This is a genomic window from Cognatishimia coralii (assembly GCF_037478305.1).
Lineage (GTDB): Bacteria > Pseudomonadota > Alphaproteobacteria > Rhodobacterales > Rhodobacteraceae > Cognatishimia > Cognatishimia coralii.
On record NZ_JBBGAZ010000012.1, the window covers coordinates 1 to 57,671 of the forward strand.

General features: G+C 60.1%; 51 protein-coding genes and 1 pseudogene (1 of these 52 running past the window's edge). 32 read left to right on the forward strand and 20 right to left on the reverse strand.

What is annotated here, in order from left to right; all coding sequences use genetic code 11:
- Positions 1-306 precede the first annotated feature (306 nt).
- The 10 genes from WG622_RS15975 to WG622_RS16020 form a co-directional block, all read right to left on the reverse strand.
- Entirely contained in the window at positions 307-2,253 is a 1,947-nt protein-coding gene (locus WG622_RS15975; protein ID WP_274576832.1) for an SLC5/6 family protein, read from the reverse strand.
- A gap of 10 nt (positions 2,254-2,263) precedes the next feature.
- Positions 2,264-2,671, reverse strand: a complete 408-nt coding sequence (locus WG622_RS15980) for a hypothetical protein (protein ID WP_274576831.1) — start codon at positions 2,669-2,671, stop codon at positions 2,264-2,266.
- A 75-nt stretch (positions 2,672-2,746) separates the two neighbouring features.
- Entirely contained in the window at positions 2,747-4,390 is a 1,644-nt protein-coding gene (locus WG622_RS15985) for a flotillin family protein (RefSeq protein ID WP_274576829.1), read from the reverse strand.
- 70 nt (positions 4,391-4,460) lie between these two features.
- The gene (locus WG622_RS15990) at positions 4,461-5,174 is read right to left on the reverse strand and encodes a bacteriorhodopsin (RefSeq protein WP_274576826.1); all 714 of its coding nucleotides are present in this window, start codon (positions 5,172-5,174) and stop codon (positions 4,461-4,463) included.
- A gap of 24 nt (positions 5,175-5,198) precedes the next feature.
- Positions 5,199-6,587 (reverse strand): ABC transporter permease, encoded by a 1,389-nt coding sequence (locus tag WG622_RS15995; protein WP_274576824.1) that lies wholly within the window; start codon positions 6,585-6,587, stop codon positions 5,199-5,201.
- On the reverse strand, positions 6,584-7,948 hold the full coding sequence (locus WG622_RS16000) for an ABC transporter permease (protein ID WP_274576823.1): 1,365 nt from the start codon (positions 7,946-7,948) through the stop codon (positions 6,584-6,586). The genes WG622_RS15995 and WG622_RS16000 overlap by 4 nt, the downstream gene beginning before the upstream one ends.
- Complete coding sequence (locus WG622_RS16005) at positions 7,945-9,660, reverse strand: sugar ABC transporter ATP-binding protein (protein ID WP_274576822.1); 1,716 nt, start codon at positions 9,658-9,660, stop codon at positions 7,945-7,947. The genes WG622_RS16000 and WG622_RS16005 overlap by 4 nt, the downstream gene beginning before the upstream one ends.
- A 112-nt stretch (positions 9,661-9,772) precedes the next feature.
- Positions 9,773-10,939, reverse strand: coding sequence for a substrate-binding domain-containing protein (locus WG622_RS16010; RefSeq protein ID WP_274576821.1), 1,167 nt, complete (start codon positions 10,937-10,939; stop codon positions 9,773-9,775).
- Between the two features lie 120 nt (positions 10,940-11,059).
- On the reverse strand, positions 11,060-11,923 hold the full coding sequence (locus WG622_RS16015; RefSeq protein WP_274576820.1) for an alpha/beta fold hydrolase: 864 nt from the start codon (positions 11,921-11,923) through the stop codon (positions 11,060-11,062).
- A 30-nt stretch (positions 11,924-11,953) separates the two neighbouring features.
- The gene (locus WG622_RS16020) at positions 11,954-12,337 is read right to left on the reverse strand and encodes a hypothetical protein (RefSeq protein WP_274576819.1); all 384 of its coding nucleotides are present in this window, start codon (positions 12,335-12,337) and stop codon (positions 11,954-11,956) included.
- 217 nt (positions 12,338-12,554) lie between these two features.
- Between WG622_RS16020 and WG622_RS16025 the strand changes: the two genes are divergently transcribed.
- Together WG622_RS16025 and WG622_RS16030 are read left to right on the forward strand one after the other, a co-directional pair.
- On the forward strand, positions 12,555-13,370 hold the full coding sequence (locus WG622_RS16025; RefSeq protein WP_274576818.1) for an IclR family transcriptional regulator: 816 nt from the start codon (positions 12,555-12,557) through the stop codon (positions 13,368-13,370).
- Between the two features lie 150 nt (positions 13,371-13,520).
- On the forward strand, positions 13,521-15,200 hold the full coding sequence (locus WG622_RS16030; RefSeq protein WP_274576817.1) for a flavin-containing monooxygenase: 1,680 nt from the start codon (positions 13,521-13,523) through the stop codon (positions 15,198-15,200).
- Positions 15,201-15,218: 18 nt separating this feature from the next.
- Here WG622_RS16030 and WG622_RS16035 read toward each other — a convergent pair whose 3' ends face one another.
- From WG622_RS16035 to WG622_RS16050, 4 genes are all read right to left on the reverse strand, one after another.
- Positions 15,219-16,502, reverse strand: a complete 1,284-nt coding sequence (locus WG622_RS16035; protein ID WP_274576816.1) for an RNA polymerase factor sigma-54 — start codon at positions 16,500-16,502, stop codon at positions 15,219-15,221.
- On the reverse strand, positions 16,471-18,339 hold the full coding sequence (locus tag WG622_RS16040) for a sigma-54-dependent Fis family transcriptional regulator (RefSeq protein WP_274576813.1): 1,869 nt from the start codon (positions 18,337-18,339) through the stop codon (positions 16,471-16,473). Before WG622_RS16040 ends, WG622_RS16035 begins: the two co-directional genes overlap by 32 nt.
- 315 nt (positions 18,340-18,654) lie before the next feature.
- Positions 18,655-20,277 (reverse strand): flavin-containing monooxygenase, encoded by a 1,623-nt coding sequence (locus WG622_RS16045; RefSeq protein WP_274576812.1) that lies wholly within the window; start codon positions 20,275-20,277, stop codon positions 18,655-18,657.
- Positions 20,278-20,341: 64 nt separating this feature from the next.
- Positions 20,342-21,115, reverse strand: coding sequence for an N-acyl homoserine lactonase family protein (locus WG622_RS16050; protein ID WP_274576811.1), 774 nt, complete (start codon positions 21,113-21,115; stop codon positions 20,342-20,344).
- A gap of 438 nt (positions 21,116-21,553) precedes the next feature.
- On the opposite strand from WG622_RS16050, the pseudogene istA reads away from it, so the two are divergent.
- The 9 genes and pseudogenes from istA to WG622_RS16095 all read left to right on the forward strand — a co-directional run bounded on the left by istA (position 21,554) and on the right by WG622_RS16095 (position 28,629).
- A pseudogene (gene istA, locus WG622_RS16055) lies at positions 21,554-23,000 on the forward strand (IS21 family transposase).
- Positions 22,997-23,476, forward strand: coding sequence for an ATP-binding protein (locus WG622_RS16060; protein WP_274576810.1), 480 nt, complete (start codon positions 22,997-22,999; stop codon positions 23,474-23,476). The pseudogene istA and the gene WG622_RS16060 overlap by 4 nt, the downstream one beginning before the upstream one ends.
- A gap of 156 nt (positions 23,477-23,632) precedes the next feature.
- Positions 23,633-24,004 carry a hypothetical protein gene (locus WG622_RS16065; RefSeq protein WP_274576808.1) on the forward strand — a complete coding sequence of 124 codons (372 nt, stop codon included), beginning with the start codon at positions 23,633-23,635 and terminating at the stop codon, positions 24,002-24,004.
- The gene (locus tag WG622_RS16070; protein ID WP_274576807.1) at positions 24,005-24,514 is read left to right on the forward strand and encodes a TRAP transporter small permease; all 510 of its coding nucleotides are present in this window, start codon (positions 24,005-24,007) and stop codon (positions 24,512-24,514) included.
- On the forward strand, positions 24,511-24,720 hold the full coding sequence (locus WG622_RS16075) for a hypothetical protein (protein WP_274576806.1): 210 nt from the start codon (positions 24,511-24,513) through the stop codon (positions 24,718-24,720). The genes WG622_RS16070 and WG622_RS16075 overlap by 4 nt, the downstream gene beginning before the upstream one ends.
- On the forward strand, positions 24,708-25,817 hold the full coding sequence (locus WG622_RS16080; RefSeq protein WP_274576804.1) for a TRAP transporter large permease: 1,110 nt from the start codon (positions 24,708-24,710) through the stop codon (positions 25,815-25,817). The genes WG622_RS16075 and WG622_RS16080 overlap by 13 nt, the downstream gene beginning before the upstream one ends.
- Before the next feature lie 193 nt (positions 25,818-26,010).
- Entirely contained in the window at positions 26,011-27,003 is a 993-nt protein-coding gene (locus WG622_RS16085; protein WP_274576843.1) for an amidohydrolase, read from the forward strand.
- A 118-nt stretch (positions 27,004-27,121) separates the two neighbouring features.
- Positions 27,122-27,922: an IclR family transcriptional regulator gene (locus WG622_RS16090; protein ID WP_274576803.1), complete on the forward strand. Its 801-nt coding sequence runs from the start codon at positions 27,122-27,124 to the stop codon at positions 27,920-27,922.
- Between the two features lie 113 nt (positions 27,923-28,035).
- Positions 28,036-28,629 carry a TetR/AcrR family transcriptional regulator gene (locus WG622_RS16095; protein ID WP_274576802.1) on the forward strand — a complete coding sequence of 198 codons (594 nt, stop codon included), beginning with the start codon at positions 28,036-28,038 and terminating at the stop codon, positions 28,627-28,629.
- On the opposite strand, the gene WG622_RS16100 is transcribed toward WG622_RS16095, so the two are convergent.
- Positions 28,626-29,420, reverse strand: a complete 795-nt coding sequence (locus WG622_RS16100; RefSeq protein ID WP_274576799.1) for an enoyl-CoA hydratase/isomerase family protein — start codon at positions 29,418-29,420, stop codon at positions 28,626-28,628. The two genes, WG622_RS16095 and WG622_RS16100, sit on opposite strands and share 4 nt — an antisense overlap.
- A 114-nt stretch (positions 29,421-29,534) precedes the next feature.
- On the opposite strand from WG622_RS16100, the gene WG622_RS16105 reads away from it, so the two are divergent.
- From WG622_RS16105 to WG622_RS16190, 18 genes are all read left to right on the forward strand, one after another.
- Positions 29,535-30,326, forward strand: a complete 792-nt coding sequence (locus WG622_RS16105; protein ID WP_274576798.1) for an enoyl-CoA hydratase/isomerase family protein — start codon at positions 29,535-29,537, stop codon at positions 30,324-30,326.
- A gap of 12 nt (positions 30,327-30,338) precedes the next feature.
- Positions 30,339-31,157, forward strand: coding sequence for an SDR family oxidoreductase (locus WG622_RS16110; protein ID WP_274576797.1), 819 nt, complete (start codon positions 30,339-30,341; stop codon positions 31,155-31,157).
- A 35-nt stretch (positions 31,158-31,192) separates the two neighbouring features.
- Positions 31,193-32,695 carry a class I adenylate-forming enzyme family protein gene (locus tag WG622_RS16115; protein ID WP_274576795.1) on the forward strand — a complete coding sequence of 501 codons (1,503 nt, stop codon included), beginning with the start codon at positions 31,193-31,195 and terminating at the stop codon, positions 32,693-32,695.
- On the forward strand, positions 32,692-33,474 hold the full coding sequence (locus WG622_RS16120; RefSeq protein WP_274576793.1) for an enoyl-CoA hydratase/isomerase family protein: 783 nt from the start codon (positions 32,692-32,694) through the stop codon (positions 33,472-33,474). Before WG622_RS16115 ends, WG622_RS16120 begins: the two co-directional genes overlap by 4 nt.
- A 3-nt stretch (positions 33,475-33,477) precedes the next feature.
- Entirely contained in the window at positions 33,478-34,644 is a 1,167-nt protein-coding gene (locus tag WG622_RS16125) for an acyl-CoA dehydrogenase family protein (protein ID WP_274576791.1), read from the forward strand.
- Positions 34,645-34,790: 146 nt separating this feature from the next.
- On the forward strand, positions 34,791-36,179 hold the full coding sequence (locus WG622_RS16130; RefSeq protein WP_274576789.1) for a phenylacetate--CoA ligase family protein: 1,389 nt from the start codon (positions 34,791-34,793) through the stop codon (positions 36,177-36,179).
- Positions 36,176-37,795 carry an acyl-CoA carboxylase subunit beta gene (locus WG622_RS16135; protein ID WP_274576787.1) on the forward strand — a complete coding sequence of 540 codons (1,620 nt, stop codon included), beginning with the start codon at positions 36,176-36,178 and terminating at the stop codon, positions 37,793-37,795. The genes WG622_RS16130 and WG622_RS16135 overlap by 4 nt, the downstream gene beginning before the upstream one ends.
- A gap of 21 nt (positions 37,796-37,816) precedes the next feature.
- Positions 37,817-39,823 (forward strand): acetyl/propionyl/methylcrotonyl-CoA carboxylase subunit alpha, encoded by a 2,007-nt coding sequence (locus WG622_RS16140; protein WP_303957489.1) that lies wholly within the window; start codon positions 37,817-37,819, stop codon positions 39,821-39,823.
- On the forward strand, positions 39,820-40,794 hold the full coding sequence (locus WG622_RS16145; RefSeq protein WP_274576785.1) for a hydroxymethylglutaryl-CoA lyase: 975 nt from the start codon (positions 39,820-39,822) through the stop codon (positions 40,792-40,794). Before WG622_RS16140 ends, WG622_RS16145 begins: the two co-directional genes overlap by 4 nt.
- Positions 40,795-41,355, forward strand: coding sequence for a biotin transporter BioY (locus WG622_RS16150; protein ID WP_274576783.1), 561 nt, complete (start codon positions 40,795-40,797; stop codon positions 41,353-41,355).
- Positions 41,352-42,164: an enoyl-CoA hydratase-related protein gene (locus WG622_RS16155; RefSeq protein ID WP_274576781.1), complete on the forward strand. Its 813-nt coding sequence runs from the start codon at positions 41,352-41,354 to the stop codon at positions 42,162-42,164. The genes WG622_RS16150 and WG622_RS16155 overlap by 4 nt, the downstream gene beginning before the upstream one ends.
- Before the next feature lie 13 nt (positions 42,165-42,177).
- Positions 42,178-43,374 carry an acyl-CoA dehydrogenase family protein gene (locus tag WG622_RS16160; protein WP_303957496.1) on the forward strand — a complete coding sequence of 399 codons (1,197 nt, stop codon included), beginning with the start codon at positions 42,178-42,180 and terminating at the stop codon, positions 43,372-43,374.
- 34 nt (positions 43,375-43,408) lie between these two features.
- Positions 43,409-44,446, forward strand: a complete 1,038-nt coding sequence (locus WG622_RS16165; RefSeq protein ID WP_339404507.1) for an acyl-CoA dehydrogenase family protein — start codon at positions 43,409-43,411, stop codon at positions 44,444-44,446.
- Positions 44,447-44,480: 34 nt separating this feature from the next.
- Positions 44,481-45,686 (forward strand): 3-oxoadipyl-CoA thiolase, encoded by a 1,206-nt coding sequence (gene pcaF / locus WG622_RS16170; RefSeq protein WP_303957501.1) that lies wholly within the window; start codon positions 44,481-44,483, stop codon positions 45,684-45,686.
- Complete coding sequence (locus WG622_RS16175) at positions 45,686-47,656, forward strand: 3-hydroxyacyl-CoA dehydrogenase NAD-binding domain-containing protein (RefSeq protein WP_303957504.1); 1,971 nt, start codon at positions 45,686-45,688, stop codon at positions 47,654-47,656. The genes pcaF and WG622_RS16175 overlap by 1 nt, the downstream gene beginning before the upstream one ends.
- Positions 47,656-48,882, forward strand: coding sequence for an acyl-CoA dehydrogenase (locus tag WG622_RS16180; RefSeq protein ID WP_303957506.1), 1,227 nt, complete (start codon positions 47,656-47,658; stop codon positions 48,880-48,882). Before WG622_RS16175 ends, WG622_RS16180 begins: the two co-directional genes overlap by 1 nt.
- 28 nt (positions 48,883-48,910) lie before the next feature.
- Positions 48,911-49,669, forward strand: a complete 759-nt coding sequence (locus WG622_RS16185; RefSeq protein WP_339404508.1) for an electron transfer flavoprotein subunit beta/FixA family protein — start codon at positions 48,911-48,913, stop codon at positions 49,667-49,669.
- A complete protein-coding gene (locus WG622_RS16190) occupies positions 49,669-50,595 on the forward strand; it encodes an electron transfer flavoprotein subunit alpha/FixB family protein (RefSeq protein ID WP_303967784.1) in 927 nt (308 codons plus the stop codon). Before WG622_RS16185 ends, WG622_RS16190 begins: the two co-directional genes overlap by 1 nt.
- A gap of 319 nt (positions 50,596-50,914) precedes the next feature.
- Here the strand turns inward: WG622_RS16190 and WG622_RS16195 are convergent, their stop codons facing one another.
- Positions 50,915-51,406, reverse strand: coding sequence for an Lrp/AsnC family transcriptional regulator (locus WG622_RS16195; protein WP_303967788.1), 492 nt, complete (start codon positions 51,404-51,406; stop codon positions 50,915-50,917).
- 143 nt (positions 51,407-51,549) lie between these two features.
- On the opposite strand from WG622_RS16195, the gene WG622_RS16200 reads away from it, so the two are divergent.
- Genes WG622_RS16200 through WG622_RS16210 form a run of 3 tightly spaced genes read left to right on the forward strand, consistent with a single transcriptional unit; the run spans position 51,550 to position 53,620 of the window.
- The gene (locus WG622_RS16200) at positions 51,550-52,329 is read left to right on the forward strand and encodes an acetoacetate decarboxylase family protein (RefSeq protein ID WP_067261954.1); all 780 of its coding nucleotides are present in this window, start codon (positions 51,550-51,552) and stop codon (positions 52,327-52,329) included.
- The gene (locus tag WG622_RS16205; RefSeq protein ID WP_017468440.1) at positions 52,326-52,769 is read left to right on the forward strand and encodes a DUF2000 domain-containing protein; all 444 of its coding nucleotides are present in this window, start codon (positions 52,326-52,328) and stop codon (positions 52,767-52,769) included. The genes WG622_RS16200 and WG622_RS16205 overlap by 4 nt, the downstream gene beginning before the upstream one ends.
- 2 nt (positions 52,770-52,771) lie before the next feature.
- On the forward strand, positions 52,772-53,620 hold the full coding sequence (locus WG622_RS16210; protein ID WP_067261953.1) for a branched-chain amino acid aminotransferase: 849 nt from the start codon (positions 52,772-52,774) through the stop codon (positions 53,618-53,620).
- A gap of 345 nt (positions 53,621-53,965) precedes the next feature.
- Here WG622_RS16210 and WG622_RS16215 read toward each other — a convergent pair whose 3' ends face one another.
- The 4 genes from WG622_RS16215 to WG622_RS16230 form a co-directional block, all read right to left on the reverse strand.
- Positions 53,966-54,424, reverse strand: a complete 459-nt coding sequence (locus WG622_RS16215) for an acyl-CoA thioesterase (protein WP_007120589.1) — start codon at positions 54,422-54,424, stop codon at positions 53,966-53,968.
- 73 nt (positions 54,425-54,497) lie between these two features.
- The gene (locus tag WG622_RS16220) at positions 54,498-55,379 is read right to left on the reverse strand and encodes a helix-turn-helix domain-containing protein (protein WP_232272173.1); all 882 of its coding nucleotides are present in this window, start codon (positions 55,377-55,379) and stop codon (positions 54,498-54,500) included.
- 52 nt (positions 55,380-55,431) lie between these two features.
- On the reverse strand, positions 55,432-56,634 hold the full coding sequence (locus tag WG622_RS16225; RefSeq protein WP_007120591.1) for a CaiB/BaiF CoA transferase family protein: 1,203 nt from the start codon (positions 56,632-56,634) through the stop codon (positions 55,432-55,434).
- On the reverse strand, positions 56,634-57,671 hold the 3' portion of the coding sequence (locus WG622_RS16230; protein ID WP_339404509.1) for an iron-containing alcohol dehydrogenase. 117 nt of this gene lie beyond the right edge of the window; 1,038 of the gene's 1,155 nt are visible here — the last part of the coding sequence; its start codon lies beyond the right edge, outside the window; the stop codon is at positions 56,634-56,636. The genes WG622_RS16225 and WG622_RS16230 overlap by 1 nt, the downstream gene beginning before the upstream one ends.

Genomic DNA, 57,671 nt, shown 5'->3' on the forward strand with positions numbered 1-57,671 from the left:
TGTCGCAGGACGAGATCATCGCGATCTATACCGATCACGTGTTGGGCGCGGTGGGGGCCCGCTAGACGTCCGCCAGGGTCACGCGCCATGCCGGGGGCCGCTTCCCGAGAAACGCCGATATCCCCTCTGCTGCAGACCTATTCCAGAATACCCAAGTGGGCCAAAACTCGGCGACTTGTTGTGACCCGGCACATGGAGTGTGTGAGAGCCCTAGGTCGGACGCAGTGCGCGCCAGCAGGTCCTAAGCGCGCGGTATTTCGACAATGTCCGCATCACTGCCCGATGGCACCGCGCCCGATCAGGGTTCTACCCGAATATCCAGGCCAGTGTTGCAGTGGTGCCGGCGATCCCCAGGATGATCCAAACGGTTACGGCCATCCGATCGGTCCGCATCCCGCTTTCTGCCAAAGCTGCGCTTTGTCCTTTCCGCACTTCGCTTCCATGGGCCGTCGCGAGCTGCATCCGGTCAGCGAAGAACCAGATCATCGCGACCCCCGAAGCCCAGGCGATCATGATCCAGACAACGATCGAAGGCAGACCCAGCATATTCTCCTGCTCGCGACCCACTGTCCGGACAAAAAGTGAGTTGCCGATAGCGATGCCGGGCCCGATGGCCAGAAAGAACCAGGCCAGTGCGACGGACCAAGCCGTCGAAATGACCGGCGTCGAAAAGGGCTGAGCGGGGAAAGTAGATTCCAGGAACCGGGTCAGGGCGTTCCAGCGCTCGCCCTGATCGTGGTAACGGGTGATGACCGAAATGACCAGAACTGCTCCGGTGTTGAAGAACAAACCCCAGCCTACAGAGTGGATGGTCCAGGGCGCGGGGCCCCAGGGCAACTCCAACCCGACAAAATCCAAGGCCCGAATGCCGAAGGGTTCTGTCACGAAAACGCAGAATACGCCGATTAGCGCCCCGACCGCGATGGAACGGTGTGCGATGCTGATCCGGTAGCAGGCGGCGACCATCGCCGGTAAAAGCTGTGCGGCCAACGGCAGGCAGAGCGATGCGAGCTCTGCTGAAAGGAAAGGGGCTGTTATCGACATCAGCACGGAAATGAGAACCAGGATCGCGACCAGGATACGGATCGAAGCCACGGCAAGTTTGTCGCTCAGATCCCGATGATAGTATCGGCGGTATATATCGACCACGCCGAGCTGAGCGGCGGCGAGAAAGCTGCCGGAGATCAGGGCAAAAACCAGCGAGAAAAGACCGAAGTAGAGAGCTGCCATGAACCAAGGCGACAGCTCCGACACGCGCTCCATCACCTCACCTGTGATATCCGGCATGTTGCTGATCAGGCCGAACCCGCCGACGATCATTGCGAATGCCATGATCGCGGCTCCGACCGCGCCGGCGGAAACCCAGGTCAGGCCGGGGCCGAAAACCCGGTTCGATTTGCTTGAGACGGCGAAGAGGTACAGTACCGGCGATGCGCTCAGCCCCATGAAAGCGAGCGTCGCCGAGAGAACCATCGCGGTGCTCCACGGGCTTCCGTCGGGGGGGGCGAAACCCGAGCCGAGCGTAAACTGGACGATGCCGGATAGATTGAAGAATGGTGCGGTTCCTTCGCCGTTCATCTGAAGGTCAACAATGCGGTCTGCCAGCCTTTCGAACCCGCCCGCGAGGAATAGAGTGAAACCGATCAGGCCAATCAGGGCAAGAAACCCCATCGCGCCATAAACCGCACCGCTGTACATGACGGCGCGTATTCCGCCGATCACTGCAATCAGTGCGACAATCGAGGCGATGAGAAACAGGGAATAGACCGGATCGAAGACACCACCGGTCAGGTCATGATAGAGCAGGGCGAAGGCCGTCATTACCCGCCCGCCGAAGGCGACGGCAAACAGAACGGCGATCACGGCAGACAGCACCACAAGGGATTTACTGGCGAATACCTCATCGAGAAAGCTCGCCTGGCTGGGGGTATTCAAATGAACGGCCAGAGCCCATATGCGTTTGAAGAGAAAGACGCCGGCAAGCGGTATCAGCACGCAGCCCAATGACATCGAGGCATAGGCAAATCCGTTTTGCGCCACCCCGTCGGCAAGGCCGATGGAAAAGAATGGCACAAAACCAGAGGTCGAAATGACGATGATTGCGGTGAATGAAGGCAGCGTGCCAACCGGGTCGATAAAATTACGGGCGCCTGTACCTTGCTGTACCGCAATGCGGGCCCAGTAAAGTGCGATCCCCAAAAAACCCGATCCAAAGGCGAAGAGCCACAGAGCGGGAGATTCAAGCGCGATCATCGTATTGCCCTCAATCCGGCTGGCGGCTGTGGAACCGCGAAAAGGCTCCGCGCCCGCCGTGCCGGGTAACGATGTGACCGAAAACGCAGCCCGCCGTCACCAGAACGAAGGTGATGGCGATCAGCAGGTCGGTAGTTGAAAGGTCGAACGACACCCAACTCACCAGAAACAGCACGCCCCAAAGTGCCAGAACCGCTGTTCCGAAGGCGATCTCGCCGGGGGTGAAAGTCTGGTCGAAATAGGTGTTCACGATCAGGTGCCCCATGAAAGCACCGGCGAGTACCAGTGCGCCCGAAGCCCCTGTCAGAAGGTGATCAAAGGCAATTCCTTGCAGCATCAGGCAAAACCCGAGCGGTCCCAGGCTCAGCCAGACCGCGTAAACGGTGATACGTCTGTCAATTGTCGCATCTGTTGCCATCCTGACCTCCATTTATTCATGCTGGCGGTCCGCGGCGGGATTGTGCCCGCCGCGGATTTGCCGCTACGCGTCGTACTAGTCCGATTTCGTGGAAGAGCCGCTCCGGCGACGATCCCGGTCGCGTTCGCTGTACATAACCTTCGAAAGGTCCTCCAACGGATCAACCCCGCGTGCCTGGGAAGCCGACAGGCCGATTTCTCCCAGAAGACGGTCGACGAAAGGTGCCTGAGTCCGGTAGCGCAGCGCGGATGTGACGACTTGCTCGGCCGGGTTCCCCGACTTTTCGACGCCGTCTCCATTGCCCGAAATGCCGCCAAGACCGTCCACCTGGAGGATCTTGATCTCGTCGATCTTCTCCATCGGTTTGACGCTCTCGCGGATGATCGCCGGCAGGTTTTCGACAAGGCGATTGTCGATCTCGCTACGCCGGCTTTCCGCAGTGCGCATGTTTTCTGCCTCGTTCAGGGCGCGCTTGCCTTCGGCCTCGACGGCATAACGCTCCTTCATCGCAGCGACGGCAATCCGGTCGGCCTCGGCCTTGTCGGCGGCGGCGGATTTTTCCGCTTCGGTCAGGATCCGGATCCGGGTCGCTTCCGCCTCTGCCTGCTGCTTGGAGTCGATCACTTCGATGGCCATCCGGCGATTGGCGATTTCCAGTTCGCGTACCGTGCGGGTCTTTTCCTCGCTTTCTGCAAGCTTGCTCTTGGCCGCTTCGGCCGCCGCGAGCGAATCCGCCCGTTCCCTGGCCTTCTGCGCGATAGTGATGTCTTTCTCCTGCTCTTCGATCGCCTGCGACATCAGCCGTCGCGTATTGAGCATGTCCAGCTCCTTTTCCAGCTCGATCCGGGCCTTTTCGGTCGCTTCACGCTCGCTGAGACGCTTTTCCTCGATCTCACGCTCATGCACGGCGGACGCTTGCGCGATCTCGGCCCTTTGCGCGGAGCGACGCAGCGATACTTCGGCCTCTTGCGAAATGCGGGCGAATTCGCTTTCGCGCTGGATATTGAGCGACTCCAGTTCCGCTTCGAGATCTTTCTTGCGGATCGAAACCATCGTGCTCTGTTCGATTTCGTTGCGCAGTTTCTTGCGGCTTTCGATCTCTTCGGTAAGTTTCGTCAGGCCTTCCGCGTCAAAGGCGTTATCGGGATTGAACCAGTCTCGGCCGGTTTGATCCACCAGCGTCACCGCAACACTGTCTACCTCCAACCCATTTGTGGCCATGTTTTTCTCAACCGCCTTGCGGATTGAAGCGGCGACATCGTTCCGGTTCTCGTGCAGTTCTTCCAGAGTTTTTGATGCCGCCACGACGCCCATGGCATCGACAAAGCGGCCGTGAACCAGATCGCGAAGGTTTTCGGAACTCATCGTGCGGCTTCCCAACGTCCGCGCGGCGGTGGCCACGCCCTCATTGGACGGCATGACCCGGACCAGGAATTCCACCCCCAGATCAACTCGCAGGCGATCACGGGTGATCAGCGATTTTTCCTGAGCGAGTACAACCTCTTGCCGCAAGGTATTCATGTTGACCTCGGTAAGGCCGTGGATGATGGGCAAGACAAAGGCGCCGCCGCCCATCACAACTTTCTCGCCGCCGAAGCCGGTTCGAACGAAGGACACGTCCTTGCTCGAACGGCGGTAGAGCCAATGCAGAAGATACGCGAAGACTGCGATGACGATCGCCGCCAGGATCACGATTGCAACTATGTTCGCACCATTCATATGCCCATTCCCATCCTACGGTTGATGCGCGGTCCTTCAGCGGACGCCGCGCGTTGTGTCAGTTTCAGGTTCATTTTCCTGCTTCCGCCTCGGCAGGGGCCAGCATCACGGCGACCGTCAGCAGGGCCAGTCCGAATGCAATGCGGTTGGGAAACTCGGCCAGGCTAAGTGTCAGTCCGACTGCACCGTTCGATATGCCGCTGTTGCTGCTGATCAGGAACTGCACCAGCGGGTAAATCGCCCAGCCGACGGCCACGATAAGGCGCAGCCAGAAATAGCCCCGGCGCAGCGGAACGATGCGCGCCCGGGTAACGGCTTCGTCCATCCTCCCGAAAAACAATTCGCCCAAGACGTAGAGCCAAAGAACGATCCCCAGAAGGAAGCTCAGCGTTGCATCGAGGAATCTCGCGTCTCCCAGGTACCGTACGGCTACCATCAGGGCGGTCACCCCGATCAGCCTCCAAAACAACGATACGGTCTGAGGCTCTATCTGCCTGACGGCAAAATAAAGTGCGGCGATCTGCAGCGGCATTGAAGCGAGCCATCCCGCATAGAAATAGTCGACCGGTGCGACCCCGGTCGCGACCCAGCTCGCACGTGTTTCATAGGCACAAAGCGTGCCGACCAGTGCGGCAAGTGCGGTCAGAAGAATTGGCAGCTTCCAGCCGCGCCGGACCCATGCCGTTCCCATCAGCAGGAAGACACTTGCTGCGGCCAGCGCCAGAACCGACGCGGAATAGCCGGCGGCGACGATATCTCCCGCATTCATATAGGTTCCTGACATTGCTCACTCCGTCCTTGTCATGTTTCAGATTTGCGTGCGTATGTGCGGCGAGCGCGCGTAGAGCGCCACCATGGGCAGGATTAGCAATCCGAAGATGAATTGCTGCCATTCGAAGCTGAGCCCGATTCCGACCAGGAACGACGTCAGCACCTGCAGAACCAGAACTCCGATAACGGTAAAGCCGTAGCCGCCGACGCCTCCCAGCAAAGACGTTCCACCGACCACCACCGCGGCGATGGTCATAAAGAGGTAGGAATCGCCAATTCCGATAAAGCCGCCTCCGCTCCAGCCCAGCAAAAGGGCGCCAGTAAAGCCGGAGAAAACACCGCTGATGACGTGAACGCCGTACCAGTAGCGCCGTTCGGAGATATTTACTCGTGACGCAGAGGTGCGGTTGACCCCGATGGCGTACAGGTAACGTCCGTAGACAGTGAATTTCAGCGCCAGGATTACCAGCGTGCCCAGTACGATCCAGATCAGGATCACGGCTGGAAATTTCATACCGAAGGTGACACCGTTCATCGCCGCGATGTTGCTAAGCCACTCTGGCACCGGACCGAACAGAGAGCCGCCGTAGCGGGATCCGAAGATCGTTGCGATCTGGGTGGCGCCAGCCACTGCGAAGCCAACCCCGAGAGAAACGATCAGGGCTTGTCCCTGCAATTTGTAACTCAGAACGCCGTTCAACAGTCCGATCAGCCCGGCGGCGACGATCACCACGGCGAAGGCGAGGGAAGAATGCACGCCGAGGCTGAGAATATAGGCCAGCCCGACATTGGCACTGCCTATGACGAAAGGGATCGAGAGATCGAGCCCGCCGACGAGCGCCACCAGCGTCTGCCCGGTGCAGGCCAGCCCGAGGAATGCGGCAAAGACCAGCATGGATTTCACGTTCCCGGTTGAGGCAAAGCCCTCGACGGTCATCGACCCTACAGAAAACAGCCCCGCCAGCACCATCAGTCCGATGAACGAGCTTCGGTATTGGGCCATGTAGCGGCTGAACCGGAGGGTCAGAACGAGAATCCCGAGCAGAATTGCCGCCGATATCACGGTGTAGATGTTGAAAAATCCGGTCAGGGACACCGACAGTACGGCAAATCCCGCAACCAGCAGGCCAAAGACGACGACTGCCCACTTATGCCGGTGCCAGATGCTTAGGAACTCGTCGATAAGAGACAACTCGTCGACGCGCATCCGCATCTGCTGCGGCGTGAATTGATGGGCCAGGAAATTCCAGACCCAGACGGCGATGGCAAGGGTGCCAAGCCCGATGATGATGACAACGGGCATCGGCATGTCTTGCTGAACGCCCAGTACGATATTGGCAACAGCGATGCCTGCGCCAACCAGAAGCCCGGCCAGGCGGATGATTAGGCCAAGGCGGAGGTTCGGAGTATTGCTGTCGGTTGTCATCTGACCCCCAAGATGCTGCTGGCGCTTCCGAGACCGGTGGAGAGCGCGAAGATGAGAAGAAGGATGATCGCCGCGATGACGACGTAGACGGCGACATGCACATTCGCCCGGCTCGATCTCGAAACCAGCAGACGCAGCATCACCGGGATCGTCAGAGCAACGAAAACGACCCCGAGCCAGTAGCCGAAGAGGCTTCCCATACCCGCCGCCGGACTGTCGATGACAAGCGCGGAGTAAAGCTCAGGGGCAGAGAGTACCGGTGCCGCCTGTGCCAGGTCGCGGTAGTCGAAGACGGCATGCAGGGCGACACCCAGCGCAACGCTCGCGACCGCGATGAAGAACAGGGTGGGTGAGAAGCTGCGGATACGCCGCTGGATATGCGGCAGAGCCAGAGTAAGGACCAGCGATGCGACAAGAACAGCGCCATAGGACAGCTGGGTCACATAGCTTTGCATCGAGCCAAAGTTGAAAGTCGAGAGGCTGTAGGAAATCAGATAGATGTTCACCGCCCCAATGAGCGATCCGGCAACGCTGGCCCTCCCGCCGGCCAGCGACGCACCGCCCAGAACAAGCGCCGTTACCGCCGAGAGCGTATAGTTCGTGCCCTGTGACGGGTCTCCCGAGGAAATCAGCGCGGTAAAGCAAATCGCTGCAAGGCCGGCGTAAATGCCGGAAATCACATGCGCGCCGATCCGCACCTTGTAGATCGGAATGCCGGCCGTGTAGGCGGCGCGCTCGTCCGACCCCATAAGGCGCAGGTGCGTGTAGAAGGCAGTGCGCTTGAACAAAAGCCAACCGGCCGTCGCAAGAACCACGATCAGCAGAATGGGTGAGAAAATGGTGGTGCCGTAGCCCCAGGTCGCCATGAACTGCGGAGCCATCCCGCCCGGCCGGGGCAGGATCACCATATTGATCCCGGTCATCGCCAGATAGCCGCTAAGCGACACGATGATTGGTTGTACGCGGACATAGATGATCGCCAGCGCCATCAAAACCTGGTAGGCGACACCTGCCAGAATACAGAAGCCGAATACCACGAACAGGTTCTGCGACATGCCGTGCGCTGTCAGCTGGATTAGCGAAACGTTGATAAAGCCGATAAGCGGTCCGATTGCCAGATCGACCGTGCCGCGCCCGGCAATCACCGTTGCCATCAACGCATATGTCGCAAGGGTCAGCGGTGCGAGTACGATCATCGCACTCCCGAAACCGCTGGGAGATATCAATGCCGGCGACCGAAGTGCAGCCAGCACGAGCAGACCGAAAAGCAATGTGATCGGTATCAGAAGCCCGATGCCGGACGTATCACGGCGTCGCAGGAATACGGCCTGTGGGGTAGGGGCCGCGGCTGCGTCGCTCATTTGCGAACCTCCCCTTCGATCACCTGTCCGTTCTCTCCGAATTCGACGATACGGATGGGGCCTGGCGCGTATGGCCGCGGTGCCTTTGCGGGTTGAGGCGCGGCTGCCACGTTCGGCATCTGTGCGATCCCGGCTGCGGTCTCGGGGTCATCGCCGGCTTCCTGCCGGGGAACGCGCGTCAACGGGAAATTGTCGCTTAGACCCGCCCGGTTTGTCTGGCCGAACATGGCTTCAAGAACACGGTGATTGTCGAGCGTGTCGCCATCGAAAGCATCGAAGAGACTGCCATTGCGAAACACCATCACGCGCGAAGCGAAGCCGGGGAACTCCTCCAGTTCGCTCGACATGTAAACAACAGTATTTCCCCTTTCGGCGAAGGCACTTAGATGCTTGTGCAGTTCAGCTTTGGCCTTGCCGTCGATCCCGCGGGCCGGATCGTTGAGGATCATGATTTTCGGTCGCAGTGCGAAGCCCCGTCCGATCAGAACCTTTTGCTGATTGCCGCCCGACAAAGAGGTAATCCTGTCCCTTTTGGCGCCGAACTTGATCAGCAGGTTGGCCGCCTCGGATTTAAAGCCAGAATCCAGAGTCGGCAGATCGATGATCCCAAGCTTGCGGCCAAACGTGCGCAGCCGGTAGAGCGGCATCATCATGTTCTCGAAAATACTGAGCGACGGGAAAATACCTTCGCGCCTGCGGTCGCCAGAAACATAGGCCACGCGCGACTCCTGGGCCGAGGACAGGCTGTCGACCAGAGATGCCTTGCCGCCGCTATCGTAGACACGGATAGTGCCCGCCAGCGGTTCGATGACCCCGGCCAGCATCTGGACGAATTCGGATTGTCCTTGTCCGTCAAGCCCGGCGAGCCCGACGATTTCACCCTTGATCAGTTCAAAATCGAACGTCTCGCTGCCCGGCCAGACTGCGACGGCCTCGGCGCGCATGGCGAGTTCGGCATGTTCGGGCTTAACCGGCTCAAGCGTAGGCGACAGCTTGCCCGGATCGTCTCCGGTCATGAGCGCCAGCAGATTGTTTTCAGTAATTTTTGATTTCGAAAGAACGCCGACATCGCGCCCGTCACGCAGGACGGTGGCCTTGTCGGAAATTTCGATAAGCTCCGCGATCCGGTGCGTAACGATCAGGATCGAAACCCCGGCATCGCGCATCTGGCGCATCTTGTCGAACAGCCGCTTGGTGCTGTCGAGGTCAAGTGCCGCGGAGGACTCGTCGAGGATCAGAATCTTCGGATCGGTCAACATCGAACGTCCGATGGTGATCCATTGTCTCAGGTTCAGCGGGAGCGCCCCGACAAGCTGGTGCGGGTCGACATGTTCACCCACGAGTTCGTGCATGATGGCCTCGGCGCGCTCGACCTTTTCTTCGAAGGGCAGCGATTTGCTGAACAGCTCGTCCGCGCCCATGAAAAGGTTGTCGACAACTGAACATTCGTCGGCAACCAGCACTTCCTGAAACACTGTCGCGATTCCCAGGTTGTGTGATTCCGCCGGCGTCGAGGGCGTTTCGCCCAGGATCGAAACCGTCCCGTCATCGACGGGGAGGATGCCTGAGACAACCTTGGCAAGCGTGCTCTTGCCGCAGCCGTTGCCGCCTACGATGGCGTGGATTTCTCCCGCGCGCACCGTCAGCGATACACCATCCAGGGCACGCGTGGGGCCGAAGTACTTCTTCACACCGGACAGAGAAATGGTCACCGGCCGGCTGCGCGTCTGAGGAGTGTGCGTTATGGAAGTGGCTGCGTTCATTTCCGAACCAATCGTCGATGTCCGCTGCCCCTGGGCGGGGCAGCGGCAGTCAGGTTTGTGACTACGGCTTGTAGGCGCGCGGATCTGCTGGGTTCAGGAAGAACTGATCCAGATTTCCGCCCCAGACATTCGCACCGAGCTGCAGCCAGTGCTGGCTGTTCTCATCGCAATCCTCGGGGACGTATTCCGCCATTTGCTCGTAGTTCAGACGCACTGGGGCCATCATGACCGACGCGACCTTGGGGCCTTGGCCCTGAAGGGTGCGCATCATCAGCTCGAAGACCACCTGCAGTTCATCGCGCGGCGGCCAGGTTTGCACCGCCGACTCGGCGATATCGGGATTCTTGCGCCAGGTGCAGAGTGCCCCAAGCTCGCCGCCGATCGACACTTTGATGTCCCGGCCCGATTGCTTGACTGCGCGGAGCAGGCCCATTTCCATCGACGACTGACCGACGATCGCGTCGATTTTTCCGGGATGGGTGGCCAGCCACTTCTGCAGCTCGCCCTGAGCAACCTGGTCGGTCCACATGCCTGCGATCGTGTCTACGATTTCGATTTCGGTTCCTTCGGTCAGGCCCGCGCGAATGCCGCGGTCCTGGCTGTCCGAGGTCGAAGTTCCCGGAACGCCTTCGACGACCAGAACCTTACCCTTGCCGCCCAGTTCCTCGGCCATGGCCTGACCGACAGCAAATCCTGCGACCTGGAAGTTGACCGAAGTGTTGAGAACGACGTCGGATGACTGGTAGCCCGTGAAGGAAAAGATCGGAACGCCTCTTTCCCAGGCATACATCACCGATGGCGTCATGGCTGTGGGGTTGGAGCAGCACATGATGATTGCATCGACGCCCTGATCGACAAGCTGGCGGATCTGTTGGATCTGCACAGAGTCGTTCAGGTTCGATTCCGTCACGAGAATTTCGCTGACGAGCCCGAGGTCGTGCCACTCAGGAACGATCTTGTTCATAACTTCGTCCATGGCGTCGACGCGCCAGGTATTGCCGGCATATGAACTGGCATAGCCGATCTTCCATGGCGGTGGGTTCTTTGCCACGAAATCACGCAGACCCGACGGTCCGATCGGCTGTGCCGGATCGAGCATTTCGGGGTTGTAGAGGTAGTCGACAAGCGCGGGATCGAGCTCGTCTGTGCCTTCGGCCGAGACTGTCGAGCCGAATGTCATGAGGCCGATGGCCGCGGCCATCAAGGTTAACGTGGGTTTGAATTTCATTTCGTCCTCCCAGGTTGCTGGTTTCTTAGTTCTCTGGATCTGGCAGGCGCTTGCGATTGCGGAGCCGTTGCGCCTGCCGCCAGAGTCGTCAAAATTTTGTCTCCTCGTGCGGTTGACAGGTCATGCCGCGCTCACCCGGCTTTTGCGTTCGACAACCTTCAGGGCCTCGAGCAAATAGCGGCGGAACGCGGGATAGTTCTCGGCCATGGGCAGATGACCCAGACCGTCCAATTCGATGAAAACACTGCCCGGAATCTTCCGGGCATAGGCCTCGACCGCTTCGGGCGGGGCCAGATAATCGTAGCTTCCGGACATCAGGACGACGGGGCAGGCGCGACAATCGATATTGCCCAGCTCTTGCCTCAGGTCGTGATCGACCGAATAGAAGTAGGTGTCTCCGTGAAACGCCGCCGCGCCTTGCGATGCATGATGCATTACGAGGCGCCGGTCGCGTTCGGGGCTGTGCGGAGACAGGCTGTCCCACATGGCGGCGGGGATTGCGCGGGCCGGATTGGCACGCGGGCTGCGCCAGATTTCCTGATGGAAACCGGGGGAGTGGTGCATTGCGCCGATCGGAAGAACGGCCCGGAACCGGTCGGCATGATAGCGGGCCAGTTGCAATGCCAGATTGCCGCCGAAGGAGACACCGGAGAAGATCGGCCGTTCGAGATTAAGCGCGTCGCAGAACCGCAGGACAAATTTCATGAAATGGTCGGCGGTCAGGCGGTATTCGCTTTCCCACCAATTCCGGTTCGCCGGTGGGTCCGACTTGCCGTGATAAGCGAGGTCATAGGCGATTACGTCATAACGGCGGGTGATCTCGGAATCTTCCAGCAGGCTGCGCCACTGATGATTGTGGCTTCCAGCTGCGTGCTGGCAGACCAATGGCTGACCCTGTCCATTGCGGAGGTAAAATACCTCGTATTCAACCTCATCCACGTGAATGGTCACGTAACGTCCGACGGCCTGAGCGTGATGTGCCATATCAGAGCCTCGGTTCCTGAAGGATTGGGATCATTGCGGCAATCCCACCTGGCGCAGGAGCTCGATCTGTCGGGTGATCCCGCCGAGATTGCGCATCAAAACGGCAATATCGCCTTCGATTCGCATATCTCGCGTGGCACTGGCAGCGAAAATGCCCTGGCAGCCGGGCGCGGGGACGGTCTGAGCCATATCGCGCCACGTGGCCGCACAGGCCCGAAGCGCAAAATCGTAGCTTTCCAAGGGGCCGGGATCGGGGGTGATGCGGTGAACGCGCCCATCGACCATCTCGACTAGTGCCCGCGAGCTGCCCATGTCCAGCAGATACGAGCATGTGAAACCGCGGCCATGTGCAGAGACCACCGGATCGACATCCGACGCCGAAGCGAATTGCCCTGCCCATTCGGACGTCTGCATTCCCGGTTTCCCCCCCAGTTCCCTCGCCCCTACGCCGGGCCCTTCTTGTCGCGGCGCCGTGCGTATATGTATAAATTTCGAAATTTCGAACTTTATTTGATATGTCGAACTGTGGTCGGCAAAATAGATTCTGTCAAGCGCATTGTGTTGGGAAAGCCATTAGGTATACCTGCTGGCATCTGCGGGCCATGCGAAAGACTGTTGAAAAGGATCGAAATTGAACAAATCGACCGATCGCGGGATCGACCGGAAAAAACCGCCTGTTATCCCCGAAACACCCACGCCGGCGATTGCCCGGGGGGCGGCGATTCTCGATTTTGTTGCGGCGTCGTCGACGTCGGTGACGGCTCAGATGATCTCGGAAGGTCTTGGACTGCCCAAGAGCAGCGTGCACAATCTTTGTTCCACGCTCGTTACCCTGGATATGCTGTCGCGCCGCGGCAATCAGTCCTATGTTGTCGGCCCGCATGTCATGCGCTGGTCCCGTGCATTCAGCCAACGTGCTGATGTCGCAACGGAATTTGCTCATGTTCTGGATGACTCGACGCCCGTTTTAGACGCGGTGATTACACTTTCTCTGCGTGAGGGAGACGAGGTGATGCTGATCGCGGTGCGCAATGCAGGGGCTCTTGTCGGCGGCGGGCTGCGTATCGGACAGCGGCTGCCGCTCGCCTTTTCGGCGATGGGCAAAGCGTTCCTAAGCCACATTTCGGATGCCCGGATCGAGCAGATGTTCGAAGACGGGTTTCCCGCGCGGCCCACGGGGTTGTCAGCGCAGTCCGTCAAGGTTCTGATCGCCCAGGTGCGCCGCTGCCGGATCGAAGGCCATGCCACGGATGACCAGGAATGCCGTGATGGGGTCCGCTCATTTGCAAGTACGGTGCTCGATGCGTCTAATCAGCCGGTCGCGGCAGTTGCCGTTTCCATCTCATCAGACGATCCCGATCTGGATCGGAATCAGGAAGTTGCCGCGTTCACGCGATTGACCGCACAGAAAATTTCCAGCCGTTTGGGGGCCGATCTGGGCGAATGATCCTCCGTTCGCCGCGGTTCCAGGCGGTTTGCCCCGGACCGACAGCCCGCCTCGCTTTGGCGCGCTAGGATCAGGACTTGTCGGGCATTGATCTACACGCTAGTGTTCGCGGGCGGAGCCGACCCCAATGTTATGCATAGGAGAAAGCTCATGAACGTCATATCCCCGAGGATGGGGAAATCCGGCGCCGATTTCGATGCTATCGTCGTAGGCGCGGGTTTCGGCGGAATGTACACCATTTACAAGCTGCGCGACGAACTTGGCCTGTCTGTTCAGGCTTATGAAAACGCCAGCGATGTGGGTGGCACCTGGTTCTGGAACCGCTATCCCGGCGCGCTGTCAGATACCGAAAGTTTCGCGTACCGCTATTCCTTCGACAAGGAAGGCCTGAAGAACGCCAAGTGGAAGACCCGCTATCTGACCCAGCCGGAAATCTTCGGTTATCTTCAGGATTTTGCCACCCGTTACGACATTCGCCGCAGCTATCAGTTCAACACCAAGGTGACGGCTGCGAATTTCGACGAGGCGGCTGGCCTTTGGCGTGTCACCACTGACAGAGGTCAGCAGGTGACTGCTAAATACCTGATCACCGGTCTGGGGCTGCTGTCGGCCACGAATACTCCGCCTTTCAAAGGTATCGATAAGTTCAAGGGCGACATTTTCCATACCGGCAACTGGCCGGAAGGCATCGACCTGTCGAACAAGCGGGTCGGGGTCATCGGGACCGGATCGACCGGTGTGCAGCTGATCATCGCGCTGGCCCCTGTCGTCAAGCATCTGACCGTATTGCAGCGTTCCGCCCAGTATGTTGTGCCGATTGGCAATTGGCCCGAGGACGAGGCCCGAATCAACGAATACAAGGTGCGCTACGATGAAATCTGGGAACAGGTGAAGAATTCCGTGGTCGCTTTCGGCTTCGAGGAAAGCACCGTTCCGTTCCATTCGGTATCGCCGGCGGAACAGCAGCAGATATTCGAGAATATCTGGAATAAGGGCGGCGGATTCCGCTTCATGTTCGAGACATTTTCCGACATTGCCACCGATCGGGACGCGAACAACGCCGCGGCGGACTTTATCAAGAGAAAGATCGCCAAGATCGTTAAGGATCCGGAGACGGCGAAAAAGCTGATGCCCAACGATCTTTACGCCAAGCGTCCGTTGTGCGCGGTCAACTACTACGACGTGTACAATCGATACAATGTCACCCTGAAGGACGTGAAATCCGATCCGATCGCCGAGTTTACCGAGCGCGGTGTCCGGCTTGAAAGCGGTGACATGTCAGAGCTTGACGTGGTCGTATTCGCTACCGGCTTCGATGCGGTTGACGGGCACTATACCCGGATGAATCTGACGGGACGGGAAGGGGTCTCGATCAAGGAAAAATGGAGCGACGGACCTCTGGGTTATCTCGGCATGATGGAAGCCGGGTTCCCCAATTTCTTCATGATCCTTGGCCCCAACGGCCCCTTCACGAACCTGCCGCCAGCCATTGAGACTCAAGTGGAGTGGTTCTCGGACGCTATCAAGATGATGGAGGAGAACGGCCACGCGACGATGGAGCCGAAACAGGCCGCGGCGAATGAATGGGTCGAAACCTGCCGCGACATCGCCGACATGACGTTGTTTCCACAGGCGGAAAGCTGGATTTTCGGAGCCAACATTCCAGGTAAGAAAAACGCAGTGATGTTCTATCTCGGAGGTATCGGCAATTACCGGACTGCGCTTCAGTCGGTGGTCAATGACGGGTATTCGACAATGATGTTCGACCGTTTCAATGTCAGACAGGACGGCCCTGCACACTGGAGGCGGCTAAGTACCTCGCTCAAATAGATGCGTGCGCGTTCCGCTTTAGGAGATATCGGCCCCGGCTCGGCGCAGTGCCGTGCGGGGCCGGTGCTTGCAGACCGTACGGCGTGCAACCAATAGTCCATGTATTGCGAGCTCTTCAGCGATTTCACGGTCGCTGAGGCGTTCGGGATGGGTGCGGCAAATCTCGGCGATCCGGTGTTGCAGCTCCAGAGACGTAACCGGCCCTTGGTTGCCGGTACCGATCCCTCGGAAGAACAGATCCGAAAAAGCGAACCTGCCGCCTTCAATGCCCAGGGTCAGGTGTTTTCGAATGCGCCCGACTGTTGTTTCGTGCAAGGAAAGGTCGTGCGCCAGAGCCGATGCGGTCAGAACCTGCGGATAGGCGATATCGCCGTTCAGAAAGCCAGCTTGCACATCCAGTGCACTTTTTGCCACGAGGAAAATCATTGTATCTCGTGCTTCGAAAGTCCGCAGCTCGCGCAGGGCGCCTGAGATCAGGCTTTTGTCGGTGCACGTTGCCAGCGACAAAGTCGGTTTCAGATAGCTGTTGCGTTCCAACTGCCACTGCCCGGCCTCGTCCTTGAAAAGGAACATGTCAGGTCCGGGCGGCGCGATCGGGCCGGCCTCGAAATCCGCGCCGGGTTTTGGATTAAGGCCCCGCAGCCTTCGGATCATCGCGGCAAGGGTGTCGAGAGGTACTGCGCATTCCCGGGCCAGCTCAGCCAACGAGCCAGCCGCCAGAAGTGGCAACCGCGACAGGAGCGCCCGCATTTGGTCGGTCAGGGCATCCTGTGCGGCAAGCTGAAGCGAAAGGCACTCGGCGAGCGAACGCGCGAACAGCCCGGAAGGCTCGGCATCCTGCAGCGCCAACAGCACGGTCTCTGCAACGGGCGCATCTGTTCCGGCGAAAGCCGCGATTTCTGTGACATTGGCGCCGACCCAACCTGATGGCTCGAGAACTTCCAGCCATTTGTGAGCGATGGGATGCAACGCGCGATCCTTCACCAGAAGCGGGATTTGCGCGGCGACGTGGGTGTAGAGAGAGGTCTGCGGGACCGCAATGTTCAGCACCGTTCGACTTGATTTACTCAGGAATGCGGGCGGCGGGCGATGTCTTGGAGGATCGGCGATGTCAAACGATACCGCCAACGCAGGGTTGTGACCGGCGGATACCACAACTGCCTCGACATGTTCGTCTTCCGAGAGCGCGCAGGTTTGAACAAAGGAAAGAACGCCCGGCGCCGTTTTCGCTGCCGCGCGCTGTCCGGTCTGCAGCGACAGACCGGGCCGGTCAGTCAAGCGCAGGGGAGCGATCTCGGGCAATCCGCCGGTAAAGCGTTGAACGCGGTATATCCAGCTCTTCGGCGGCCTTGGCCACCGATCCTTCGTGGCGCGCCAGTGACCGTTCGATCGCATCGCGCTCAATCTCGGCCAGGGTGAGATGGCCCATGTCGACCTTGTCTTCATTCTCGAAGGGTGCGACCGGAAGGCCAAGCGCATAGCGTTGCATGAACGATTTCAACTCCCGCACATTCCCGGGAAAATCGTGGTTCATCAAGAAGTTGAGTGTATTGCTGTCAATATCGCTGATATCGGTTTCCTTGCTTATCTGGCCTAGAATGCGATAGCTCAGCGGAACGATATCCGCGGGCCGCTCGCGCAATGGCGGCACATGTAGACGCGCTACGTTCAGCCGGTAGAAGAGATCCGACCGGAACTTTCCTTCCTGGACCAGTTCCTCAAGCGGTTGGTGCGTCGCGGCAATGATGCGCACATTGATTTCGCGCCCCTTGCTTTCGCCGATCCTCGACACTTGTCCGGTTTCCAAAAATCGCAGCAGGTAGGGCTGCATTTCCAGCGGCATGTCTCCGATCTCGTCAAGGAACAGTGTTCCGCCGGCGGCATCTTCGATCCGTCCGGACATGCCCCCGCGCCGGGCGCCGGTAAATGCACCCTCGACATAGCCAAACAGCTCCACGCCGATCAGGTCGCGCGGAATGGCCGAGCAGTTCACCGCGACGAAAGGTTTGCCTTTCTGGTCGCTCGACTGATGGATCGCCGAGGACAACACCTCTTTACCGACCCCGGTTTCGCCGGTGATCAGGACTGGCACATCGGCTTTCGCGAGAACGGCGGCTTTGTCCACAAGATCGGTTTGCGACGGGCAGACCTCAACGAACTTGGCCAGGGGTTCGGGCATCGAGGCGCTGTGCCGGACGGGCTTGCGCTTACCAACATGGATGGCAGCACCGATCAGTTCACCGTCGGAATGAATCCACTCTATTTCTCCGCCGCGCAAGGCTTCATGCGTGAGATCCAGCGACCAGCTTTCGGGGGACAGCCCCTGCAAGCCGGGGACAAACCCGCCCTGGTCCAGCTTGGCCTTATCCAGGCCGCCCCAGCCATTGCGCCGGATGATTTTTCCCCGCCAGTCGACCATGACGAGACCCGTATTGTTTGCAGGGCGCTCGTGAAAACTGTCGATCAGGGTAAGCTGATCGATGAGGTCCAGTTTCGACAGTTCGCTTTCAATTCGCTCTACCAGTGCCGAGATGACCGCGCCCGCTCGCAGAGCGATAGTTTCGGCGGGTCCGGTGAGATCGACAACGCCCAATACAGAATGATCGACCGGGTCGCGAATGACGTCGGCCGCACAACTCCAGCTCTTGCCGGCGGCGCAGAAATGCTCGTGGCCGTGAATCATCACCTCGCGCTGTTCCTTGAGTGCCGTGCCGACAGCATTGGTCCCGATCTGAAGCTCGTCCCATGTGGCGCCGACCATCACGGCGTTCGCCGCCAGATCGTCAGAGAGTGAATCGTCGCCGTCGATGAAGATAAGCTGACCTTTGCGGTCGGTCCCGATGAGGATGGATTGCGCTTCGTCAAGGTAGTGCCCGACGGATTTCAGTGACGTCCGTATCACGCTTTGCATGCGGCTTTCGCTGATCGTAGGGCCTTCGCTCTCGTTCAAGGGTCCGACCGGAGCAGCCGCTTTCGTCGGGTCGAGCCCATAGCCCAGACAACGTCGCCAGCTATCGATGACGACCGGCCTGACCATGCTCTCGCCGACTTCGTCGCCGCTGAGCAACTTATCCCAGTGCCTTTCCAAATCGTATATGTATTCGCGAGAGTGCAACTTTGCGATTTCTGTGACAGCCATCCCTGAACCTGTGTGAAAAACTCCTGTCCTTCGGAGGGCCGATGTTAAAGCATGAACTCTTGCATGTAAAATGGTGGTTTATGCTGTGATGCAGCATGAAATTAGCGCATTTGTCTGTTTTTGCTGCCTTCGGAGGAAGGTGGCAGACCCGACAGGAACTGCGACGCCTTCGCCTTTGGCGGAAGTTTCGCCGGGGGGCTGTTGGTCCGGGCCAGGCGTCCGCCGCGGGGAATGTCTCATGACGGTCGCCAAGAGTTGGCCCGGTCGCCGGAACCTGCGAATTGGGAACAAAAGCTGCCATTGTTCCCTCCGACATCATGTCATCTGGCTGAAGCCCGGGTACCCGCTTTCGGCTTCCTTCCGGATGGCTTTCAGATAGGTCGGCACTCCGCCCGGATAGATCAGAAACTCGCGGGTTTTTCCGGGAATATTTGCGCCGACATACCACGAGTCGCCTTGCGGAAAGAGCGTCTGGTCGGCGATTTCAATGGTGGTTCGGGCCCAGTTCGCGGAAGCTTCGGTGTCGGCTTCGATCCGGCTCACCCCTTTTTGGTCCATATCTTCGATGAACTGGATGATCCAGTCGCCCTGAAGCTCGGCGCAGGTGGGGCCGTTGCAGAAACCAGATGGGCTTTGCGGGCCGTAGGACATTAGCAGATTGGGGAAGTCCGGTATCGCCATGCCCAAGTGCGTCGTAATACCCTTTGACCAATGCTGGCGCAGGTTGCGCCCATCGGTGCCTTTGATGTCGATCTGCGTCATGCCGCCCGATACAGCATCAAAGCCGGTGGCATATACGATGATATCGAACTCCCTTTCCTTGCCGCCAGAGAAGATGCCCCTGTCGTAGATACGGTCGATCGGATATTTGTTGACGTCCACCAACTCCACATTGTCTTGATTGAAACATTCGTAGAAATGCTGTTCCAGGCAAGGCCGCTTCACGCCGAAGGGGTGCGGAGGGTCCGTCGGTGCGAGAAGTTCGATCAGTTCCGGCTTTTTGATCCGCTTGCGGGTCTGGTCGCGCCAGTAGTCGTACTCCGCGCGGTTTGCGGCCGGGTTCGACAGCACGTCGTTGAAATTGCCCAGCCACCAGTTGAAGGCGCCCATCTCCCAAATTTCCTGGAATGTCGCCTTGCGCTCCTCCTCCGAAGATTCCGCCCAGGTCCGGGGGTGGAAGTCGAACTCAAAACCGGCAAAGGTGCGCGGTCTGGTTTCGAAGATTTCAGGATAATGTGCCTTCATCTGGACATTGTCGGCCTTGCTCAGCTTCTTCTGCCGCATGGGAATTGTCAGGTTCGGAGTCCGCTGAAACACAGTAACCTGCCGGGCCGTTTTCGAGGCTTCCTGAAGAATCTGAACCGCGCTGGCACCCGTGCCTATGATCGCGATGCGCTTGTCATCCATGTCCAGGCCATATTGCGGCCAGTGCGCGGAATGGTGGGCGACGCCGCGAAACGTGTCCCGCCCCGGAAAATTGGGGATCACAGGCTTTGACGCAAACCCCAGACAGGGGACGAAATACCTGCAGGTAATTGTTTCGCCGTCGTCCTTGTGAACCTTCCAAACACGCTGGCGCTCGTCGAACTCGGCGCCGTTGACTCGCGTGTCGAACTGACAGTCTTTGCGAACGCGCCATTTCTTATCGACATGGTGGAAATACTTTCGCAGCTCGACCCAGGACGGGAATTTCTCGTTGAAATCCCAGTCTTGCCACAGCTCGGGATCGGAGAACTGGTAGATCGCGCCGATGCTGTCGACGCGCGCGCCCGGATAGCAATTCCAGTGCCAAACGCCTCCGAGGTCGTGACCGGCTTCGATAAGGCGAGTTTTGTAGCCGTGTTTGCGCAGGTGATAGAGAAGGTAGACGCCGGCGAAACCGGCCCCAACGAGCACAACGTCGAAATCCGCTGTGCTGTTCTTTGCCTTGGTAGTCATAATCGCTCCCCACGATTTGCCCGCCCCTCGTTCATGGAGCGGTGTTGTCCTGATGTCCCGGATGTCAGTCCCAGTAACGGCCGCCTTGCGGCAGGGCATTGAATTCGCTCGGTTCATGGCAGAGGTAGAGCGGAATTCCCGACCGTTCGAGCTGCTTGATCTTCTTGCGTGACGAGGTCATGGCGTGACAGCTCCAGTCCCACGGCATGGGGATCAACGCTTCGAACTGGTCGCGCTGGTGCGCGACGTCCGCGCCCAGAATGAATCGCCCGCGATGCTGAAGGGTCACGACCAGAACCTGCATGCCCGGGGCGTGGCCGGGTGCCTTGATCAGGCGGAATGTACCGTCGCCGAAAACATCGTGGTCGCCATCGATCAGCAGGACATTCAGTTTGTGAATGTCGCGGAAGTCGTTCTGCACATAGACCGGGCGGGTCCATTCGTCAGGGAAAAGCGCATACTGTAGTTCCGCGCGCTGCATGATGTGCACGGCGTTGGGAAAGTAGCTCATTCCGCCCGCGTGATCGAGATGCAGGTGCGAATAGATGACATACCGAACGTCCTTGGGCTGGATGCCCATGAAATCCAGCTGCCGGTCGATGGCATGGTTGCGTGTGAAGCCCTGAGCGCCGAAGGCGTCACGGATGCCCGCGCCCCAATAACCTTCGGCTTCTTCCGGGTCGGCCACGGCATGATTGCACCCGGTATCCCACAGGATCACCCCGTGTTGCGGGTGCTGAAAAATGGCAACCGTGGTCGGAATCGATACCGTGCCTTCCGCAAAGGCTACCAGTTTCGCCTTTTCAAGCGTCAATGGCCCGCAGTCGACCACGGACATTCTTGGTCCTGGTTTCATTCACTCCTCCCAACTGAGTAGGACTCAGGGAGCAGGTTGTGTGCCAAAATCGCAGAGAGGCATAAATATCAATTAAAACAAATAACTATTGGAAATTCTTGAGCGTTTTGGATTTCAAAATGAGAATCCTGATATGAGTGGAGTCTCAATTTGGGAATGGCTCGCGCGCCGATCCTCTCGTCAAAATTGTAAAGCGGGCTGATGCGCGATTCTTCCGAAACATGCCTGGAAAAAGTGAGGGCGCCCGAGCGCTCTCAGGTGTGAATCCCGGAGACAAAATGGACAGCGGGAACGGTCGGGTGATCTGACCGTCGCGGAGTAAAATTCCGCATCTTGTGCCTGAGGCAACGAGCTGAAGGCAGGGAGATGTATGCTGTGGAGCTTTACAACCGGGTACGCCTTGCGTGCCATGTTTAAGGAATGAGCAAGAGCGAGGCGGTGCGACTGTTCAACATCGACCGCAAGACGGTCGCGAAGATACTGGAGCACTCGGTGCCGCCTGGGTATCGTCGGTCGAAGCCGCCGGTCCGACCGAAGCTTGATCCCTTCATTCCGATCATTGACCAGATACTGGAGGAGGACAAAACCCAGTTGAAGAAGCAGCGGCACACGGCGAAGCGTATTTTCGAGCGTCTGCGCGACGAGCACGGGTTCACAGGCGGCATCATCATCGTCACCGACTATGTCCGGGAGAAGAAGCGCCGGACGCGGGAGGTGTTCGTACCGCTCACTCATCCGCCGGGGCACGCGCAGGTCGACTTCGGAGAGGCGGTCGGCGTGATCGGCGGCGTCAAACGCAAACTGCACTACTTCGCGATGGTCCTGCCACATTCGGATGCCCTGTTAATCAAGGCGTATCCGGCCGAGACGACCGAGGCGTTCTGTGATGGGCACGTCTCGGCCTTTGACTTCTTCGGCGGTGTGCCGGCGTCGATCCTTTACGACAACACCACCATCGCGGTGGCGAAGATTCTCGGCGACGGCAGCCGCAAGCGCACCCGGGTGTTCTCGGAACTGCAGTCGCATTACCTGTTCGAGGACAGGTTTGGCCGGCCGGGCAAAAGGGAACGACAAGGGCAACGTGGAAGGTATGATCGGCTTCGGTCGGCGGAACTACATGGTGCCGATGCCATGCTTCGAGAGCTTCGAGGCGCTGAGCGCCTGCCTGGAGGCGCAATGTCTCAAGCGTCAGGACGAGGTCCTTCGCGGTTACGCCGAGACGGTCGGTCAGAGACTTCTCCGTGATCTCGATGCCATGATGGCCTTGCTGGCAGTACCCTACGATGCCTGCGACAAGATCAGTACGCGAGCCACCTCGATCTCGATGGTGCGCTACCGTGGCAACGATTACTCGGTGCCAGTTGCCTACGCCCATCGCGAGGTCCAGGTCCGCGGCTATGTTGGCGAGGTTGTCATCGGTTGCGGTGCCGACGTGATCGCGCGGCATCGGCGGTCCTACGAGAAGGCCGACATGATCTTCGATCCGATCCACTTCCTGCCGCTGCTGGAGCAGAAGGTCGGGGCCCTGGACCAGGCCGCGCCGCTGCAGGGCTGGGCCCTGCCCGGAGAGTTTGCCACCCTGCGCCGACTGCTGGAGGCTCGGATGGGCAAGAATGGCAAGCGCGAGTACGTCCAGGTCCTGAGGCTGCTTGAGACCTTCGAGATGGATCACGTCCATGGTGCCGTGCGCCAGGCCCTCGATCTCGGGGCGATCGGCTACGACGCGGTCAAGCACCTGGTGCTTTGCCGCATAGAACGCCGGCCGCCGCGGCTCGACCTCGACATCTATCCCTACCTGCCCCGGGCGCGGGTCCAGACCACGAAGCCGGCCAGCTACATGAGTCTGCTGTCCGGAATGGCGAGATGAGCGACACGCCGCAGGTGCTGCTTCAGCACCATCTCAAGAAGCTCAAGCTGCCCACTTTCCAGTCCGAGCACGCCAAGCTTGCGCGGCAGTGCGCCGCCGAAGGCCGGGACCATGTCCAGTACCTGCTACGGCTCTGCGAACTGGAACTGATCGAGCGGGAACGCCGAATGATCGAGCGCCGCCTGCAGCGTCTGCAGAAGACCATCGCCGACCAGGACCTGCTGATCATCGACGAACTGGGCTTCGTGCCGCTCTCGAAGACCGGCGCCGAACTGTTCTTCGAGATCATCTCGCAGCGCTACGAGCGCGGGTCCATCATTCTCACCTCGAACCTGCCATTCGACGAATGGACCGAGGTCTTCGGTTCCGAGCGCCTCACTGGCGCAATCTTGGATCGCCTGACACACCACGTCCACATCCTCGAAATGAACGGCGAGAGCTTCTGGCTACGTCAAAGCCGAAACGCCAAAATTTGACCTCGCGAAGTCAAGGTCAAAAAACTGGCCTGCGGCCAGGGCGCCTTGACGCGCGTCAGCTATCTGGAGAGCACGCGCGCCAAGGCGCCCATCATCCCAGAAAAACTGGGGACTATTGCTCCGGGAAACTGACCCTTTTTGCGCCGGGATTGACAGATGGCCGCAAGCCGCAACCCGCTGGCAACGGCGGAGTATTTTGAACATGTTTGGTGCGCATCCGTTCAGGCTGGTGCCGACGGCATTGTCCGGGTGGTTCTGGGAGATGTCCACCTGGGCCTGATGAGCCGGCCGACAGCAGCGGCTCGTTATGGAAAGGCCTGTATCGACGGGATTCCGGATGACGACGTGGCTTACCTCGGCTTCCGCATCCAGGTCGCTTCGATCCGAACCTTGCGAGAATGCCTGGATGACGCAGGCTTTCCCGTCGCAGGCAGCACCGCAGGCGCCGTTTGGCTGGCGCCGTCTCAGGCGCATGGCTGTCTGGTCGAATTTCAAGAAGACACCGGTTTCTCGGAAGGCGCGCGCTAGATGACCGGCATGTTCAAGTGGTTTGACCGGTTCGTCTCGGCGCTGATGGTTCTGGGCGAGATAATCGTGGCTGTGCTGTGCCTTCACATCGTGGTCCAGATCATTGCCAGCGCCGTGTTCGACAGCCCGCTCGAAGGCACCGACGCCATCGTGTCTTATTGGTACATGGTGCCGATCGTGTTCCTGCCGCTGGCCCACATCCAGCGCAATGACAAGCACATCAAGGCTGAGATATTCACGAACAAGCTCGGCCGCAAAAGCCGATTTCTTCTCGATCTCGTCATTCTTGCCGCTCTGGGCGTATTCTGCGCGCTTTTGACCTGGCAGACCATGCAAGAGGCTCTTCAGGCCACGAGGATGAACGAAGCGATCGAACTGGTTCACACCTCGCTTCCAGCCTGGCCCGGCCGCTGGTTCGTGCCGCTGGGATTTGGCGCGATGGGCTGTGCGGTTGTGCTGATGTTCATCAGGCGTGTGGTTGCCGGTGCAAAGGGCCGGGAAAAGCCATGATGGGGGTCGAACAAGGCTTTCTCGCCGTCGTTGCCCTGCTGATCCTGATCGCGCTCAGGTTCCCGATTGGCCTGTCGCTGGCGACGGTTGCATTCTCGGGAATAGCGCTATTTCTCGGATTTGGCCCGGCGCTGAGTTACGTCGGCCGGATTCCACGGGAATTTGCGACTCAGTACGAGTTTTCGGCAATACGATGTTCACCCTGATGGGGTCGGTGGCTTTCCAATCCGGAATGACCACGTCCATCTACAAGGCAGCGAGGCTTTGGCTTGGCCGGTTGCCGGGCGGCCTGGCCGTGGCGACCAATTTCGCCTGTGCCGGGTTCGGTGCGGCTTCGGGATCGACATTTGCGACGACGATCGCGATGGGCAAGATCGGCCTCCCAGTGATGCTGCGTTACAAGTATCATCCGGGCCTGGCCACGGCCTCTTGCGCCTGCGGCGGAACCCTGGCGGCGGTAATCCCGCCCAGCATTGCGTTGATCGTTTATGGAATTCTCGCTGAGGTCTCGGTTTCCAAACTGTTCGTCGCCGGCATCGTTCCGGGCATTGTGACGGCCTTCGCATATGGCGGTATGACCGTCGCCCGGTGCCGGCTGAACCCCGATCTGGCGCCGAAACTTGAGGATCGCCCGACATTGCGCGAGAAATTGGGTGCACTGGCGGAAATCTGGCAGTTGCCGGTACTCGTTCTGATCGTCATGGGCGGTATCTATGGCGGGCTGATGAGCCCGACTGAAGCCGGCGCTTTTGGGGCCTTCGTCGCAATCTTGATATCGGTCTTGCAGCGCCGGCTGTCCTTCGCACCGCTTCGGCGAAGCTTGAGAGATGCCATGGTGACGACGGCTTCGATCCTATTCGTCGCGATCGGCGCGCTGATGTTTTCGCGTTATCTGGCTTTGATCGGTTTGCCCGCTTTCATTTCATCGGCGGTCCTGCAACTGTCGCTCACGCCACTGACGGTGATCATCTGCGCCAGCGTGGTCTTCATTTTGCTCGGTATGTTTCTCGATCCGATGGGCATCATGCTCATTACAATTCCGATCTTTCTGCCGCTGTTCACGGAAATCGGCTATGACCTGATCTGGTTCGGAATAGTCGTCGTGAAGTTCATTGAAATCGGGCTTTTAACGCCTCCGGTCGGATTGAACGTTTTTGCGGTTTCGACCCTCGTTCGCGGTCAGATCGGTGTCGAAGTCGTCTTTCGCGGCGTGGCCTGGTTCCTGTTGGCCGAAACCGTCGTGATGATCCTGCTTTTCGCTTTTCCCGAGATTGTAACGTGGCTTCCCGGATTTATGAGATGACAAAAACCATACGTGGCCTGATTCCCGAAATTTCCGCGCGTCATTAGCATTGGCCCTTGCTGAGGCGAGATCTGCATGCGCATCCCGAGACGGCTTTCGAGGAGACGCGAACCTCCGAGGTCGTCGCCGATGCGCTAAGTGACATGGGACTTCAGGTGCATCGCGGGCTGGCGCGGACAGGGGTGTCGGAACGATCCAGTCTGGCTCCGGCGACCGGCGTATCGGGCTGCGCGCCGATATGGATGCGCTTGATATCCTTGAGGAAAACACATTTGCGTATCGATCGGTTTTCGAGGGGAAAATGCACGGATGCGGTCATGACGGCCACACGACAATGTTGCTGTCCGCAGCCGAGTATCTACAGAACTCCAAGGACTTCAATGGCACGGTCAACCTGATTTTCCAGCCCGCCGAGGAAAACGAAGGCGGCGGGCGCGAGATGGTTACCGACGGGTTATTCGACAAGTTTCCCTGGGATGCGGTCTTTGGAATGCACAACATCCCCGGCATTCCGGCAGGTCACTTCGGTGTCAAGGACGGGCCGATGATGGCGTCCTTCGACATTTTCGATGTTGAGGTGACAGGCAAGGGTACACATGCCGCATGGCCGCATACAGGCACCGATACGGTTCTCGCGGTCGCCTCCATGATCCAGTCGCTTCAGTCAGTCGTGAGCCGGAGTGTGGCTCCTCTGGATGCCGCGGTCGTCAGCGCGACAAAGCTCTTAGGTGGGAACGCGTGGAACACGCTGCCCGAGCGGGCGGGGTTCGGCGGCACCACGCGAACATTCCGGCCCGAAGTGCAGGATGCCGTTGAAGCGGGAATTCGCCGTGTCGTGGAGGGGCAGGCGAAGAACCACTGTGTAGAGGCAAGTGTGCGCTACGAGCGGCGCTACCCGCCTACGATCAATACCTTGCACGAGGCGCAGATTGCCGGCGATACGATCGAAGAGGCCTTCGGGGCAGGGCGGTTGAACCGAAATCCGGATCCGCTTATGGCAGCAGAAGATTTCGCGTTCATGCTACAGGAACGTCCCGGTTGCTACATCTGGCTGGGCAACGGCTCAGAAGGTGAGAAGGGCGGCGTGATGGCCCACAAACCGCTCTACGACTTCAACGACGACATCATCCCCTTCGGTGCGAACTACTGGGTTCACCTGACGGAAAAGATACTGCGGTCCGGATGATAGGGCGCTCAAGGATCGTGCGGACAAATCATCCCGGGCGCTACGGTCGGCGATACTGCTGGCAGATGCGCGCCGGGTGTTCTAGAAGACCGCCCATCGGACACAAGTGAAGAGCATCATGGCAGGGAAGGGAACGGGCAACGACTTTGATACCAGCGCGGTGGACGAGCGGAAAGGAATCAACTCCGTTGAGGTCGGGCTGAGAGTTCTGGAGGTGTTATCCAGTGCCGGACATTCTCTGCCGTTGAAGGATATCAGCCGGCTGAGCGGCCTGTCCGGCAGTCAGAGCCATCGGTATCTCACCAACCTGATCCGCGGCGGATTGGTTACCCAGGATGCTTCGACAGGGCATTACCGGCTTGGCAGCATGGCGCTTCGTGTCGGGCTGTCGGCGCTGCCTCAGATCGACGCGCTGAAAGTCGCTGAGGATGCGCTCGACCGGCTTGTCAGCCGGATCACGGAAACTTCCATGATGGCGATTTGGGGCGAAAGAAGCCCAGTCACCGTCAGGTGGCACCGGGGCAGTACGTTCATTTTTTTGCCGGTCGGTGTCGGTAGCACGTTTCCGCTTTTGAATTCCGCGACCGGACGGGTCTTCCTTGGCTATCTTCCCAGGGTGGTAACCAACTCGCTCCTAGAACAGGAATTGGAGGAAGCCGATCTGAACGAAGAAACGGTGAACATGGACGACGTGATCGCCAACGTGCGGGCGCAGGGATATTCCGCGCTGGAAGGCCATGTATTGCCCGGCTATTGTGCCACCTGTGCACCGGTGTTCGACTCGCAGGGAGAAATCGTTGCCGGGATCACAATCATGGGGATGGCCAACCACCCCAAGGAAATCAGACGCGCGTCGACGCAGACGTTGTTGGATATGACGCGGGACGCCTCACGGTCGCTTGGATGGTCGGAGAAATAGCCTTATCGGTCCTGTTTCGCTTTCATCGCGCGCAACCGAAGTTTGTGCATTGTGTTGTGAGTGGACTATTCGCAGGTCGTATATGAAGAGTTTTCCAGGAGAGGTTTATTAGGATGGTCAGAACCGCCGGCTCGGACGGGGTCAAGACGTTGCAGGCGATCCGCAAGGCGGGAGTGAAGCGGATCTACAAGCATGGTTTCGAGGCGATGAAGCTGCGGAGCCTTGCGGAGGATGTGGGGATCCAGGCGGGTTCACTTTACAATTACATCCGCAACAAGGAGGAATTTCTGTTTCTCCTGCTGAAGGAAGTTCTGGAAGAGCTTCTCGAAGGGCTTGAGCGGGAGCTTGCCGGTATCGACGATCCGAAAGAGGCGCTGATACGTTTTATCAACTTTCATTTGCGCTGGCATACGGCGCGTAAGGAAGAAGTGTTCATCGGGAACATGGAGCTGCGCAGCCTGTCGAAGCAGCATCTTCAGGAGATTATCAGGATGCGGACCGAGTACGAGTCGCGCCTGCGCCGGATACTGGAGCGCGGAAACGAGGCGGGGGAATGGTCGGTCGCGGATCCGCAGGTTATTTCCTATTCGATCATCGCGTCGCTGACGGGCGTGTGTAACTGGTACTCGCCGCGGGGTCGCCTGTCGCAGGACGAGATCATCGCGATCTATACCGATCACGTGTTGGGCGCGGTGGGGGCCCGCTAGACGTCCGCCAGGGTCACGCGCCATGCCGGGGGCCGCTTCCCGAGAAACGCCGATATCCCCTCCGCGGCGGCCTCGGACCGCCACGCCCTCGCGATTGCGTCGAGTGCAATCGACAGATGTTCCTCTTCGTCTGCCCGTTCTATGTCGTTGAATAGTTTCTTGCTGGCTGCCACCGCGACCGGAGAGCTCTGGAGGATTTCTCCAAGCATGCCGGAGACGGCGGCATCCAAGTCGCCCGGCTCGGTCACGCGATGCACAAGGCCAATCCGCAATGCTTCGTCCGTCCCGATCGCCGCTCCGGTCAGGCAGGTGGCGCGCGCGGTGCTCCCACCGAGCCGGCGCAGCACGAAGGGGGAGATGACGGCAGGCACGATTCCCAGACGCACTTCGCTCAGCCCGAAAAGCGCTTCGGTCGAAGCTATCGCGATATCCGCTGCGCAGACCATCCCGAAGCCGCCGCCGAAAGCCGGACCATTGACCCGTGCGATCACCGGATGAGGGAAGGATCCAATGGCCTGAAGAAGACGGTGGATCTTTTCCGCTCCAGACCGGCCAATGCCGTCGGGGTCATGCAGAATGCTGCGCATCCAGTTCAGATCTCCCCCCGCGCTGAAAGCGCGTCCTGCACCGGCCAGAACCAGCGCGCGGATCCGGGGATCGTCCCTGAACGCTTCCACCGCGGCAGTCATTTCCGTGACCGTATCGATGCTCCAGGCGTTTCGAACTTCGGGCCTGTTGATCGTCAGCGTAGCGACGCCGTGATCAGATACGTCCTTTAAAACATGGCTCATTTTTGACTCCTTAATTCGTCGCTCATTTATTTTACTAACGGTCATTCGTTTTTTTATTGCATGACCTCCACGCTCATGCAAGATTGTGAGTGCAACATTCTGCAGGAGGAGCTGATGACAACGCAATCCGACAAGATCGAACTGTCTATTGAAGGTTCCGTCGCAACCATCTGGCTGAACCGCCCGGACTCGGCGAACGTGATCGATCTTGAACTAGTGCAGGCGCTTCGATCCGCCTGCTTCGATCTGGAAGACCGCAAGGATATCCGCGTGGTTCTGCTGCGCGGGCGCGGAAAGCAGTTCTGCGGCGGCGGGGATATAGGCATGTTCCACGCCAACCTCGACGAGATGGGGCGCTTTATCAAGGATGTCATCGCGGACTTCCACGAGGCGGTGTTGTCGCTGCGTCGGCTGCCGATGCCCGTCGTCGCTGTGGTGCAGGGAGCGGTCGCGGGTGGCGGGCTTTCCATGGCCTTGGCATGCGATTTTGTCGTGGCTGCGAAAGGAACCAAATTCGCGACCGCCTATCGCAAGCTCGGGGCTTCCACCGATGGCGGCATGACCCACATCCTGACCCGGCTGGTGGGAACCCGTCTTGCGCTTGAGCTGCTGCTCGCCAGAGATGTGTTTCCTGCGGAAGAGGCGTTGGCGCTCGGCCTGATAAACCGGGTCGTGGAACCAGACAAGCTCGACTCTGAAGTTGATGAGCTGTGTGCGGTTCTTGCCGCAAATGCACCTGAGGCCACCGGGGTCACCAAGAACCTTGTCTATGCAGCGCCGACGGCCTCGTTTGACATACAATTGGGGCGCGAGATGGCGGGTTTTGCCCAGGTCGCGTATAGCGAGAATTTCAAGGAAGGCGTGCGCGCCTTCGCCGAACGGCGCAAGCCGGATTTTTCAAGCTGAGGGGATGCCAGAATGGGTAAACTGAAAGACAAGGTCGTTTTCATGACCGGCGGCAGCCGGGGTATCGGTCGCGCCATTGCGCTGCGGTTCGCGCAAGACGGTGCCAGGATCGCTTTGGCGGCGAAGACAAGCGACCCGCACCCAAAACTTGAGGGCACCATCCATTCCGTTGCCCGTGAAATCGAAGCGGCCGGGGGGCAGGCTCTGCCGCTTCAGGTGGATGTGCGTGACGAGGATGCGCTGCGCAATGCTGTCGAAGAGACCGTTGAGGAATTCGGCGGGCTTGACATTTTGGTCAACAATGCCAGCGCGATCAGTCCGACCGGCCTGCTTGGAACTCCGGCTAGCCGTTTCGATCTCTTGCAGACGATCAACCTTCGGGGTACTTATCTGTGCGGCCAGTTCGCGATGCCGCATCTGGTCAAGGCCGAGAACCCGCATATCCTCACATTGTCACCGCCGATCTCGACCCAGGGCACTTGGTACGGGCGTTATCTGGCATACGCGATCTCAAAGTACGGCATGACGATGTGTACTTTGGGTTTTGCGGAAGAATTCCGGGAGCAGGGTGTCGCGGCCAATTCGCTCTGGCCGCGAACGATGATCAGTACGGATGCGGTCAGGGTATATTACCCCGAGGACTACGCCACGGGCCGTAAGCCTGACATCATGGCCGATGCAGCCTATGCCATCGTGACGAAGGATAGCAGGAAATTCTCGGGCAACGCCGTGATCGATGAGGACTTTTTGCGTCAGGAGGGTGTAACGGATTTCACCCACTACGCCATGGATCCGTCCGCAGAGCTTGCTCTTGATATTCTGATCGACTGATCGACGGAACTCAAATCACGATAAGGACCACCGCCATGATCCCAATCGGCGAGTACCTCAGTCAGAACGCTCGGCGTCTTCCTGAAAAGGAAGCTCTTGTCAGTGGCGGACGGCGTTGGACGTATGCGGAACTTGATCGGGAAACATCCGCCATCGCCGCGACGCTTGTCGCGCAGGGGGTCCGTCCGGGTGACCGGATCGGAATTATCGGCGCGGCATCGGGCGACTGGGTCCGGCTTGCCTTCGGCATCACCAGATGTGGCGGGGTCATTGCCGCGCTGAACTACCGCGAGACACCTGATCGCGTGGCGCGGATGATGGCCGATGTTGGGGTAACGCGTCTCTTCGCGGACCCGTCAAGCGCCAAGGCGCTGGCAGCCGAACAACTGGAATGCCCCGTTTCCGACCTGACGCGCGATGCGGTGGATGGGATGGCGCAGGGCGATGAGCCGGGCGATATTGCCGTTTCCCCTGACGGCGGCGCGGTGATCCTGTTCACCGGCGGCACGACAGGCCTGTCCAAGGGCGTGCTTCTGAGCCATGCGAACCTGTTCTGGAATGTGATCAACCAGGTTCAGGGGACCCGGATGGACGAATCCGACCGGACCCTGATCGGAACCGCATTGCATCATTCGGCGGCATTCAACACTTGGCTTCTGCCGACGCTGTATCTCGGTGGCACGGCTATTGTACTTCCGGAATTCACGCCGGAAGGCTGGATCGAAGCGGTGGGGCGCGATGGGGTGACCAACGGCTTCACGCCGCCGACGATGATCCGGCAGATTCTTTCGCATCCGCTGGCGGCGCGAACCGATTGGTCGCAGTTCCGTCGCTGGTATTCCGGGGCCGGTGGCCTTTCGGCCGAGGACCGCGCGGCGATGGAGGCGCTCGTCCCCGGCGTCGGGATCTACTACGAATACGGGCTAACGGAAGCCGGGCCGATCGTTACCTGCTTGCGGCCTGAGGATTACGAACGGGCGGCACCCAATTCCATTGGCCGGGCCGTCCGGCATTGCGATATCCGCATCCTGCGCGAAGATCGCGGGACTGCCGGGACGGGCGAGGCTGGCGAGATTGCAGTGCGCGGGCCGATGGTGATGTCCGGCTATGTGAACCGGCCCGAGGAAACGGCCAAGACCTTTCACGACGATTGGCTGCTAACCGGCGACCTGGCGACCATGGACGAGAACGGGTTCATCACCTTTCTCGACCGGTCCAAGGACATGATCAAGACTGGGGGGCTCAATGTCTATTCCCAGGAGGTGGAACAGGTTCTGGCCGATCACCCGGCAATCCGCGAGGTTGCGGTGCTTGGCTTCAACGACGACACCTGGGGCGAGCGTGTGACCGCAGTCGTCGTCCTGCGTGACGGTGCGTCGGCATCGGAGCGCGAGCTTATCGATTTTGCGCGGTCAAGGCTGGGTGGATACCAGACGCCGAAGAGCGTGGTCTTTCTACCGTTTGACGCTCTGCCGCGGAACTATCTTGGCAAGATTCTGAAACGTGACCTGCGGATTCAGTTGGAGGCGGAAGAATGACCATCCGTCTGACATCTCCCCGGCCCGGCGTTGCGCTGATCACGATTGACCGTCCGGAAAAGCGCAACGCATTCGACGTAGAAACCGATAACCGGTTGCGGGCGATCTGGCCAGGTATCGAGCGCGACGCTGCCATCCGGTGCATCGTTCTCACTGGGGCGGGCGAGAAGGCGTTCTGTGCAGGTGCCGATATCCCGTCTTATCTGCCTGAACTTAGACGCCGGGCCGAGACCAACATGGATGACGGAACCTTTGGCGGCATGACCCGCCGGGTTCCGACCCGCAAACCGATCATTGCCGCGATCAACGGCGACGCGCTTGGCGGCGGGCTGGAGCTTGCCCTGGCTTCGGACATCCGCCTTGCTTCGGCGAAGGCGCGCTTCGGCCTTCCCGAAGTGTGTGTGGGCGTGATCGCCGGAGGCGGCGGAGTAACGCGGCTGCCGCGGCTCCTGCCTCCGTCACTCGCCGCGCAGATGCTGCTGGCCGGGGACATGATCGACGCCGAAACCGCGCTTGTCTCGGGGCTGGTGAGCCGCGTTTACCCGAACCCGGCCGAGCTTATCGAGGCGGCTCTGGATACTGCCGAGCGTATCGCCAGCAATGCCCCGCTGGCTGTAGAGCGGACCCTCTCTTTGATCCGACAGTCGCGTTCCCTTTCTCTTGCCGAGGCTCTTGAAGCAGAACGCGCGGCCTTCCGCGACATCCTGGCAACGGCGGATTCCGTCGAAGGGATCGCAGCCTTCGCCGAACGGCGCCCCGCCGATTTCAAAGGAGTCTGAACGATGACGGATTTCCATGACCTGGATGAAACGACACGGCAGATCCGAGAAATGGTCTCTGCCTTCGCACAGGATCGGGTGGCGCCACTGGCGGGTCAGCTAGACCGGGACGAGAGGTTCCCAAGGGCACTGTGGCCTGAAATGGGGGCACTTGGCCTGCATGGAATGACAGTTGCCGAAGAGGATGGTGGGGTCGGGCTCGGCTATCTTCAGCATGCCATCGCGGTAGAGGAAATGTCGCGCGCGTCGGGCAGTCTGGGAATATCCTATGTCGCCCATTCAAACCTCTGCATCAACCAGATCCGGAGGAACGCGTCTGCCGAACAGCGGGCTGCATATCTGCCGCGGCTCCTGTCCGGCGAGCATGTCGGCGCGCTTGCAATGAGCGAGGCCGGCGCGGGATCCGATGTCGTCGGCATGCAGATGCGGGCCGAGCGTAGAGGCGACCGGTATGTCCTGAACGGCAGCAAGATGTGGATCACCAACGGGCAGTTCGCAGATGTCGTGGTGGTCTATGCCAAGACCTCTCCAGAGGCAGGCAAGCGCGGGATTTCGACATTCATCGTGGAAACCGGCAACCCCGGTTTCTCTGTCTCGCCGCCGTTGAACAAGATGGGAATGCGCGGTTCGGGGACCAGTGAGCTTGTGTTCCAGGATTGCGAGGTGCCCGCCGCCAACTTGATGGGGCCTCTGGATGGCGGCGTCGGTGTCCTGATGAGCGGGTTGGACTATGAACGGATCATCGCGGCAGCGGCCTGCCTCGGGCTGATGCAGGCGGCGCTGGACGTTGCCATTCCCTATGTTTCCGAACGCCGGCAATTCGGCCGCGCGATCGGCGAGTTCCAATTGGTGCAGGGCAAGATCGCCGACATGATGACGGCCCGCAATGCGGCGCAGTCCTATGTCTATGCCGTCGCAACGGCCGCTGACCGGGGGCTGCCTCTGAGGAAGGAAGCGGCGAGTGCAATCCTCTTCGCATCAGAGAACGCGACGAAAGTCGCCCTCGACGCAATCCAGCTTCTCGGGGGCAATGGTTATGTCAATGACTACCCGGCCGAGCGGATCTTGCGGGATGCCAAGCTTTACGAAATCGGAGCGGGGACCAACGAGATTCGCCGGATGCTGATCGGCCGGGAAATGTTGTCTCATGTGAAATCCGCAATCAGCTGAGATCGCGCGGCTAATACGGTCGGGGGAAGTTTCGCCAAACGAATAATACGGTCGACCGGTTGAAAAAATGACGAGGCCCCTTGCGGGCTGCCGCAGGGTGATTGGGTGGAAACGTCGCTCGGCGGACCGAAGGAAGTGAGATCGAAATGAGATATAGACGACCAGATGTACTTTCCACCGGCGCTGCGCCGGTGTTCAATCCAGTCGAGCTGGCGGCGCCCGGGGCACTGCGCACCCTTCAGGAAGACCGGCTGCGCAAGCAGGTCGACTACCTCGTCCGCAACTCCGCCTTCTATCAGCGCCGCTTCGCCGAGGCAGGGTTGACGGCTGCGGATATCCCGACCATCGGGGATTTGCGGCGCATTCCGTTCACCACGAAACAGGACCTGCGCGACAGCCTGGCGCGTGTCCGGCCCCTGGGCGAGCATCTGGCCGCTCCGCTCGGCGAGGTGGTGCAGATCCAGGCGTCTTCGGGCACCACGGGCAGCCCTTCCTATGTCGGGCTGACCGAAAGCGACGTGCTGTCCTGGCAGGAGATGACGGCCCGCGCCCTGTTCGCCTGCGGCATGCGTCCGGGCGATCTGGTTCTGCACACCTTCGCGCTTGGCAAGGGCTTTGTGGGCGGCATCCCGATGTTCCAGGCGGTTCAGTATCTTGGTGCCAAGGACATCCCGATCGGGGCCGATGGCGGGGCTGACAGGCTGCTGATCGCGGCACGGGACCTGAGACCGCGCTGTGCGATCGGCACGCCGAACTTCCTTCTCTATCTTGCGGACATCGCCAAAGACGTTACCGGCGTCGCCGCGGCCGACCTGGGGGTCGAGCGGCTGATCGTCGGTGGCGAGCCGGGCGGCGGCATTCCCGCGATCCGGGAAGCGCTGGAAGCCGCCTGGGGCGCCACCTGTTGCGAGGTTTTGGGTGGTACCGATCTGGGATGCACCTATTGGGCGGAAAGCGACAGCCAGATCGGAATGCATATGGTCGGCCCGGATCACATTCTGGCCGAGCTCATCGATCCGGAAACCGAGGAGCTATTGCCGTACGAACAGGGCGTGGAGGGCGAGCTGGTCTATTCCGCGCTGACCCGCCAGGCCTCACCGGTCTTGCGATTCCGCAGCGGTGACCATGTCATCGTCACTTCCGCCTCCGGGGCCGACGGCCGCCCAGGGCCGACGATCCGCTGCGTGGGGCGTACGGACGATATGCTGATCGTCCGGGGTGTGAACCTGTTTCCGTCCTCGGTTCAGGAGATCATCGCGGCCATACCCGAAACAAACGGGACGATGCGCATCGTTGCGGATTTCGCTGGCCACAGCACCCAGGGCAACCTCAAGGTTCTTGTTGAGCGCGGTCCGGGGCGTGACGCAGCCGAGGACACGGCCCTGGCCGCCGCCGCAGAAGCGCGGATCAGAAATGCGCTGGCGGTGAAAGCCGACGTCACCATCGTTCCAACCGATTTCTTTTCCAAACCGGGTGCCCTCAAGGTCGCCCTGACCCTACGCGAGATGCCTGATCTGCCGGGAGAAGCCAGATGAACCAGAATGTCAAACCCGCTGCGACCGAGCTCTCCGATGCCGATGAGGCGCAACTGAATGCCGAAGCGTTTGAGCAGCTTCTGAAGGAGCTGCGCAGCCGCCGTGCCGCATCGCGCAGGGGTGGCTCGGACGCTGCGCGCCAAAAGCACCTCGACAGGGGCAAGATGCTGGTGCGCGAGCGCATTGATGCGCTGATTGATCCCGGATCGCCGTTTCTGGAACTGGCTGACCTCGCGGGCGCAGAGCTTTACGGCGACCGCGTTCCCCCCGGTGCGGGCATTGTAACAGGCGTCGGCATGATCGCGGGCCAAGCCTGCATGATCATTGCCAACGATGCGACGGTGAAGGGCGGTACATACTTCGGCATGACCTGTCGCAAGCACGTCCGGGCGCAGAAGTTCGCCTGGACGAACCGGCTGCCCTGCGTGACCCTTGTCGACTCCGGCGGAGCCTTTCTGCCCGATCAGGCGAATATCTTCCCCGACGAAGGTCTCTTCGGGTCGATATTCCACAATCAGGTTGGCATGTCGGCTGACGGTATTCCCCAGATCGCGGTTGTCCTTGGGGCCTGTACGGCAGGCGGTGCCTATATCCCGGCACTTTGCGACGAAATCGTCATCGTTCGCGGGCAGGGTTTCATGTATCTGGCCGGGCCGCAGCTGGTCCAGGCGGCGACAGGCGAAAAGGTGGACCCCGAAGCGCTCGGCGGTGCAGAAATGCACAGCCAGGTCAGCGGGGTCACCGACCATATGGCGGAGAACGACGCGCATGCGCTCGCCATCACCCGGGATATCGTCGCGGAACTACCGGCCCGGCCGGCCCCGATTAGACCGCGCACGTCGCCCGAGGCTCCGGCCCTGCCGCCGGGCGCTATGCACGGGCTGATCAACCGCGATCCGCGACGGCCGAATGACACCCGCGAAATCCTGCGTGGCATTCTCGATGGCGGCGATCTGCAAGAGTTCAAGGCGGGCTACGGCAAAACCCTGATCACCGGTTTTGCCCGGATCGGCGGCTACCAGGTTGGCGTCCTGGCTAATAACGGCGTTCTGTTCACGGAGTCCGCGAACAAGGCAACGCATTTCATCCAGATGTGCTGCCAGCGCAATATCCCGCTTGTCTTCTTCGCCGATGTCTCGGGCTTCATGGTTGGCCGCGAGGCCGAGGTGAACGGGATCGCCAAGGCCGGGGCCAAATTCATCACCGCGATGAGTTCCGCCACCGTTCCGAAATACACGGTCATCATCGGTGGCTCGTACGGAGCCGGCTATCTGGCGATGTGCGGTCGTGCTTTCCGTCCAAACGCGATGTTCATGTGGCCCAACGGCCGGGCGGCGATCATGGGCCCCGATCAGGCGGCGACGACGCTTGCTCTGGTCAAACGGCAGGGCTTCGAGAGCCAGGGCAGGGATTGGACGGCGGAGGAAGAAGAAGCCTTCAAGGCACCGATCCGCCAGGAATACGAAACCTTCGCCAGCGCCTTCAATTTCGCCCGCAACCTATGGGTGGATGGCGTGATCGAACCGGATGAGACCGCACCGGTTCTGTCCCTGCTTCTGGAAATCTCGGCCTCCGTTCCGGCTGGGCCGACTCGCTTTGGCGTATTCCGCACCTGACCGTGGGGAGAGGAGATCATCATGTTCAAGAAAGTTCTGATTGCCAACCGCGGCGAAATCGCCTGCCGAATCGCCCGCACCTGCCGCGAGATGGGCGTTGCCGTCGCCACCGTACATTCCACGGCCGACCGCGATGCACTGCATGTGCGCGAAGTGGGCGAGTCCGTCGAGATCGGATCCGCTCCGGCCGGCGACAGCTATCTGCGGATCGACCGCATTGTCGAGGCGGCCCTGGCGGTTGGCGCCGACGCCGTGCATCCCGGATACGGGTTTCTGGCCGAGAACCCAGAATTTGCCGATGCGGTCGTGGATGCAAGTCTGACCTTCATCGGACCGTCGGCAGAAATTTTGCGCCGTTTCGGGGATAAAGCGGCCGCCAAAGCCGAAGCCGTTGCGGCGGATGTGCCGGTTGTTGCCGGCACTGTCGAGCCGAGCGCTTCCGTCGACGACCTGATCGAATCCGTGGCCGGTATGCCATTGCCTCTCCTCCTGAAGGCTGCTGCCGGTGGCGGCGGGAAGGGGATGCGCGTCGTCGCATCCCCTGACTCGCTGCGTCAGAATATCGAGGCAGCTATCCGCGAAGGGCGGTCGGCTTTCGGAAACCCGAACCTGATCGTCGAGCAATATCTGCCGGAGGCCCGGCATATCGAGGTTCAGATCCTCGGTGACGGCAATGGCCGGGTAATTCACCTGTTCGACCGGGAATGCAGTCTTCAACGGCGGCACCAGAAGGTGATCGAGGAAGCGCCGGTGACAAGCCTGCCCGACGCGCTGCGGCAGGAGATTCTGGCACACGCCGTCCGTCTGGGCGAAAGGGTCGGATATCGCGGATTGGGAACGGTTGAGTTCATCGTCAAAGACGGCAAAGCCTATTTCCTCGAGGTCAATCCGAGGATCCAAGTCGAGCATCCGGTTACCGAAGAAATTTGTGGACAGGACCTCGTTGCCTTGCAGATACGCAGTGTTGCCGAGGGGCGCCTTCCGATCGAACAGGCCGATGTCATCGTAGGGGGGGTCGCGGTCGAAGCGCGGCTCTATGCTGAAGACCCCGATCAGGACTTTATTCCCTCGACGGGAAAGCTCGAGTCGCTCTCTCTGCCATCGGGGCTTCGCGTGGACCGGGGCATTGCGGCAGGCATGAGCGTCACACCCTATTACGATCCCATGATCGCCAAGCTGATTGCCGTCGGCCCGGACCGGCAGCAGGCCTATGCCCGGCTGTCTGCCGCACTCGAGGAAAGCGCGGCCCTGGGTGTACAAAGCAATCTGCCGCTCCTCAGGGCGCTCACCACCTCTCCGACGGTTTTGCGAAACGGGGTGCATACCGGATCGATTGCAGAGATCGTGTTGGATCTGGCGGCTGTACCGCAGGTGTCCACGGAAGAGGCCGCTCTGGCCGCCGCACTCTGGCTCAGGGCCCACCGGGCCTCCGCCCCGATGCTCTGGACGGGCTGGAACGGCGCCACTGGCTGGCGGCTGAACACCGGCACCTCCGAGGCGAACCATGCCCCTTCGATCCGTTGTGCAAGCGGCGCTATGGGTTTTGACATCCGGTTCGGCATGCTGGACCTGGATGACGCTCTGGTTGTCGCGGCGAACGAGGACACCTATGCAATCCGTCTGACCGAGATCGGTGAAGACCTTGTTCTTGCCGATCTCGACGGCCGGACACTGACCCTGATCCCGTCATGCGATGAGGGAAGAGCAGGCTTCATCCGGGGTGCGCGCGGCGTGTCACTGACTGTGACCCCCTACCTGTCAGGCAAACTTCTCTCCTCGGGCGGCACGGCGAGTGGTGAGGTTCTAGCGCCGATGATGGGACAAGTCATAGCAGTCGAGGTAGTCGAGGGGCAGGCGGTTGGTCTTGGAGACCGGCTTGGCGTCATGGAATCGATGAAGATGGAACTGGTTCTGCGTGCCCCCGTTGCCGGAACCATCGGCACCGTCGCTTGTGCCGCCGGCGAGTCGGTGGAAAGAGATCAGTGCCTGTTCGAAATCCTCGCAGACCAGGACGAGGCCGCAGCATGACCGATCTGCCCGCCCGCGTCACCCTGCACGAGGAAGGTCCAAGGGAAGGATTTCAGTTCGAGAAGACACTCTTCCCGCTGGCCGAGCGCGTGCGTTTTGTCGACATGCTCAGCGCAACCGGGCTGAGCCGGATTCAGGTCGCGTCCTTCGTATCGCCCAGGATGGTGCCGCAGATGGCGGATTCGGCCGAGCTGTTCGGCGCAATCGCAAAGCCATCCGGGGTGCGGCATACCTCGCTCTGGCTGAGCGAGAAGGGCTATCGCCAGGCGGCGGAAACGCCCGGTGTCGATCTGTCCGGCCTGATCCTGCTTTATGCATCGGACGCCTTCAGCCTTCGCAACAACGGATGCAGCGCGGACGAGATGCGACGGAGACAGGAGGACTGGATCGCCATGTACGACGCCGATGGCGTCGACATCGAGGCGATCTACATCATGACTGCCTTCGGCTGCAATCTTCAGGGAGACATCCCGTTCGCGGCGCTGGACGCCAATCTGGACTGGATCGCCAGCCGGTTCGCGGGCCGCGCGTTGCCGGTGATCTATCTGGCGGACACGGTCGGCTGGGCGGTTCCAACAAGCGTCACTACGCGTATTTCATATGTGCGCAACCGGTTTCCCGATGCGCGCATCGGCTTGCATCTGCACGACACCCGCGGCGCCGCGATGGCCAGTTTCCTGGTCGCGCTTCAACTGGGCGTAACTCAGTTCGATGGCTCTGTCGCCGGATTGGGCGGCTGTCCCTTCGCGGGGCATGGGCACGGGGCTGCTGCCGGCAACATCTGCACCGAGGATATGGTCTTCATGGCCCATGAGATGGGGATCGAAACCGGAGTCGATCTCGAAGCCCTGATCGAGGCGGCCCGAATGGCCGAAGCGCTGATCGGCCGCCCCCTGCCGGGCCGGGTCATGCATGGCGGATCGCTCGCGTCCTACCGCAACAGCACACCAACCATTGGAAAGAGAACTTAGATGGCGCAAAGTCAATCACGACACACAACAAGCCTGCATACCGTCGCAAAGTCGGCGATGGTCGCCATACCCGCCGTGGCGCTCATCATCCTGTCGGCCCGGATACAGGTGCCGATGTACCCGGCCCCGATGACGATGCAGCTTGCGGCCGTCCTTGGCGTGGCGGCGTTCCTTCCGATCCAAAGCGCCATCCTGCCGATCACACTGTATCTCGGCCTCGGCCTGGCGGGTGTGCCGGTCTTCGCCGGGGCCTCTGCGGGACCCGCCTATTTTGCCGGACCGACGGGAGGATACCTGTTCGGCTTCTTCCTGGCGTCGGCCCTCATCATCGCCTCGCGCCAGGTCACGGATCGGCTTGTGCTGCGAATGCTGGCCATTCCCCTGGCAGCCGTAATGGTTCTGGTCACCGGATGGGTGTGGTTGTCCGTGCTTATCGGCCCGGCCGAAGCGTTCAACGCCGGTGTCATGCCGTTCCTGGCAGGCGACGCCGTGAAATCCGTCCTGATCATGCTGTTGATCTATGCCGTCCACGCGCAACGCCTTGAAAGGACAAAGTCATGACGAGCTATGAAGATATCACCTACGAGATCCGCCCCGAAGGCGTGGCCCGGATCACGATCAACCGACCGGACCGCATGAATGCCTTTCGCGGGCAAACGGTGGACGAGTTGATCCACGCCTTCCAGCGCGCCGGTTGGGACAAGACGATTGGTGTGATCGTGCTGACCGGGGCCGGGAAAAAGGCATTCTGCACCGGTGGCGACCAGAGCAGCCATGATGGTCAGTATGATGGGCGGGGCACGATCGGGCTGCCGGTGGAAGAACTGCAAAGCCTGATCCGCGACGTTCCCAAGCCGGTCATCGCCCGGGTCGCCGGATACGCGATTGGCGGGGGAAACGTGCTGGCGACGCTCTGCGACCTGACGATCGCGGGCGAGAGCGCGCAGTTCGGCCAGGTCGGCCCCAAGGTTGGCTCGGTCGATCCCGGCTTCGGTACTGCTTACCTCGCACGCGTTGTCGGCGAGAAGAAAGCGCGAGAGATCTGGTATCTGTGCCGCCGGTACACCGCAGCCGAGGCCGCCGATATGGGGTTGGTCAACAAGGTCGTGCCGGACGACCGTCTCGACGACGAGGTCGATGCGTGGTGCGCCGAAATTCTTGAGCGGAGCCCGACGGCCATCGCCTTGGCCAAGGCCTCCTTTACCGCCGAGACCGAGAATATCAGGGGATTGTCCGGCATCGCCATGCAGGCGCTCGCCCTCTACTACGACACGGCGGAATCCAAGGAGGGCGTCGCGGCGTTTCTGGAAAAGCGGAAACCGGATTTCCGTAAGGGCCTTCGGGACGGCGAGAAACGGAAAACCTTGTGAATTGGAATGGGCAATGCAAAAAAGCCAGACTGATGGAAGCTTTCTTGACGCGAAAGATATCGCATTTCGGGATGAACTGAGAGCATTCTTTCAAGCCGAAATCCCCGCAGATATCCGCGGGAAAATCAGCGCGGGACAAGTGCTGGCCAAGGAAGAAATTGTGACCTCGCAGCGCATTCTTAACGCAAAGGGGTTGGCGGTGCCCGGCTGGCCGCTCGAATGGGGCGGCAAGGACTGGACACCAATCCAGCGCTATCTGTTCACGGAAGAGTTGCAGTTGAATGCGGTGCCGCTTCCGTTGCAATTCAACTGTCACATGGTGGGCCCGGTGATAGCGGCCTTTGGCAACAAGGCGCAGAAAGAAAGGTTCCTACCGCGCGCGGCAAACTGTGACGATTGGTGGTGTCAGGGCTTTTCCGAACCCAACGCCGGTTCAGACCTTGCCTCGTTGAAGACTCGTGCGGTGCGGGACGGCGACGATTATATCGTGAACGGACAGAAGACCTGGACGACATATGGTCAATATGCCGATTGGATCTTCTGCCTTGTCCGGACCGACCCCGACGCCAAGAAGCAGAGGGGCATTTCATTCCTGTTGATCGACATGACGACGCCGGGCGTGGAATTGCGCCCGATCGTGACGCTCGATGGGCGCCACGAGGTGAACGAGGTATTCTTCACTGATGTTCGCGTGCCCGTCGCGAACCTTGTCGGTGAACCGAACCGTGGCTGGGATTACGCGAAGTTCCTGCTGGCAAACGAACGTTTCGGCATCGCTCGAATCGGTCTTTCGAAAGAGCGTGTCGCGCGGATCCGAAGGCGGGCTAGAGACAATGGCGCTTGGGACGACCCGCTTTTCCGTGCCGAGGTGATCCGGCTGGAAATTGAGCTGAAGGCACTGGAAGTCACGCAGATGCAAATCCTCGAACGCGCCGGGCGAAGGGGCAATGAGCCGGATCCCGCCTCGTCAATCCTCAAGCTGCGCGGTTCACAGCTTCAACAAAGGGCCTCAGAACTTCTGATGGAGCTAGAGGGCCCGGAGGCACAGCGCGCGATAAGCGACGTCACGGATCCCTATGCAAAGGCCGAAGAGGATCTGGCCGCCGCTGCGGCACTTAACAACTACCTGAATTTCAGGAAAGTCTCGATCTACGGTGGATCCAGCGAAATTCAAAAAAACATCGTCGCAAAGACGATCTTAAACCTGTGAGGTCCACGTGGACGTAACGAATGACGAGCATCGGATGCTGCAGGATAGCCTAGACAGCATTCTATCCGAAATGACCGATCCCGCGGAAATCTGGCAACAGCTCGCCGGGCTTGGAATGCTTGGCCTGACTCTGCCGGAGCATGCAGGGGGCGCTGAGCTCGGGATGCCCGAACTGCTGCTCCTTTCCTACGCCATGGGGCGCGCTGGTTTGACCACACCGCACGTCGGTGCCGAAATCCTTGCCATGCCACTGCTGGCCCGATTCAGCGACCTTCCTTCCGTAGCGCCATTGTTGGGCAGACTCGTCGACGGATCACGTATCGTGACCCTTTCGCTGGAGGCGCGCGCGCCGGTCATGGCCGACCGAAATAGCGAAAGCGGTTTCCGCATGAACGGCGAGGTGACCCTCGTGCCAGCCGGCGCCAGTGCTGACCTAATCGTGCTGATGGCGACCCTGGACTGCGCTCCGGCGCTGTTCCTGTTGGACCTCGGCACTCCCGGTGTTCTTCGCATCCCGTATCTGCCGGTCACCCCCGGCGGCGGTGCGGATATTAGGCTGACGGATGTGACCCTGCCAGAGGGGGCACTGTTGGCACATGGAGACGAAGCGGCGGCGCTGATCGCCGAAGCCCAGGCCCGAGGGCAACTTGCCACCTGTGGCGAAATGCTTGGCGGGATGGAAGTCCTACTCGAATTGACCGTCGACTACCTGCGCACCCGCCATCAGTTCGGCCAGCCGCTGGCTGCGTTTCAAGTCCTGCAGCATGCGGCAGTCGACATGTATGTTGAACTGGAGACCGCGCGCGCGATGCTGGACTACGGCCGCCGCATGTTCGGCGCCGACCCGATGCGGCGATCTCTGGCGCTGGACGCGGTCAAGCTAAAAATGAATGAAGCGGCAAAGGTGATCGGTGAGAGCGCCGTGCAGCTTCACGGCGGCATTGGCATGACCGAGGAAAGCTTGACGGGCCGCCAGTTCGCCAGACTGACCGCCGGACGGCTGGCGTTTGGCGACAGCCGCAGTTGCATGAACAGGCTACTGACCGGTGACGAGAGCATCGCGCTCAGTTGACCCGAACCATCACATCCTGGCGAAAGGCCAAACGATGATCGACGTGTTCCTCTGCGATTACATCCGCACTCCTTTCGGCCGCTATGCCGGTTCGCTGTCTCCTGTTCGGGCCGATGACCTGGCGGCCATCCCGATCCGCGAGCTGATGCTGAGGAACCCGGACGCCGACTGGGCCGCTGTGGATGACGTTTATTACGGCTGCGTCAACCAGGCGGGTGAGGACAACAGGAATGTCGCACGCATGGCGGCGCTGCTGGCCGGCTTGCCGGTCGAGGTGCCCGGCGCGACGATCAACCGTCTTTGCGGCTCGGGCATGAATGCCGTGATGTCTGCGGTCCGCGCCATCGCCGCCGGCGAGGCCGAACTGATGATCGCTGGCGGGGTCGAAAGCATGTCACGCGCGCCCTTCGTCATGCCCAAGGCCGGGGCGGCGTTTACACGCCGGGCCGAGATATACGACACAACCATCGGTTCACGTTTCGAGAATCCGGCCTTCGCGAATATCTACGGATACGAAGCAATGCCTGTGACTGCAGAGAATGTTGCAGCGGATTTCGGCGTCTCGCGCGCCGACCAGGATGCCTTCGCGCTCCGTAGCCAGACGCGCGCAGCCGCCGCGCAGACCACGGGCCGTCTCTCACGCGAGATCGTGGGCGTGGCAGTGCCACAGCGAAGGGGCGGCCCTGTCACCGTCGACCAAGACGAGCATATCCGGCCCGATACGACGCTGGACTCCCTCGCGAAGTTGCGCGCTCCCTTCGTCGAGAATGGCACTGTCACTGCCGGCAATGCTTCTGGGGTGAACGATGGCGCTGCAGCAATGATCCTAGCGAGCGAAAGCGCCGTCCGGAAACACGGCCTCATACCGCGCGCCCGTTACCTTGGCGGGGCGGTCGCGGGGGTGCCCCCGCGTATCATGGGCATGGGTCCGGTGCCAGCGACACAGAAGCTCTGCGCACGGATTGGTCTGTCGCCGACGGAATTCGAAGTTATCGAACTGAACGAGGCCTTCGCAGCCCAGGGACTGGCCGTCCTGCGCGAGCTTGGCCTACCTGACGACGCGGAGCACATAAACCCGAATGGTGGCGCAATTGCCCTAGGCCACCCACTTGGAGCGTCCGGTGCCCGCATAACCGGGACGGCGGTCCTGGAGTTGCAGGAACGCGGCGGAAAACGGGCGCTCGCCACGATGTGCATCGGGGTGGGGCAGGGCATAGCAATCGCTGTGGAGGCTGTTTGATGAGCGACTCGATGGTCCGTCTGGACATTCAGAATGGTATTGCGATCCTGACCCTGAGTAACCCGCCGGTCAACGCGCTCTCGCATGCGCTGCGCACTGCCTTCTCCGTACGGCTGGTAGAAGTTGCCCGTAACACGGCTGTAGAGGGGCTGGTTATCGCCTGTGCCGGACGGACCTTCGTAGACGGCGCCGAAATAAGCGAGCTTGGCCAGGTGAATACCCCGATGCTCCGCGAGATTATCAGTCGGCTCGAATCGATGGGCAAGCCAAGCGTTGCGGCGCTGCATGGCACCGCGCTCGGCGGCGGTCTTGAGCTGGCCCTTGGCTGCACGTTCCGCGTCGCCAACCAAGACGCCAAAATCGGCCTGCCCGAAGTCAAGCTGGGGCTGCTGCCGGGCGCGGGCGGAACCGTCCGGACTACCTATCTCGCCGGCGCCAAGGCGTCCCTCGAGTTGGCCGGAAGCGGCGAGATGATGCGGGCGGACGCAGCTGGAAAACTGGGTCTGATCGACGCCGTATTCGCCGGTGATCTGATCGCCAACGCGGTCCGCTTCCTGCAAAGGAAGATCAGTGAGAATGATATTCCCGCCCCGGTCAGCCAGCGCGCCGGGGACATGCCTTCGGCCGATCCCGCAGCGCTGGAAAAGCTGGCCGCCGAGCTTTGCCAAAAGGCGCGCTCCAGCGCGCCGATGCTGACGGGGCAGGCGGTCAAGGCCGCCCTCGAACTGGATTTCGCGAGGGCCATGCAGGAAGAGCGTAGGCTGTTCGACGAGGCGGTCGCCAGTCCGCGTTCCGAAGCACTACGGCACCTCTTCTTCGCAGAACGTGCCGCCGCCAAACTGCCCGAGGATGTCGCCGAAGCCGGCACCCGCTCGGTTCAGGCCGTCGGCGTGATCGGCGCGGGCACGATGGGCAGCGGCATAGCGATGGCCTTCGCCAATAGCGGCTACGACGTGATCATTCGCGAAATGAACGCCGAGGCTCTTCAGCGCGGGCTTGAACGGGTGGCCACGACCTACGCCCGTTCTGTCTCGCGCGGGTCGTTGACCCGGAACGAGGCCGACCGTCGCATCGCGCGGATCGAGGGCACCGACGAAGCCGCGGACCTTGCCAAATGCGACCTAATCGTCGAAGCCGCCTTCGAGGATATGGAGGTCAAGAAATCGATCTTCGCCGAGCTCGACAGAATTGCCCGGCCCGGCGCGATCCTGGCGACGAACACATCATATCTGAACGTTGACGCGATTGCGGCGGCCACCTCGCGCCCCGGCGATGTGCTGGGCCTGCACTTCTTCTCTCCGGCCAACGTCATGAAGCTGGTCGAGGTCGTGCGCGGCGCCGAAACCGCGCCCAACGTGCTGGCAACTGCTTTGGGTGTGAGCCGTAAACTGCGCAAGCAGCCGGTTGTTGTCGGTGTGTGCCACGGCTTTGTTGGCAACCGGATGCTGGCCGCCCGCAACGCGCAGCTGTCGCAACTGCTTCTGGAAGGAGCAACACCCGCGCAGGTCGACGGCGCATTCCGGGCGCTCGGCTGGCCGATGGGCCCCTGCCAGATGCAGGACCTAGCCGGGCTCGACATCAGCTGGCGCAATCGCAAGGCGCTCGGCACGCCCGACGCATTGCCGGACAGGCTGTGCGAACTAGGACGCTTTGGCCAAAAGGCTGGCAAGGGTTGGTACCTTTATGACGGCAACCGTGAACGGAAACCGGACCCCGAGGTGCAGGTAATCATCGATACGATGGCCGCCGAGCGCGGCATCACGCGCAAACTACTCAGTGAAAATGAAATCATCGACCGAACCCACGGGCCGATGATCACCGAGGGCCGCAGGATCCTAGAGGAAGGCATCGCGGTCCGCAGTTCGGATATCGATGTGATCTGGGTGCATGGCTACGGCTTTCCCCGTGATCTGGGCGGACCGATGTTCTGGGATGACAAGGGCCGTCTGCGGACAAAAGGAGAAATCTGATGGTATTAAAACTGGAAAAATCGCTGAAATCCAAGGACGCGCCCGATCTGTCGCGGTTCGACTGGGAAGATCCGCTGCGGCTGGAGGGTCAGCTGTCGGAGGAAGAACGGATGCTGCGCGACGCGGCGCGGGATTTTGCGCAGGCGGAACTGCAGCCGCGGGTGACCGCGGCCTACCGCGAGGAGATGGCGGCCCCGGAGCTTTTCCCGCTGATGGGCGCGGCCGGCCTGCTGGGCGCGACGCTGCCCGAGGACTACGGCGGGCTGGGTGCCTCTTACGTCACCTACGGGCTGATCGCGCGCGAGATCGAGCGGGTCGACAGTGGCTACCGCTCGATGATGTCGGTGCAAAGCTCGCTGGTGATCTATCCGATCTACGCCTACGGCAGCGAGGCGCAGCGCCGGAAATACCTGCGCGGCCTCTGCGACGGCTCGCTGATCGGCTGTTTCGGCCTGACCGAGCCCGACGCCGGATCGGACCCCGGCGGCATGAAGACGAGGGCCGAGAAGACCGAGGCGGGCTACCGGCTGACCGGAAGCAAGATGTGGATCTCCAACAGCCCCTTCGCCGATGTCTTCGTTGTCTGGGCAAAATCCGAGGCGCATGGCGGCAAGATCCGCGGCTTCGTGCTGGAAAAGGGCATGGCGGGCCTTTCGGCACCGAAGATCGGCGGCAAGCTTTCCCTACGCGCTTCGACCACCGGAGAGATCGTGATGGACGGCGTCGAGGTGGGCGAAGATGCTCTTCTGCCCAATATCGAGGGTCTGAAGGGGCCCTTCGGCTGCCTCAACCGTGCGCGTTACGGCATCGCCTGGGGCGTGATGGGTGCAGCCGAAGAGTGCTGGCACCGCACAAGGCAATACGGTCTGGACCGCAGGCAGTTTGGCCGGCCCCTGGCACAGACGCAGCTGTTCCAGAAGAAGTTGGCTGAAATGATGACTGAGATCACGCTGGGCCTGCAGGCGGCGCTGCAGGTCGGGCGTCTGATGGACGGCGCGCAGGCGGCGCCCGAGATGATCAGCCTGATCAAGCGCAACAATTGCGGGAAGGCGCTGGAGATCGCGCGGATGGCCCGCGACATGCACGGCGGTAACGGTATATCCGAGGAATTCCAGGTGATGCGTCACATGGTGAACCTAGAGACCGTTAATACCTACGAAGGCACCCATGACGTACACACCTTGATCCTAGGCCGTGCACAGACAGGGCTGCAGGCGTTTTTCTGAGCTTCAAGATCCGAGGAGAGATGTGCCAATGAAAGTCCTTGTACCCGTGAAACGCGTGATTGACTACAACGTGAAAGTCCGTGTGAAAGCGGACAGCAGCGGTGTCGATCTCGCCAACGTCAAGATGTCGATGAACCCGTTCGACGAAATCGCTGTCGAAGAGGCAATCCGCCTGAAAGAAGCCGGCAAGGCCGACGAAGTCGTCGCCGTTTCCATCGGCGTAAAGCAGGCGCAGGAAACCCTGCGTACCGCGCTGGCCATGGGTGCGGACCGCGCCATCCTGGTGGTGGCAGCCGATGACGTCCACACCGACATCGAGCCGCTGGCCGTCGCCAAGATCCTGGCAAAGATCGTCGAGGAAGAACAGCCGGGCCTGGTGCTGGCTGGCAAGCAGGCCATCGACAACGACATGAACGCCACCGGCCAGATGCTGTCGGCGCTCCTGGGCTGGTCCCAGGGCACCTTCGCCTCGGAAGTGGACATCGAAGGCGACAGCGCCAAGATCACCCGCGAGGTGGATGGCGGCCTGCAAACGATCAGCGTCAAGATGCCGACCATCGTGACCGTCGACCTGCGCCTGAACGAGCCGCGCTATGCGTCGCTGCCGAACATCATGAAGGCGAAGAAAAAGCCGCTGGATGAGAAGACCGCCGCCGATTACGGCGTCGACGTCACCCCGCGTCTGGAAATCGTCAAGACCGAGGAACCGGCGGCGCGCGCGGCTGGTATCATCGTGGGCTCGGTTGACGAGCTGGTTGCGAAACTCAAAGAAGCGGGGGCTGTGTAATGGCTGTTCTTCTTCTCGCCGAAGTCACCGGTGGTGAGCTGTCGATGGACGCCACCGCCAAGGCCGTCACCGCCGCCAAAGCACTGGGTGACGTGACCGTTCTGTGCGCCGGGGCCTCTGCCGCCGCCGCGGGCGACGCCGCCGCCACCATCGACGGTGTCTCCAAGGTGCTGGTCGCCGAAGACGCTTCGCTGGGCCACCGTCTGGCGGAATCCACCGCCGCGCTGATCGTGTCGCTGGCCGATGGCTATGACCACATCGTGGCTCCCGCCACCACCGACGCCAAGAACGTCATGCCACGCGTCGCCGCGCTGCTGGACGTCATGCTGATCTCGGAGGCCACCGACGTGGTAGACGCCGACACCTTTGTGCGCCCGATCTATGCCGGCAACGCCATGCAGACCGTCAAGTCGAGCGACGCCAAGAAGGTCATCACCTTCCGCACCTCGACCTTCGACGCCGCCGGCACCGGTGGCTCGGCTTCGGTCGAAACCGTCTCGGCCGCGGCCGATCCGGGATTGTCGAGCTGGATCGAAGACAAGGTTGCCGCCTCCGACCGCCCCGAGTTGACCTCGGCTGGCATCGTCGTGTCGGGTGGTCGTGGCGTGGGGTCCGAAGAGAACTTCGCGCTGATCGAAGCCCTGGCCGACAAGCTGGGCGCCGCCGTCGGTGCGTCGCGCGCCGCCGTCGACTCGGGTTATGCCCCGAACGACTGGCAGGTGGGCCAGACCGGCAAGGTCGTGGCTCCGGGTCTCTACGTCGCCGTAGGCATCTCGGGTGCGATCCAGCACCTTGCCGGCATGAAGGACTCGAAGATCATCGTTGCCATCAACAAGGACGAAGAAGCGCCGATCTTCCAGGTCGCCGACTTCGGCCTCGTGGCAGACCTCTTCGCCGCCGTCCCGGAACTGACCGAGAAACTCTAACAATAACCTTAACCCGCCTGCACCCCCGGCACGATCCGGTTGTGGGCGGGGGACTGGTAGATTGCGCCCTTTCCAACACGGGCATTTCAACAGGTCCAACCGGGGTCTTCAGGCAAATGCGCACAAGCATGTTTCTCACCGAACCGGAACCTCCGCGCGCCCTGGTGCTTCAGCTGGGACAAGAATAATCCGAAGAACGCCCAAGTGATCCTGCGCATGCTGGAGATCGGTGCGGTTCAATTCTTCCACAATCCGCTGGTCACCGGTATCGCCGACAGCACCAACCAGACGTTTCCGTAGGTTTCAGGAATTTCATTTATCAATCCGGTATCGTAAAACCAGTAAACGCCTTGATCTCTTTCAGTGCGAAATTCGACGTCATGGCCTTGATCCCAGGCAGACGCCGCAGGACGGTCATCGAGAAGTCAGCATAGGCGTCCAAATCCCGACAGGCGACTAGCAGAATAAAATCTGAGCCGCCACCCACCGAATGGCAGGTCACGATCTCGTCCAGATCGATGATTGCCTTCTCAAATGCGGCCGCGTCGCTTTCACCATGGGTGTCGATCTGTACGCTCACATAGACCAAAACGCCCAGCCCGATCTTCCTGCGGTCGAGGTTTGCGCTGTAACCTGCAATAATGCCAGTTTCCTCTAGCCTGCGGGTGCGGCGCCAGCAAGGAGATGACGACATACCCGTCCGCTCGGCGAGTTCATTGTTATTGATCCGCCCGTCGCGTTGAAGCTCTCGCAATATCCTTCGATCCGAAGGATCAAGTATCCCGTGTCGCGGTGATTCGGCAGAACTCATACTTTTCTCCCACTGTTGCGGAAGATCTTGCCCATTTTTGGATTCATATAGGCAAATCCCACCCATTCTTCAAGTAAAATCATAAAAATCAGGCAAGTATCTCCAAGTGGCGGGTGGCAAGTTTAGCGAAAAGGAGAAACACGATGCTTCAAGGCTTTACCGGCCCATACACACCTCAAGGACGTTCCGCCCTCGTCCCGTCGCCGCCATGGCACTACGCCGGCCGGATTGTCTCAATCGGAGCCCGGACCGAAGCGGAAGTAGCGCAACGCTTCTTGCCCTCTGGGTTCGGCCGCGCGTCCGGCCGCGTTTTCGGCCATTTCTGCGAATGGCAGGCCACCACGGACGGCTCCGAACTGCTGGATCCAGCCTATTCGCAATACAACGAGTTCTTTCTGCTGATCGAAGCGCTGTCCGATCAAGGCGAGGCCCGGCTTTTCTGTTCGTTCATCTTCGTCGACCAAGACATCTCGATGGTCCGCGGCCATATGCAGGGGTTTCCCAAGAAGCTCGGCGCGATCCGGATCGGGCGGTCTTATGACCTCGAACATCCAGCCGCGGGTCGACAGGGATCAGGGACGAGGCTGGGCGCTACTGTCGCAGTAAAGGACCGCCGGTTGATCGAAGCCGAATGGACTGGATCGACCGAAAGCGCCGAGCCGATCGGCTTTCTGGGAACACCGACTTTCGGACTGGTCGGCGCACCCTCCATCACCGGCACCCCCACCTCTGGGGACATTCGTCTTGTCAGACAGTCACTATCTGCACGGGTCGTCGGACCGATCCATGCGGCAGAGGGAACACTCAGGCTTCTGGTCTCTCCAATGGACGAAATTGGCGACCTGCCGGTCCACTCATGCTTTGCTGCGACAACCTGTGAGGCGGCGCTTACCGTGACCGGTGCAGAAGAGGCCGGGTTTTGACCGGCTCCGTTCTCGACCCGCTTCGTGGCGATGGCGATCTCAGGCTCGCGGTGATCGTCAACCCCTGCTTGCCACCAGGCCTTCTCGCCAACACGGTCGCGACCATCTCCGTCGGCATCGGTGCGCGACAACCTGGACTGGGCCGCATCGATTTGGCCGACAGAACTGGCCTCCGCATTAGCATTAGCGCCGACAGGCCGGTCCCAATTCTGCAAGCCGACCCCGAACAGATCCGGACTCTGCTGACGCGCGCGACAACGCAGGCCGATCTCGACATCGTCGTGTTTCCTGAATTCGCCCGGCAAATGAACCACTTCAGCGAATATGAGGCCGCCTTCCCTGGTCGGGATCTAATGCAGGAAACGCTCGACGGGATCGGGTTGTGTGGACCGTCCAAGGTCGTGAAATCGCTGACCGGATCCCTGAAATTATTGAGGTAAACATGTCATCTACAGCATGGAGTTATTTTAACGGCGACTGGCGGAAGGGCCCGGCGCAATTGATGTCGGCTACCACCCATTCGGCCTGGCTGGCCCATACGGTCTTCGACGGCGCCCGCCGCTATGAGGGCGTCTTCCCGGATCTGGCGCTGCATTGCGAACGGGTGGTCCGATCAGCGCTGATCATGGGTATGACGCCCGAGATCACGCCCGAAGAGATCGAAGGGCTCGCGCGGGACGGCGCCAACCGGTTCGATGGCAACGAAACACTCTACATCCGGCCGATGTTCTGGATCGAGGAAGGTTTCGGGCCGATCGACCCCGGTACGACACGGTTTGCGCTGGTTATCCAACCGATGCCGATGCCGGATGTCGAACCCGGCTTTTCCGCACAGATATCCGATTTCCGCAAACCCTCCCCCGAGACCGCCCCGACGGGGGCCAAGGCCTCGTGCCTCTATCCGCAGGCGACCCTCGCTTGGACGGCGGCACGGAAGGCCGGTTTTAACAACGCGGTGATGCTCGACGCTATCGGGAATGTCGCCGAGTTCACCATGCAGAACATCTTCATTGTGAAGGACGGGGCGGTTCACACGCCAGTTGCGAACGGAATGCTGCTGCCCGGCATCACCCGCCGCCGCGTCATGCTCTTGCTCAAAGACATGGGGATCGAGACCATCGAACGTACAATCGGTCCGGCAGAGCTGATGCAGGCGGAGGAGATCATATCCTCGGGCAACCACGCGCGGGTCTATCCCTGCAACCGGATCGGCCAACGGGACATCGGTGTCGGTCGGATCGGGCGCCGCCTTGTCACAGCCTATCGCGACTTTGCCCACTCAAAAAATTGAGGCGTCGCAGCGGAGGAAACTCAAGATGTGACCGCCCCCCGACGAAATCAATACGCCAGGGTGGGTTTGTCTTGATTCATAAAGTGGGATGGTCATGTCAGAGATTGCCATGGGCGGGTTTGATTTGGTGAAGGATGTAATTCAGGTTCACCGGGCCCACGCTACGGGCCGGGCTGTGCTGCGCAAGAAGCTTGCATTTCAGATTTGGACCTCATCCGCTGACCTTCGTCTCTGGCCGCAGCTTTTCAAAATGCCGTTCTTGAAGGCCAGATAGAAATTTGCACTCGGTCACACGCAAACGGGGCGAAAAACCTCTTTGATTACAGGTGGCAACCTCAAAGGTTGCTAGCTCACTGTTTGATTTTCCGAACCCACTTCCGCGAGCAAAATCTGCCGAATTGAGCTTTCAATTTTGACTTTACCAAATGTTGAAGCATCTCGGAAAACTGACTTCGTTTCGCATTCGAAGCAAATCAAGTCATGCTGACGGCCGACAACTTTTAGACCAACTGAACTTTCCCCGACATGGACCACATAGACCTCGCATGCTAGGTTCGCGCCTGCTTTCACCGGCGCATGGAATTGTAGGTCCATAGAGACAAAAGGCATGGCCGTGTTTCTTTCCGTGAGTAGAAAAAGCCAGCCCCGGCCTGAAAGCAAATCGTCCCAGAAAGTCTCGATCGCTTCCAGCGCGAAATTCGTGATCCGGCCAGTAAAGGCGATTCCCAGCTGGTCACAGTCGCCAAAGAAAATCCTGCGTTCGAAGGCAAATCGTGGTTTAAATTCTGTTTCTGGTACATTCATTGCAGCGTTACGGGCTCAACATTTCTTTGTCTCTGGTGCGTGACAGCGATAGGAAGGAATAGTTTTCCGGTCATTATGCCATGCGCCGGAACTCGGCGGGGGTCGCGCCTGTCATTTTTCGAAAAGTTCGACTAAAATGACTCTGATCTGCAAAACCGCAGTCAAGCGCGACCACTTTCAGGGGGGCATTACCCTTTCTCAGCATCTCCTGGGCCTTCGATATTCGCTTGCGCAAAACATATGCATACGGTGCCAACCCAAACTCCGCCTTGAACTGACGCGAAAAGTGAAACTGGCTGAAACCGATAGATGCGGCCATGTCTTCCAGACTGAGGTTTTCACCTAAGCAGCTTTCAACGAGATCGATGATTCTCTGCCTTTGAGCAGGGCTGAAGTTCGAGTTTGCGTCGCTGGTCAAAGAGACCTTGGCGTACTGACGCAGAAGGTGAACGGCGATCTGGATGCGCAGGGCGTCGATGATCAATCTCTGGCCGATTCCACCGTTCTTTAGCTCATTCTCTAGCAATTGGATGCAGTTCAGGATACAGGGGTCCTTCGCAGACAGACAATCATTGATCTCAATGGACTTCGGGTCACGATCAAAGACCGAAAGGGCCGTGTTTTCGAGTTCACTGTGACTGAGATAGACGTGTCTAACCGTGATAGGCTCGGACCAACTCCAAGTGGATTCCTCTGCACGCGTGAGCAAGGAAATCCTACCTTTCTCTACGCGCGCGCTTTGCCATGGGCCGCCACTCGTGCGGCGCATAGTGGTTGGCGCGCCATCATATGCAACAATCATATAGTCGCGCATGGGGGGAATTGCCGCGTCTTGTCGCTCATAACGATAGCCCTTCAGGGTAATGCCGTTCCAGTTGCACCCGGAACTGTCCAACGTAGTCGTGCCGGGAATCCATTCGGGTATCCGGTCCGGTGATATGAGCAGTCTTTCCATCTTGGCCTCCCTGAACTTTTTCACGATCGTCCGCTTGAGCTGAAATTTCGGCTTAGGTCGTCTCGCGCATCCGCGGTTCTTCTCGAACGATATTCGCTTGAGTCAATCTATCGATTTCAGCTTCTGTCAGTCCAGCCTCGCTAAGCAACTCCCTACTATGCTGCCCGAAGCGAGGCGGTGCCGCGCGAACCGCTCCGGGGGTACGCGACAAGCGTGCTGGCACGCCGGTGCCGCGGTAGGTGCCAACTGATACCACCATGCCGCGATGTCGGGTGTGTGGATGCTCCAACGCTTCATTCACATTCCGAACGACTCCGGCGGGAATCCCAGCTTTCAAAAGCACCGGCTCAAGTTTGAAGGCGTCATGTTGCACCAGGCACTCTGACAAGACCTCTGTCATCTCTGACCGATGCGCAAGACGCGCGGCATTGTCGGCAAATCGTGGATCGCAGGGCACCTCAGGTAGGCCAAGCACGTCACAGAGTTTTGCGAACTGACCATTGTTACCGATAGCCAGATAGAGTTTGCCATTACTTGTTTCGAACATGTCGTATGGTACGATATTTGGATGCCCATTGCCGGTCGCCATTGGTATCTGTCCGGACATGAGGGAATTAGCCGCTTGGGGATGCATCATGCTGATCGCGCAATCATATAGCGGCACTTCGATGGCTTGGCCCAATCCGGACCGGCCCCGTTCCAAAAGTGCGGCGAGAATAGCGTTACAGGCGATCAGACCGGTGCCGATGTCCACGATGGGCGTACCCATGCGTGTCGGGCCTTCGGAGGGATTGCCGTTGATGCTCATGAGGCCCGTCATAGCTTGTACCACGGCGTCATAGCCGGGAAAACCGCCAAGTGGGCCATCGGAACCAAATCCAGTCACATGGCAGAGTACCAGTCTAGGAAAACGTGCCCTGAGAACATCAGCATAACCAAGCCCCCATTTTTCAAGAGTACCAGACTTAAAATTGTGAACTAAAACATCCGCATCCTGAAGAAACCGCAAAATCAGGTCGCGCCCTTCCGGTTGCTGCAGATCGATAGCGATGGACCGCTTGTTGCGGTTGGCGCCAGAGAAATAGGCGCTGAGTTCATCATTGAAAGGCGGGCCCCAACTGCGGGTCTCGTCGCCCAGAGGCGGCTCCACCTTGATGACCTCAGCGCCATGATCCGCAAGCATTTGGGTGCAGTAAGGCCCGCCCAGCACGCGGCTGAGGTCGACCACCTTGATCCCGTCCAATGAGCCAGCCATCAAAGCGCCTCCTGATAGAGGCGCGACACATCTTCGGCTGTCATGCCGCGCGGGTTGGTCTCCAGCAATCGCGTGATACCGGTCACGACCTCATTAGCCATTCCGGGAATGGCTGCCTCGGTCACTCCGACACCAGAAAGTCGAGACTCAAGTCCGCTTTCGACTAGCATCCGTTCCATCTCGTCGATCAGGCCATGGGCCGCAGCCGCATCAGAGTTGAAAGGCCGCGAGGGCAGTAGTAACCGCGATAGACGAGCATATTCAGCTTCTGCAACGGGCATGTTGAACCTCATCACTGGTCCTGCGACCAGAGCGTTTGCGTGCCCGTGAGGAACTTTGAAACCTGTTCCCAGTGGGTATGACAAGGCATGAATCGCCCCCACGCTGGCATTAATGAAGGCCATCCCAGCCAGTGTCGCCCCCAACAGCATGGCCTCTCGCGCTGACAGGTCTGAAGGCGTTTCCATGACGATTGGTAAGTTCTGACCGAGAAGCACCAGCGCTTTGTCCGCCATTCCATCGGAAATGGGATTCTTTCTGGTGCGACTGGTTACTGCCTCAATGGCGTGAACCATTGCGTCTAACGCCGTGGCCGCTGTGATGTGACGAGGCATTCCCAATGTTAGCTTTGCATCTAGCAAGGCGACGTCAGGCAGAAGCTGCGGTGCATATACCGCTTTTTTTTCGTGGCTTTCCGAAGTCAGCACGGACACCCATGTTACCTCTGATCCGGTCCCTGCCGTGGTTGGCACCTGGATCAGTGGTAAGCGTTTATCGGTGACCTGATTGATCCCGATCATGTCCGTAATCGGTTGATCGTTGGCTACCGCCGCTGCGATGACCTTGGCAGTGTCCAGTGAACTGCCGCCGCCAAGTCCGATGATTCCGTCAGCACCAAAGGCCCGCGCGACCTCTACCGCGGCCTCGACGACAGCGATCGGGGGGTCCGCTTCGACTTTATGAAAAATCTCAACCTCGATGCCAGCAGCCCTAAGTGAGGCGGCTGCCTCGTCCGCAAAACCACAGGCCAATATGCC

What these genes read in the sequence shown, in the direction of transcription:
- WG622_RS15975 (WP_274576832.1), bottom strand. Translation starts at nt 2,253, where the DNA reads ATGATCGCGCTTGAATCTCCCGCTCTGTGGCTCTTCGCCTTTGGATCG.
- WG622_RS15980 (WP_274576831.1), bottom strand. Translation starts at nt 2,671, where the DNA reads ATGGCAACAGATGCGACAATTGACAGACGTATCACCGTTTACGCGGTC.
- WG622_RS15985 (WP_274576829.1), bottom strand. Translation starts at nt 4,390, where the DNA reads ATGAATGGTGCGAACATAGTTGCAATCGTGATCCTGGCGGCGATCGTC.
- WG622_RS15990 (WP_274576826.1), bottom strand. Translation starts at nt 5,174, where the DNA reads ATGTCAGGAACCTATATGAATGCGGGAGATATCGTCGCCGCCGGCTAT.
- WG622_RS15995 (WP_274576824.1), bottom strand. Translation starts at nt 6,587, where the DNA reads ATGACAACCGACAGCAATACTCCGAACCTCCGCCTTGGCCTAATCATC.
- WG622_RS16000 (WP_274576823.1), bottom strand. Translation starts at nt 7,948, where the DNA reads ATGAGCGACGCAGCCGCGGCCCCTACCCCACAGGCCGTATTCCTGCGA.
- WG622_RS16010 (WP_274576821.1), bottom strand. Translation starts at nt 10,939, where the DNA reads ATGAAATTCAAACCCACGTTAACCTTGATGGCCGCGGCCATCGGCCTC.
- WG622_RS16015 (WP_274576820.1), bottom strand. Translation starts at nt 11,923, where the DNA reads ATGGCACATCACGCTCAGGCCGTCGGACGTTACGTGACCATTCACGTG.
- WG622_RS16020 (WP_274576819.1), bottom strand. Translation starts at nt 12,337, where the DNA reads ATGCAGACGTCCGAATGGGCAGGGCAATTCGCTTCGGCGTCGGATGTC.
- WG622_RS16030 (WP_274576817.1), top strand. Translation starts at nt 13,521, where the DNA reads ATGAACGTCATATCCCCGAGGATGGGGAAATCCGGCGCCGATTTCGAT.
- WG622_RS16040 (WP_274576813.1), bottom strand. Translation starts at nt 18,339, where the DNA reads ATGGCTGTCACAGAAATCGCAAAGTTGCACTCTCGCGAATACATATAC.
- WG622_RS16045 (WP_274576812.1), bottom strand. Translation starts at nt 20,277, where the DNA reads ATGACTACCAAGGCAAAGAACAGCACAGCGGATTTCGACGTTGTGCTC.
- WG622_RS16050 (WP_274576811.1), bottom strand. Translation starts at nt 21,115, where the DNA reads ATGTCCGTGGTCGACTGCGGGCCATTGACGCTTGAAAAGGCGAAACTG.
- WG622_RS16060 (WP_274576810.1), top strand. Translation starts at nt 22,997, where the DNA reads ATGAGCGACACGCCGCAGGTGCTGCTTCAGCACCATCTCAAGAAGCTC.
- WG622_RS16065 (WP_274576808.1), top strand. Translation starts at nt 23,633, where the DNA reads ATGGCCGCAAGCCGCAACCCGCTGGCAACGGCGGAGTATTTTGAACAT.
- WG622_RS16070 (WP_274576807.1), top strand. Translation starts at nt 24,005, where the DNA reads ATGACCGGCATGTTCAAGTGGTTTGACCGGTTCGTCTCGGCGCTGATG.
- WG622_RS16075 (WP_274576806.1), top strand. Translation starts at nt 24,511, where the DNA reads ATGATGGGGGTCGAACAAGGCTTTCTCGCCGTCGTTGCCCTGCTGATC.
- WG622_RS16080 (WP_274576804.1), top strand. Translation starts at nt 24,708, where the DNA reads ATGTTCACCCTGATGGGGTCGGTGGCTTTCCAATCCGGAATGACCACG.
- WG622_RS16090 (WP_274576803.1), top strand. Translation starts at nt 27,122, where the DNA reads ATGGCAGGGAAGGGAACGGGCAACGACTTTGATACCAGCGCGGTGGAC.
- WG622_RS16095 (WP_274576802.1), top strand. Translation starts at nt 28,036, where the DNA reads ATGGTCAGAACCGCCGGCTCGGACGGGGTCAAGACGTTGCAGGCGATC.
- WG622_RS16100 (WP_274576799.1), bottom strand. Translation starts at nt 29,420, where the DNA reads ATGAGCCATGTTTTAAAGGACGTATCTGATCACGGCGTCGCTACGCTG.
- WG622_RS16105 (WP_274576798.1), top strand. Translation starts at nt 29,535, where the DNA reads ATGACAACGCAATCCGACAAGATCGAACTGTCTATTGAAGGTTCCGTC.
- WG622_RS16110 (WP_274576797.1), top strand. Translation starts at nt 30,339, where the DNA reads ATGGGTAAACTGAAAGACAAGGTCGTTTTCATGACCGGCGGCAGCCGG.
- WG622_RS16115 (WP_274576795.1), top strand. Translation starts at nt 31,193, where the DNA reads ATGATCCCAATCGGCGAGTACCTCAGTCAGAACGCTCGGCGTCTTCCT.
- WG622_RS16120 (WP_274576793.1), top strand. Translation starts at nt 32,692, where the DNA reads ATGACCATCCGTCTGACATCTCCCCGGCCCGGCGTTGCGCTGATCACG.
- WG622_RS16125 (WP_274576791.1), top strand. Translation starts at nt 33,478, where the DNA reads ATGACGGATTTCCATGACCTGGATGAAACGACACGGCAGATCCGAGAA.
- WG622_RS16130 (WP_274576789.1), top strand. Translation starts at nt 34,791, where the DNA reads ATGAGATATAGACGACCAGATGTACTTTCCACCGGCGCTGCGCCGGTG.
- WG622_RS16135 (WP_274576787.1), top strand. Translation starts at nt 36,176, where the DNA reads ATGAACCAGAATGTCAAACCCGCTGCGACCGAGCTCTCCGATGCCGAT.
- WG622_RS16140 (WP_303957489.1), top strand. Translation starts at nt 37,817, where the DNA reads ATGTTCAAGAAAGTTCTGATTGCCAACCGCGGCGAAATCGCCTGCCGA.
- WG622_RS16145 (WP_274576785.1), top strand. Translation starts at nt 39,820, where the DNA reads ATGACCGATCTGCCCGCCCGCGTCACCCTGCACGAGGAAGGTCCAAGG.
- WG622_RS16150 (WP_274576783.1), top strand. Translation starts at nt 40,795, where the DNA reads ATGGCGCAAAGTCAATCACGACACACAACAAGCCTGCATACCGTCGCA.
- WG622_RS16155 (WP_274576781.1), top strand. Translation starts at nt 41,352, where the DNA reads ATGACGAGCTATGAAGATATCACCTACGAGATCCGCCCCGAAGGCGTG.
- WG622_RS16160 (WP_303957496.1), top strand. Translation starts at nt 42,178, where the DNA reads ATGCAAAAAAGCCAGACTGATGGAAGCTTTCTTGACGCGAAAGATATC.
- WG622_RS16165 (WP_339404507.1), top strand. Translation starts at nt 43,409, where the DNA reads ATGCTGCAGGATAGCCTAGACAGCATTCTATCCGAAATGACCGATCCC.
- pcaF (WP_303957501.1), top strand. Translation starts at nt 44,481, where the DNA reads ATGATCGACGTGTTCCTCTGCGATTACATCCGCACTCCTTTCGGCCGC.
- WG622_RS16175 (WP_303957504.1), top strand. Translation starts at nt 45,686, where the DNA reads ATGAGCGACTCGATGGTCCGTCTGGACATTCAGAATGGTATTGCGATC.
- WG622_RS16180 (WP_303957506.1), top strand. Translation starts at nt 47,656, where the DNA reads ATGGTATTAAAACTGGAAAAATCGCTGAAATCCAAGGACGCGCCCGAT.
- WG622_RS16185 (WP_339404508.1), top strand. Translation starts at nt 48,911, where the DNA reads ATGAAAGTCCTTGTACCCGTGAAACGCGTGATTGACTACAACGTGAAA.
- WG622_RS16190 (WP_303967784.1), top strand. Translation starts at nt 49,669, where the DNA reads ATGGCTGTTCTTCTTCTCGCCGAAGTCACCGGTGGTGAGCTGTCGATG.
- WG622_RS16195 (WP_303967788.1), bottom strand. Translation starts at nt 51,406, where the DNA reads ATGAGTTCTGCCGAATCACCGCGACACGGGATACTTGATCCTTCGGAT.
- WG622_RS16200 (WP_067261954.1), top strand. Translation starts at nt 51,550, where the DNA reads ATGCTTCAAGGCTTTACCGGCCCATACACACCTCAAGGACGTTCCGCC.
- WG622_RS16210 (WP_067261953.1), top strand. Translation starts at nt 52,772, where the DNA reads ATGTCATCTACAGCATGGAGTTATTTTAACGGCGACTGGCGGAAGGGC.
- WG622_RS16215 (WP_007120589.1), bottom strand. Translation starts at nt 54,424, where the DNA reads ATGAATGTACCAGAAACAGAATTTAAACCACGATTTGCCTTCGAACGC.
- WG622_RS16220 (WP_232272173.1), bottom strand. Translation starts at nt 55,379, where the DNA reads ATGGAAAGACTGCTCATATCACCGGACCGGATACCCGAATGGATTCCC.
- WG622_RS16225 (WP_007120591.1), bottom strand. Translation starts at nt 56,634, where the DNA reads ATGGCTGGCTCATTGGACGGGATCAAGGTGGTCGACCTCAGCCGCGTG.